Origin of the sequence: Streptomyces sp. NPDC050085, from assembly GCF_044460595.1 — a bacterium.
Taxonomy (GTDB): Bacteria; Actinomycetota; Actinomycetes; order Streptomycetales; family Streptomycetaceae; genus Streptomyces.
Genome location: NZ_JBITJZ010000016.1, coordinates 115,344 through 156,415, shown reverse-complemented (window position 1 = coordinate 156,415; position 41,072 = coordinate 115,344). Strand labels below are relative to the sequence as shown.

Genomic DNA, 41,072 nt, shown 5'->3' with positions numbered 1-41,072 from the left:
CCCCGATCTTCGACCTGGTCGACTACGGCGTCGTCGGCGACCTCTTCGACGTCGTGCCCCAGCTCACCGACGAGATCAACACCCGCAAGGGCTGAGACCCCTCCGCTGTCGACGGGGCCGCACGGTGTTCATCACCGCGCGGCCCCGTCCGCGTACCGGGACCATGCAAGGGGACCATTGACGCAGGTCACCCGGCCCGTTAACTTCGCTATACGGATTGTTGATTCCGTGAAGCGGAAACAGTGAGCGTATGGAGGGTGCAGGAATGGGTCAGCAGGAGAAGGTGTCGACGAGCCTCGCGGGCGCGGTCAGCGAGGGCATCAGCGCCTCACTCGCCCCGGTCGACGCGGAGCTCGAACGCCGCTACCCGGGCGACCCCGGCACCCGCCAGCCCGTCCACACCGTCTACGTGCCGGGCGACGCGTTCAACGAGGGCACCATCCGCTCCTGGGGCGACCAGGCCCTCGCGCAGCTCGACGAACACGCCCCGGACGCCGCCTCGTTCGCCGCGGTGCTCGGCCTGGCCGACGAGCTCGCCGAGCCCGTCTACAACCGCGTACGGGCGAAGCTGGAGCGCGAGCCCGTCGAGGACCTGCGCGTCGACTTCGAGGACGGCTACCGGCCCGCGTCGTCCGCCGACGAGGACGAGACGGCCGCCCGCGCCGCGCGCCTGATCGCCGAGGCGTACGCGAACGGAACGGCCGCCCCGCACATGGGCATTCGCACCAAGTGCATGGAGGCCCCGGTCCGCGACCGCGGCATCCGCACCCTCGACATCTTCCTGACCGGCCTCATGGAGCACGGCGGGCTGCCCGACGGACTCGTCCTGACGCTGCCGAAGGTGACGTACCCGGAGCAGGTCACGGCCATGGTGCGGCTCCTGGAGGCGTTCGAGAAGCAGCACGGGCTCGACGCCGGGCGGCTCGGGTTCGAGATCCAGATCGAGACCAGCCAGTCCATCCTCGCCGCCGACGGCACCGCCGCCGTGGCCCGCATGATCGACGCCGCCGAGGGGCGCGCCACCGGCCTGCACTACGGCACCTTCGACTACAGCGCCTGCCTCGGCGTCTCCGCCGCGTACCAGGCCAGCGACCACCCGGCCGCCGACTACGCGAAGGCCGTCATGCAGGTCGCCGCCGCCGGTACGGGAGTTCGCGTCTCCGACGGCTCCACGAACGTCCTGCCCGTCGGGTCCACGGCCAAGGTGCACGACGCCTGGCGCCTGCACTACGGCCTCACGCGCCGCGCCCTGGCCCGCGCCTACTACCAGGGCTGGGACATGCACCCGGGCCACATCCCGACGCGCTACGCCGCCGTCTTCGCCTTCTACCGCGAGGGGTTCGAGGCCGCCGCGGCCCGCCTCGCCGCCTACGCCAAGCAGACCGCCGGTGACATCGCCGACGAGCCCGCCACCGCCAAGGCCCTCGCCGGGTACCTGCTGCGCGGCCTGGACTGCGGGGCGCTCGACGTCGCCGAGGTGGCCCGCCTGACCGGCCTCACGCTGGCCGGCCTCGAGGGCTACGCGGGTCCGCGCCGCGGCGACCTGACCACGACCGGCGAATAGCCCCCCACACGTCACTGCCCCTCTCCGAGGACGGTCGGAGAGGGGCAGTGGTGCGTCCGTGGTCAAGCGGTCAGAGGGCGAACGGCCGGTGGGCCAGGGCCCGCGCGACCACTTCCTCGGGTGTCAGTTCGCCCTCCGGTGGCCAGAAGACCAGGTCGCTGACGTATCCGGTCGGGCAGCCGAGGGACCGGTCGAGCCGGCGGAGCCAGGCGTCGATCTCCTCCTCCGTGCCGTCGGCCGACAGCACACGCCGCACCAGCGCGACCGCCTGCGCGTGACTCAGCGGCGCGTCGTCCGGGTCGGCCGTGGGCAACGCTCAGTCCGCGGGCGGCAGTTCGCCCGAGCCGCGGCGGATCAGCCGCGTCGGCAGCTCGATCCGCTCCGGCAGCAGGGTCGCCCCGTCGAGCTGGCGGAAGAGCCGCTCGGCCGCGGTGCGCCCCAACTGCGCCGCGTCCTGCGCGACCACGGTCACGCCCGGCTGCAGCAGATCACCGAGCTCGATGTCGTCGAAGCCCACCAGGGCGACGCTGCGGTCGAGTTCGGCCAGGACGCGGACCACGGTCACCGTCACGCGGTTGTTGCCCGCGAAGACGGCCGTGACCGGCTCCGGGCCCTTCAGCATCTCCTCGGCCGCGCGCCGCACCCGCTCGGGGTCGGTGACGCCCAGCGACATCCACCGCTCCTCGACCGCTATCCCGGCGTCCTCCATCGCCGCCCGGTAGCCGCGCAGCCGCTCGGCCGCCGTGTGGATCCGGGGCTGGTCGCCGATGAAGCCGATGCGCCGGTGGCCGCCCGCGATGAGGTGCGCGACGCCGTCACGGGCGCCGCCGAAGCTGTCGGACAGGACGACGTCCGCGTCGATCTTCCCGGCCGGGCGGTCCACGAACACCGTCGCGACCCCGGCCGCGATCTCCGGCTCCAGATAGCGGTGGTCGTCCCCGGCGGGAATCACGACCAGGCCGTCCACGCGGCGCGCGCACAGGGCGAGCACCAACTCCTGCTCGCGGTCCGGGTCCTCGGCGCTCGACCCGTTGATCAGCAGCGCGCCGTGGGCCCGCGCGACCTCCTCCACGGCCCGGCTGAGCGGCCCGTAGAACGGGTCGGCCAGATCCTCCAGGACGAGCCCGATGCTGGCCGTACGCCCCTTGCGGAGCACCCGTGCGCTGTCGTTGCGCCTGAAGCCCAGGGCGGCGATCGCCTCCTGGACGCGGCGCTCGGTGTCAGGCGTGACGCCCGGCTCGCCGTTGACGACCCGGGAGACCGTCTTCAGGCCCACCCCGGCGCGCGCCGCGACGTCCTTCATCGTCGGGCGGTTGCCGTAGCGGTTCTCGGTGCGGCGGGCGGTGCGGTCCACTATGCGCTGTCCTGTCCTGTCGTCGCTGCCGGGAAGCCGGTCACCGGGGGAGGTGACGGGCCCGTTCGTCAGGGTTCATCATCCTGTACGGGCATGTGGCGTCGAGCATAGGGCCTGGACAACGTTGTCAGGTGCGGGGGAGACTGTCCACCACTTCGACCACTTCTTAGAGTTTCCTTCTCCGACCTGCCTTTTCTCCAGGGGATCTGACACTGATGCACATGGACCTCGTCGCCGCGCTCGACATCGGCGGCACCAAGATCGCCGGCGCCCTCGTGGACGACCAGGGCCGCATTCTCGCGCGGGCCCAGCGGCCGACCCCCGCGCAGGAGGACGGCGAGACGGTGATGGGCGCGGTGCGGGCGGTGCTCGCCGAGCTGACGGCGCACGAACTGTGGTCGCGGGCCCGGGCCGTGGGGATCGGCAGCGCGGGTCCGGTGGACCGCTCGGCGGGCACGGTCAGCCCGGTCAACGTGCCGGGCTGGCGCGACTACCCCCTGGTCGCCCAGGTGCGGGACGCCGTCGGCGGCCTGCCGGTCGAACTCGTCGGCGACGGCGTGGCGATGACCGCGGCCGAACACTGGCAGGGCGCGGCCCGCGGCCACGACAACGCGCTGTGCATGGTCGTCTCCACCGGCGTCGGCGGCGGTCTGATCCTCGGCGGACAGCTCCACCCCGGCCCCACGGGCAACGCGGGCCACATCGGACACATCAGCGTCGACCTCGACGGCGACCCCTGCCCCTGCGGTGCGCGCGGCTGCGTCGAGCGCATCGCCAGCGGTCCGAACATCGCCCGCCGCGCGCTCGCCGAGGGCTGGCTCCCCGCATCGGACGGGGACACCTCGGCCGCCGCCGTGGCCCGCGCCGCGCAGGCCGGTGACAAGGTGGCCGTCGCCTCCTTCGAGCGGGCGGCCCAGGCCCTCGCGGCCGGCATCGCGGCGACGGCGACGCTCGTCGAGATCGACATCGCGGTGATCGGCGGGGGAGTGGCGAAGTCCGGCGACGTCCTGTTCGCCCCGTTGCGCCGCGCGCTGCGCGACTACGCGACGCTCTCGTTCGTGCAGCGCCTCACCGTGGCACCGGCGTCGACGGGCACGGACGCGGGCCTCGTGGGTGCGGCGGCCGCCGCGCTGCGGTCCGCCGCCACCCTGAACGGGGTGCACCGCCAGGCCGTGTGACGGCCCGTCGCCGAACCGTCCGTGTGACGGTCCGTCAAAAAGGCTCGAGAGCCTGCCCGTTCACCTGGTATTCGGCCCCCCGGCGGCCGTCGTTCCCCGGGGGGAACGGGTTCCTCCGCCGTGCTTGAACTGTGGACAGTCCTGCCCCTACTGTCCCAGGCACGGCGCTCCCCACTTCGCGCTCGTCACCCCGCCCCCATGCATGTGTACGCAGTCATGCCGTCCTTTCCATGTGAGGGTCACCGACCTATGCGAGCGCTACTCACCTCCAAGGCAGCCCGGCGCGCCCTGCGCCCCGTCGCCGATCTCATCGACCAGCGCATCGAGCGCGCGGTCCGCCGGACCCTGGGCGGTCAGGGAGCCGGCCTGCACGACCGGGTGGCAGCTCTCGGCGACCGGCAGCGACCCCTGGAACTGCTCCTCGACTCCACCGGCCGCGGCACCTCGCGCCTGCCGGCCCAGGTCCATCTCACCCGCCTCGTCGACGAGTTGGAGCGGGTGACCGGGGACCGCGACGGGGCCGAGCGCAACGTCGCCCAGGCCTTCCGGCTGCTGATGGCCCTGGAGGCGCTCGGCGTCGGGCGCATCGCGGGCGGCACCATGAACATCTGCGGCAAGCTCTCCGCGGTGCCGCTGCTCGACCCGCCGAACGACGAGATCCTCGAGATCGGCACCCTGTACGGGATGTTCGGCGCGGCCCTGATCCGGATGATGGAGCGCGCGGGACGCGACCCGCACCTCACCATCGTCGACCCCCTGGCGGGGCGGCAGCTGCAGCCGGGCACCTCCGCGGGCGACGACCCGACGGGCACCCCGGTGCGGGACGCGGCGGTGCGCACCAACCTGGCGCTCGCGGGCGTGGCCGGTGCCGCGACGCGGATCCAGCAGGGCTACTCCGAGGACCCGGAGGTCCGCGCCCTGCTCGCCGACCGGGCGTACGGCGTGATCATCGTCGACGGGGACCACTCGGCGGCCGGGGTCGCTGCGGACCTGGAGTGGGCCGAGCAGATCGTGGCGCCCGGCGGCATCGTCGTCCTGGACGACTTCGGACACCCCAAGTGGCCCGGGATCAAGGATGCGTTCGAGAAGCACATGACCGGGGACACGCGGTTCACGTTCCTCGGGCAGGCGGCGAACTCGGGTTATCTCAGGGCGAGTTGACAGTCGGATCGTGCGTGAGGGGCGGACGGGGGGTGCCCGCCCGCCCCTCACGCATGTGGCCGGTTCAGCAGGTCAGCTGGGCGTCGGCCCAGTCCGCGTGGTCGGAGTCGACCCCGTCACCGCCGTCCGTGACGACGAGCCGGACGATCTGGGCGCCCGTCACATCGGCCGAAACCGCCTTCGCCGCATCGGAGTTGGTCAGGGTGCCGGTCGAGGCGACCAGGCGGTCGTCGGCCCACACCTCGAACGCCACCGTGCCCTTGGTCCCCTTCTCGTCGTCGACGCCGACCTGTGCCGTGACGCGTTCGCACGAGCGGGCCGCGTAATAGTCGACGGAGCTCGGCGCGTGCACCCCGAGCCCCTTGGCGTACACGACTGCGCCGATGGTGATCGGGTGTCCGTCGCCCGCGGCGTCCTCGCCGTTGCTCGTGTTGCGTTCAACGGGCCCGTATCCATTGGCCGTTGACAGCCACGGCAGATCGCCGAGGGACGACGTGCCGCTCGGTGGCGCCGTCGCGACGGACGCCGTCACCGGGACCGTACTGGTCACCTTCGTGCCCTGCGGCGAGCGGTACGTGGCGCGCAGCGCGAGATCGTAACTGCCGGTCGCCGTGCCCGCGGGGGCGCTCACCGTCCACGTGGTGTGCAGCGACGTGCCGCCCGGCACGACGGATGCGCGGGTCGGCCCCGTCGGCTGCACGATCCAGCCCTTGCCCTCCGGTCCGCTCAGGGACACGGAGACGTCGAGCGCCGCGTTGCGGCCCAGGTTCGTGAACGTACCCGGAACCTTCGTGGAGACGCCCGGCTCGACGAACGCGCCGCCGTCCAGGCCCACTTCGGCCGCCGGGGGATACGCCGCCCACTTCGGATCGGCGGCCACCCGCAGCAGCAACGTGCCGTGCGCGGGGACGGTCGCCGCGAGCGTGCCCGCGGTGTTGTAGTTCTTGTGCTGCCACAGGTCGCGCGCGACGTACGCGTCGGCGGACGGCAGACCGACCGCCTTCGCCGTGGTCGCGATGCGCTGCGCCGAGCCCGACTCGTTGAACAGGGCGACGGCGCGGCTGCCGTCCTTCATCTCCTTCGACACGACCCAGCGGCCGCCCGCGGAGGAGACGACGGAGCCCTGCTTGCCCAGCGGGTCCTGGTCGACGGCGATCACGTCACGGTTGGACAGGATGTCGTACGTCTCCTGCGAGGCCTTGCGCAGATCGGTGCCGATGAGCAGCGGCGACGCCATGACCGACCACATGGAGAAGTGGGTGCGGTACTCGGCGTCCGTCATGCCGCCGTTGCCGACCTCCAGCATGTCCGGGTCGTTCCAGTGGCCAGGACCCGCGTACGGCGCGAGCGGCAGGTTCTTCTTCATCAGCGAGAGCATCGAGCCCCAACTGTCACTGATGTCACCGGTGGTGCGCCACAGCTGTCCGATGCCCGCGGCCCACTCCCACGGCTTGTTCTGGCCCCATTCGCAGATGCTGTAGACGATGGGCCGTCCGGTGGCGCGCAGCGCGTCGCGCATCGTCGTGTAGCGCTGGACGGCGTCGACGCCCTGGTTGTTGCAGTTGTCGTACTTGAGGTAGTCGACGCCCCAGTCGGCGAACTGCTGCGCGTCGCTGTACTCGTGGCCGAGTCCGCCCGGGAACCCGGCGCTGTCGCAGGTCTTGGTCCCGGCGCTCGTGTAGATGCCGAGCTTGAGCCCCTTGGAGTGGACGTAGTCCGCAACTCCCTTGATGCCGTTGGGGAATCGGACCGGGTCGGGGACCAACTTGCCGTTCGCGTCCCGCGTCGGCAGAGCCCAGCAGTCGTCCAGGTTCACGTACTGGTACCCGGCGTCCTTGAGGCCCTTCGCGACGAACAGGTCGGCGATGCCCTTCACCATCGACTCGTTGAAATCTGCGCGGCAGTGTGTGGAGTTCCAGTTGTTGAAGCCCATGGGCGGCGTGAGGGCGAGCCCGTCGTCGAGCGCGGGCGAGGCCGCAGACGTGGGACGGGTGGACGCGACGGCCGCGGTGGGCGCGGCGGCGGATGCGGGTACCGCCGCGAGCCCGCCGAGGCCGAGCACGGTCACGGCCAGCGCTCCGACGATTCTTCGCCGGACGCCACCGGTGCTGCGGGTGGGAAGACGACGCATGGATACGTTCCTCCGTACTCCCGGAAAGGTTGGATCATTACATGTACGTGTCACTGGCGCGCGTTTACGGTAGAGCGTGTTGGAGTCTGTTGGAAGGGGTGGAGGAAGAAGCGGTAACGGTTGTTCGATATTTCGTCAGAACCCTTGACGGCCCTGGGAGTTGAGAGTGAGATCCAAGCCTCGCGTTCGGTTGTGTTGAGTTGCATCCCGAGGAGGGGGACATGACGCAGTCCGTGTTCACAGGGTCCAGTGGTTCCGCCGTGCCAGACCGACCGACAGGACAGCCGGCAGGACATCCGATGTCCCGTCGGAACGTGTTGCGAGGTGCGGCGCTCGGTGCCGGCGCCGTCTCCCTGCCCCTGCTGCTCTCCGCGTGCGGTGACGGACCCGGCGGCAAGAGCAATCAGGTCACGCTCGGTTCCAACGCCTCGGACGAGGTGCCGAAGAAGGCGTTCGCCGCGGCCTTCAAGGCGTACGAGAAGGAATCCGGCAAGACCGTCAAGGTCAACACCACGGAACACAACGAGTTCCAACAGAACATCTCGCGTTACCTTCAGGCGACGCCGGACGACGTGTTCATGTGGTTCGCCGGGTACCGCATGCAGTACTTCGCGGAGAAGGGCCTGCTGACCGACATCAGCGACGTCTGGAAGGGCTTCTCCGGCTTCTCCGACGCGCTCAAGGAGCAGTCGACGCACGCGGGCAAGCAGTACTTCGTGCCGTACTACTACTACCCGTGGGCCGTTTTCCACCGCAAAAGCCTGTTCCAGAAGCAGGGGTACCAACAGGCCAAGACCTGGGACGAGTTCATCGCCCTCGCCAAGCAGATGAACAAGGACGGCATCCCGGTCGCGTTCTGCGACAAGGACGGCTGGCCCGCCATGGGCACCTTCGACTACATCAACATGCGCATGAACGGATACGACTTCCACAAGTCCCTGATGGCGGGCGAGGAAGCCTGGACCGACACCAAGGTCAAGAAGGTCTTCGACCTGTGGCGCGAACTCATGCCGTACTACCAAAAGGGCGCCCTCGGCCGGACCTGGGAGGAGGCCGGACAGGGCCTGCAGCAGCGCAAGACCGGCATGGCCGTCTTCGGCATGCCGCACCCGGGCACCCAGTTCCCCGAGAACGAGCGCGACGACATCGACTTCTTCGCCTTCCCCGAGATCGATCCGGCCCACGGCCAGGACGCGGTCGAGGCGCCGATCGACGGCTACCTCGTCCCGAAGAAGGTCCGCCATCTCGACGCCGCCAAGGGCCTGTTGAAGTGGCTCGGCACCGCCAAGGCCGAGGACGTCTACCTCGCGGGCGACCCGAACAACGTGGCCGTCAACGACTCCGCCGACACCGCCAAGTACACGCCCCTGCAGAAGAAGTCCGCCGAGCTCGTCTCCGGCGCCAAGCAGATATCGCAGTTCCTCGACCGCGACACCCGGCCCGACTTCGCGCAGACCGTGATGATCCAGGCGCTGCAGGCCTTCATCAAGGAGCCGAAGGACGTCGACGGGCTCTGCAACAGCATCGAGCGGCAGAAGAAGGAGATCTTCGCGACGGCGGTGAAGTGACCGTGGCGTCGTCCGACACCGCCGTACGACACCCGAAGCGGCGCGGACGGCGGGGACCGCGGCGCTTCACGCGCCGCGACGTCGTCGTCCTCGGCGTGCTCCTGGGACTGCCCGTCCTCCTGGACATCGTCATCATCTGGGGCCCCACGCTCGCCTCGATCGGCCTGTCGTTCACCGACTGGGACGGCATCGGCGACATCCACTGGATCGGCGCCCGCAACTACGAGAACCTCGCCACCAACTACCCGCCGTTCTGGCCGGCCGTGCGCCACAACCTCATGTGGCTGGGCTTCCTCGGCCTCGTCGCCACACCGTTCGGACTGCTGCTCGCCGTGATCATCGACCGGGGCGTCCGCTTCAGCCGGTTCTACCAGTCGACGCTCTACATGCCGGTCGTCCTCTCCCTCGCGGTCGTCGGCTTCATGGCGCAGCTGCTCCTCGGCACCGACCAGGGCGTGGTCAACACGGTCCTGAACAACCACGACGACCCGATCGACTGGCTCGGCAACGCGGACCTGAACATCTGGATGATGATGCTGGCGGCGAGCTGGCGACACACCGGCTACGTGATGATCCTCTACCTCGCGGGGCTGAAGTCGGTCGACCCGACTCTGAAAGAGGCGGCGGCCATCGACGGCGCGAACGCCCGCCAGACCTTCTTCCGCGTCGTCTTCCCGACCCTGCGCCCGGTCAACGTCATCGTCGGCGTCATCACCGTCATCGAGTCCCTGCGCGCCTTCGACATCGTCTACGCGGTCAACAAGGGCCGCAACGGCCTGGAACTGCTCTCCGTCCTCATCACCGACAACATCATCGGCGAGGCCAGCCGCATCGGCTTCGGCTCCGCGATCGCCGTCGTGCTGCTCGTCGTCTCCCTGGGGTTCATCGTGACGTTCCTGGTCCAAGAACTGCGAGGTGCGCGCGACCGATGACCGCAGACATCCGCGCCACGCAGCCGACCGCCCGCCGCCGCGCCGCGGCCGCCGCGCCCCCGAAGTCCCAACGCCCCTCCCGGCGCGGCCGGTTCGGCGTCCACCTCTTCCTGATGGCCGTCTCGCTCGCTTTCCTCGCGCCGCTGTTGTTCGCGGTGTACGCCTCGCTGCGGCCGTACGAGGACACGGCGGCGCACGGCTACTTCTCCTGGCCCAAGCACGTGTCCTTCGACTACTACCGGGAGGCCTACAGCGATTCGGGGATGGGGAAGTACTTCACCAACACCCTGATCATCGCGGTGCCCGCGGTCCTGGTCACCCTCTTCCTCGCCGCGTTCGTGGCGTTCGCCGTCTCCCGCCTCAAGATCCGCGGCAATCTGGCCCTGCTGATGTTCTTCACGGCCGGAAACCTGCTGCCCCAACAGGTCATCGTCACCCCGCTGTACGCGCTCTTCCTGAAGATCCCGCTGCCCTGGTGGATGTCGGACTCGTTGATGCTCTACGACTCGTACTGGGCCGTCATCATCGTGAACATCGGATTCCAACTGGGCTTCTGTGTCTTCGTGCTGGCGAACTTCATGCGGACGCTGCCGCAGGAGATCCTGGAGGCGGCGATCGTCGACGGGGCGGGCGTGTGGACCCAGTTCTGGCGCATCACGCTGCCCCTGTGCCGCCCCGCCCTCGCGGCCCTCGGCACGCTCGAGTTCACCTGGATCTACAACGACTTCCTCTGGGCCCTCATCTTCATCTCCAACCCGGACAAGCTCCCGATCACCTCGTCCCTCAACAACCTCAGAGGTCAGTTCTTCACCGACTACAACCTTCTGGCGGCGGGCTCGGTCCTGGTGGCGCTGCCGACGATCCTGGTGTTCCTGCTGCTGCAGCGGCACTTCATCGCGGGGCTGACGCTGGGATCCGGAAAGGGGTGAGTGGAACCGGGTCGGGCCCGCCCCGCGTCAGCGCAGCGCCTCCGCCACTGTCCCCACTGGGCTCAACGCATCGGTCAGGCCCGCGAGTTCGATGATGCGCAGGGTGAGCCGGTGCCGGGTGACCACGACGACGCGGCCGTCATGGCCGGTCGCCCTGCGGTGGGCGCGGACCACGAGCGACAGGCCGGAGCAGTCGAAGAACGTGGTGGCGGTCAGGTCGATCGCCATGACGCGGTACGGGCCCGCCGCCACGGCGTCGAGCAGCGGGGTCATCCGCTGGAAGGCGAGGAGGTCGATCTCGCCGGAGAGTTCCACGACGGCGCAGTCGCCGCAGATGCGCACCACCGGCGCGCGCACCGCGTCCTCGATCGTCACCAGGCCGGTGACGTCGTCGGGTTCTTCGAAGCCGCCGGAGGCGTAGTTGTGTTGATTGCCCTGTCGCATCGGTCCCCCAGGGTCGAGCACCTGTCCGGCTCCGGGGGAGCCGTCCGCGCCGCCACATGTTTCGTGCGAACGAATCAGGAGGTCGCCGGGGGCTGGGGCGCCTGATCGGTCACGGTAACGCCAGTTCACGGACGGCGTCGTGCCGTAACGATTCCTGATAGGGCGGCATCACTTGATGGGGTGAATCGAACGCAAAGCCCTTGACACTGCTCGGAAGTTGGCGGCAGTGGAGGAAACTGGTCGACAAGGATGAGGCGGGAGGGTGTGATGGGCGCGTCCGATGCGACGTACGCCCGTACGCGTCGTCCTCAGCCGCCTTCAGGAGCAGCCGACTTGACCACAGCGCGCCGCACAGAACCCGGGCCCGACCTCCGCCCCGCCATCGACACGGCGCTGGTGCGGCGCCTCGTCGACAGCCAGTTCCCCGAGTGGGCCGGACTGCCCCTGAAGCACCTCGAGCCGGCGGGCTCCGACCATGTCATCCACCGGCTCGGCGACGATCTGTCGGTCCGGCTGCCCCGGCACGGCGGGGCGATCGGGCAGGCACGGAAGGAGCAGTACTGGCTGCCCCGGCTGGCCGCGCAGCTGCCGCTCGCCGTGCCGGAACCGGTGGCGGTCGGCGGGCCCGCGTACGGCTACCCCTGGCCGTGGGCGGTCACCCGCTGGCTGGACGGGGAGGTCGCCACGGTCGAGGGACTCGGTGAGTCGGGCCGGGCGGCGCGCGAACTGGCCGCGTTCCTGCGGGCGTTGAGGAGATTCGACCCGGGGTCCGACGCCGCCTTGCCTGACGCGTCGGCCGAGGACCTGGCGGCGCGGGACGCGACGACCCGGTCCGCGATCGCCGCCGTCGCCGAGGTCTTCGACGCGCCCGCGATGACGGCCCTGTGGAATGCGGCCCTGACGGGACCGGGTCCGCAGGGGCCGCCGGTGTGGTTCCACGGCGACTTCCACACCGGCAATCTGCTGACCGTGGACGGCCGGCTCAGCGCGGTCATCGACTTCGGGAACTTCGGTCTCGGCGACCCCTCGGTGGACCTCATGATCGCGTTCACGCTGCTGTCGCCCGGCGCCCGTGCGGTGTTCCGCGCCGCCCTGGACGTGGACGACGCGACCTGGCTGCGCGGGCGCGCCTGGGCCCTGACGACGGGGCTCACGGCCTACACGGCGTACGCGGCCACGAGGCCGCGCGTCGCGGCGGCCACCACGCGCCAGATCCGGGCGGCGCTCACCGGCTAGGGCCGAGGCGGGTGTGCGCTCCGCACACCCCGTGCGAACGCCGTGCCGCCACGGCGCCCCCGCACACGCTTCTGCCGTCCGCACGGCTGCGCTTGACTGCGTACCGGGAACACCGGGAGGCCGGTCATGGGCCGGTCGTCCCCGTCGGGCAGCGGGGGCACCCCGGCCTTCCGGTCCTCCCGCGCCCGTCTCCGGGGTCCCCGGTGCCCGGTGGCGCACGGGCGGTGCCCGGATCCCGCACCGCCCGGTGCCGGGGCCCGTGTGCCGCTTCGTGGAGTTGCCCCGTGAGGACGTCCCTGGCGCGCGCCTCTCGCCCCCTCGTCGACGAGGTCGTCGACCGGTGCGACGCGACGGCGGGGGATCAGGCCTCGTCGGCAGTGCGGCTCGAGCCCTGCTGCGGCGTCGGATTCCGCCGGCTCAGGCGCGACATGCCGCTCGTCGAGTACGGACCCGCGCCCTGATCCCGGCCATCCCGGACACGCCCTAGGCCGCCACCACGATCTCCCCGCGGACCGCTGCCGCCCACTCCACCACCAGCACCTCGTACTCCCTGCGCTGTGCTTCGCTCAGGCGCCCGCCGGTGCGTGCCATGAGGCCGCGGATCTGCTCGTTCAACTCCTCGGCAGAACGCGGGTGATCGTGGCTTTCGGTGGGGATCATGTGAAGAGCCTAGCGGGCGGCACCGACAGCACGCCTCCGAGTAATGAACCGGACGCGACGGCAAGATGACATCCGGCCGGGGAGCGGCCGGGGCAGCGGTGCGCGAGGTGGGTGGCGCCGTCCGATCAGCGCTTCCATCAGGGTCTGGTTTCCCCGCCAGGGTGTTGCGGGCAAGCCTCAGAAGGCCGACGGAAGAGGGGGAACCGTGATCGTCTGGGTCAACGGCGCGTCCCGTTCGGGGAAGACCAGCGCCGCACGGGAGTTGATCGATCTGCTCCCGAACTGCACGCTCTTCGACCCCGAGGTGATCGACGACGCGCTGGAGAGGCTGCTGCCGCCCAAGCGGCTCGCCGAGGTGAGCGACCACCAGGACCTGCCGATCTGGCGCCGGCTCCTGGTCGACACCGCCGCGGCCCTCCACGCCGAACTGGACGGCGTCCTCGTCGTGCCGCTGGCGCTGTTGCACCAGGAGTACCGGGACGAGATCTTCGGCGCGCTCGCCGCCCGGCGCATTCCCGTGTGCCATGTGCTCCTCACCCCAGGGGAAACGATCCTGCGCGGGCGTGACCCCGGTGGCGAACCCCCGGCCGACATCGAGCCCTACCGTGCCGCCCTGGCCGGCTGGCTCGCCGCCGACGCCTATCTCGTCGACAGCGGCGCACTGACCCCGCACGAGACCGCCGTTCGCATCGCCGCCGCCGTACGCACCGGCGACGCACCCCCGTGCGACATCGTGCAGACGCCGCAGCCGACGGCCGAGACGGTCGCCGCGGGCGTACTGCTCTTCGACGGGCAGGGGCGGGTGCTGCTCGTCGACCCCACCTACAAGCCGGGCTGGGAGTTTCCCGGCGGAGTCGTCGAGCCGGGCGAGGCTCCCGCGCGGGCCGGCATGCGGGAGGTGGAGGAGGAGATAGGGCTTCAACTCGCCGACGTACCAAGGCTGTTGGTGGTCGACTGGGAGCCTCCGGTGCCGCCGGGATACGGCGGTCTGCGGCTGCTCTTCGACGGCGGACGGCTCACCGACGGGCAGGCGGCCCAAGTGCTTCTGCCCGGGCCCGAGTTGAGGCAGTGGAGGTTCGTCGGCGAGCGTGAGGCCGCCGCGCTGCTGCCGCCGGTGCGCTACGAGCGGTTGCGCTGGGCCCTTCGCGCTCGCGAACGCGGAGCCGCCCACTACCTGGAGGCCGGAGTTCCGTTGGGCTGAGGCTTTTTGATCACCTGACCATTCCTTTGCCTTCGGCGGCAATTCTCGAGAGGAAACGTAGGCCAGAACGTCATCTTTCTGGAATGGCACGGGAGCATCCGAAGGTCCGGAACAGCTCTAACGTGTGTGCGCAGCTCACCTCTTGCGGCTTCGGCCGCCTCATCGGGGCCGGACATGTACGCCGGCTGAAGGGAGGGACATGCGCGCGCCCAGCACCGCCGTCACGAGGGGCCTGACGCTCGCAGCCGGTCTGGCTCTGGTCCTCACCGCCTGCAGTAGCGGGTCAGGTGGCAACGGGAACGGAAAGAGCGGCTCGCAAGGTCTCAGCTCCTGCGCCACGCAAGGCAAGGCGAACACCTGTAACTCCGGGGAACGCAAATCCGGAGGAACGTTCACCTACGTCATCGAGAAGAACATCCAGGCCTGGAACATCGAGGACTCGAACGGCAACACCTTCGAGAACAGCGAGGCCATGACGGCCGTGCTGCCTCAAGTCTTCGTGCCACAGCCGGACTTCAGCCTCAAGCTCAACACCGATCTGGTGACCTCGGCCGAGCAGACGAGCGCCAGCCCGCAGACGCTCGTCTACAAGATCAACCCGAAGGCCACCTGGAACGACGGCACGCAGGTCACCGCCGACGACTTCATCTTCCTGTGGCGCACCATGAACGGGAAGGACTGTCCGCCGCCGCCCGCCAGCGACGACACCCAGACCAAGGGCTGTCTGCCGTGGTCCACGTCCGGCTGGGACCGCATGAAGTCGGTCACCGGCTCCGACGGCGGCAAGACCGTGACCATCGTGATGGACAAGCCGTACTCCGACTGGAAGTCCTTCTTCGGCGGCGGCTACGGCATCTACCCGGCGCACGTCGCGGAGAAGGCCGCGGGCGCCGCGGCCGGCAGTGCCGACAAGATGACGGCAGCCCAACTCACCAAGGGCTGGCAGTACTTCATGAAGACGCCGCCCACCCAGTACGCCACCGGCGGCCCGTACAAGATGACGGAGTGGAAGGACAACGACCACGCCACCTTCGTGCCCGACACCAAGTGGTACGGGAAGACGAAGCCGACGCTCGAGCGCATGGTCTTCAAGGTGATCTCGGACGCCACGCAGGAGCCGACGGCCCTGAAGAACAACGAGGTCCAGGGCATCTATCCGCAGCCCCAGGTGGACCTGGTCAACCAGATCAAGGACATCCCGAACGTCTCGTACACCATCGGCTCGGGTCTGCAGTGGGAGCACTTCGACCTGAACCTGCACAACCCGGTGATCGGCAAGTACAAGCCGTTGCGGCAGGCGATGTTCACGGCGATCAGCGTCAAGGACATGGTCGACAAGACGGTCGGTCAGTTCGACAAGGACGTGAAGCAGCTCGGCAGCCACATGCTGATGCCCGGACAGCCCGGCTATCAGGACGTGGTCACCTCGACCGGGCAGGGCTCGGGCGACCTGGCGAAGGCGAAGAAGCTCCTCACCGATGCCAAGTTCACCGGAGTCGGCTCCGCGCTGAAGACGCCGGACGGCAAGACCGTCGGACCGTTCAACTGCCGCTACACCACGGGCAACGCGATCCGGCAGAGCGAGTGCCAGATCCTGCAGTCCGCCCTGTCCGGCCTGGGCATCAAGGTGACGATCAAGCCGATCGGCGCGGCCGACCTCGGCACGGTGCTCACCGGGCACCAGTACGACATCATCGTCTTCGCCTGGGTGCAGGGGCCGACGCCGACCTCCAACGCCCAGGGCACCTGGTCCACCGGGCAGGCGAGCAACTACGGCGGCTACTCCAACAAGCAGGTCGACCAGTTGCTGAACGACTCCGTCGGGCAGACCGACAACGCCAAGGCCATGACGATGCTCGCGCAGGCGGACAAGCTCATGACGGATGACGCGTACGTGCTGCCGCTGTACCAGAAGCCGACGTTCTTCGCGGTGCAGGACCGCTTCGTCGGCATGCGGAACAACGCGACGATCATTGGTCCGCCGTACAACGTCGCCGAGTGGGGCCTGAGGAAGTAACCACCCGTATTCCGACCGTAGTCCGGCCCCGGCGGAGCGCCGCCGGGGCCGTCCTCCCGCCCACTCCGAGGAGCCTGCATGCTCGCCTACACGGTGCGACGCATCCTCGTCTCGATCCCCGTCCTGATCGTCTCGACCTTCATCGTCTTCCTGGTCGTCGTCAACGCCGGCGACCCCGTCGCGAACTTCGCCACCTCCCGCAATCCCGCCCCCAGCAAGGCCGCCGTCGCCTCCTTCGCCCGGCACATCCACGCCGACCAGCCGATCCTCGAGCGCTACTGGAACTGGATCGTCGGCGTGCTGCACGGCCAGTGGGGCCCCTCCGTCGACCCCAACCTGGACATCGGGCACGACCTGCTCACCCGCTTCCGCGTCACCGTGATCCTGGTCATCGCCGCGATGGTGCTCGCACTCCTGCTCGCCGTGGTGTGCGGGGTGTACAGCGCGGTGCGGCAGTACTCCGTGTCCGACTACATCATCACCTTCGTGGGCTTCCTGTTCCTCGCGATGCCCGTCTTCTGGTTCGCCGTGCTGCTCAAGCAGGCCGGCATCTGGACCAACGACCAGACGGGTTCCACCTTCCTCGGCACGATCGGCGACCGCTCGCCGTACCTGGAAGTCGACACCTTCGGCAATCAACTCAGCGACCGCATCGGTCACTTGACGCTCCCGGTCGTCACCCTCGCCCTGGTGTCGTTCGCCTCCTGGACCCGCTACACCCGCGCCTCGATGCTGGAGGTGCTCGGCTCCGACTACGTGCGTCTCGCCCGAGCCAAGGGCATCCGCCGCGGCAAGGTGCTCACCCATCACGCGCTGCGCACCGCCCTCATCCCGCTCACCACCGTCACCGCGCTCGACGTGGCGCAGCTGCTCGGCGGTGTGGTGATCACGGAGACGATCTTCCAGTGGCACGGCATGGGGGAGATGCTCGTCGACGCGGTGACCAAGGTGGACGTCTACCGGACCATGGCCTGGCTGCTGCTGTCCGCCGTCGTGGTCATCGTCTTCAACCTCGTCGCCGACCTGCTCTACGCCGTACTCGACCCGAGGATCCGCTATGACTGACATCCAGGCCCCGGGCGCGGCGGGCGGCGAACTCCCGCGGACCGACCGGGAGTTCACCATCAAGGAACGCACGCAGGGTCAGCTGGTCCTGCGCCGGTTCCTGCGGCACCGCGCCGCGATGATCAGCCTCGTCATCTTCGTGCTGATCGTGCTGTGGGCGTTCATCGGGCCGCACCTGTGGCACTACTCGTACGAGAAGTACACGCCCGACAACTCCCAGTCCCCGTCCGCCAAGCACCCGTTCGGCACCAACTCCTCGGGCTACGACGAGTACGCCCAGGTGATGCGCGGCACCCAGACCTCGCTGAAGGTCGCCATCATGATCGCGCTCGGGTCCACGGTGCTCGGCGCCGTCTGGGGTGCCATCGCCGGGTTCTACCGGGGCATCGTCGACGCGGTGATGATGCGCATCTCCGATCTGATCCTCACCCTGCCCCTGCTGGCGATCGCACTCGTCATCTCCTCGCGCAGCGGCGGCAGTTGGTACTGGATCGCGATCGTCGTCGCCGGACTCACCTGGGCGTACGTCTCGCGCGTGGTGCGCTCCACGGTGCTCTCGCTGCGCGAGAAGGAGTTCATCGAGGCGGCGCGGGCGCTCGGCGCGTCGGACACGCGGATCATCTTCCGGCACCTGCTGCCCAACGCGCTCGGCCCGATCATCGTCAACGCCACCGTCCTCGTCGCCACCGGCATCCTCACCGAGACGGCCCTGTCGTTCCTCGGCTTCGGCGTCCAGCCGCCCGACACCTCGCTCGGCCTGCTCGTCTCGCAGGCACAGACGGCCGTCGACACGCGGCCGTGGCTGTTCTACATACCCGGCGCGTTCATCATCGCGATCGCGCTGACCATCAACTTCATCGGTGACGGGTTGCGCGACGCGTTCGACCCACGACAGCAGAGGGTGCGCCAATGACCTTGTCCGGCAAAGGGGGCCCGGGCCGCGCCGAACTGGTGCGTCCCACGGAGGAGACCGTCCTCGAAGTCGACGCGCTCCAGGTGGAGTTCCCCACCGAGGACGGTATCGTCCGGGCGGTGCGCGGGGTGTCGTACCGCCTGGAGCGGGGCGAATCGCTCGGCATCGTCGGCGAGTCGGGCTCCGGCAAGTCGGTGACCGCGCTCGCCTTGATGGGGCTGTTGCCGCCGACCGCCCGGGTGCACGGCTCCGTACGGTTCCAGGGCGCGGAACTGCTCGGGCTGAGCGACGCGGGCCTGTCCGACGTCCGCGGCAGCGGCATCGCCATGATCTTCCAGGACCCGATGACGTCCCTGAACCCCGTGTACACCATCGGCCACCAGATCGAGGAGGGGCTGCTGCGCCACCAGCCGGACCTGTCCAAGAGGGCGGCGCGCGACCGGGCGATCGAACTGCTCGGCATCGTCGGCATCCCGTCCCCGGAGCGGCGCGTCGACAACTACCCGCACGAACTGTCCGGCGGCATGCGCCAGCGCGTGGTCATCGCCATCGGCATGTCCAACGACCCGGCCGTCATCATCGCCGACGAACCCACCACCGCCCTCGACGTCACCGTGCAGGCCCAGATCCTCGAGGCCCTGGAGACGGCACGCGCCGAGACCGACGCGGCCCTCGTCCTCATCACCCACGACCTCGGCGTCGTCGCCGGGCACACCGACCGCGTGGCCGTCATGTACGCGGGCCGGATCGTGGAGACCGGCTCCGTCGAGGAGATCTTCTACGCGCCGCGCATGCCGTACACCCTCGGCCTGCTCGGCTCGCTGCCCCGGATGGACCGGGAGGAGGATCGCCTCACCCCGATCACCGGCTCCCCGCCGTCGCTGCTGAGCCTGCCGCCCGGCTGTCCGTTCGCGCCCCGCTGCCCGATGCGCGAGGACGTGTGCGACCACGACGAGCCGGCGCTGCGCATGACGGGCGCGCCCGAGCACCGCAGCGCCTGCCACTTCGCCGACCGGCTCGTCGACACCGCGGCCGACGAGGTGTTCGCCGCGGACGGCGCCGACGCCGCGGCGCTGGCCCGGCTCACGGCCGACGAGCCGCCGACATCCCACCCGGAGGACTCCGTATGAGCGCGCAGGGCGAACCCGTCCTGAAGGTCCGTGACCTCGTCAAGCACTTCCCCGTGCACTCGCGCGGCGTCGTCCGCCGCCGCATCGGCGACGTGCACGCCGTCTGCGGTGTCTCCTTCGAGCTGCACGCCGACGAAACCCTCGGCCTCGTCGGGGAGTCGGGCTCCGGCAAGACGACGACGGCCCGCACCCTGCTCAACCTGGAGCGGGCCACGTCGGGCACCGTCAGCTATATGGGGCGCGAGCTCACGGAGTTGAGCCGTCGTCAGATGCGGCCCCTGCGCAAGGAGTTGCAGATCGTCTTCCAGGACCCGTACGCCTCGCTCGACCCGCGGGTCACCGTCCAGGAGATCGTCGCCGAGCCGCTGCGCATTCACGGCCGCTACGACGACGCAGGGCGGGCCGAGGTGCGCGAGCTGCTGCGTCTGGTCGGGCTCAACCCGGAGCACGGCAACCGCTTCGCCCACGAGTTCTCCGGCGGCCAGCGCCAACGCATCGGCATCGCACGGGCGTTGGCCCTGCGCCCGAAGGTCGTCGTCCTCGACGAACCGGTCTCCGCCCTCGACGTCTCCATCCAGGCCGGCGTCCTCAACCTCCTGATGGACCTGCAGTCCGAACTCGGCCTGTCCTTCCTGTTCGTGGCGCACGACCTCTCCGTGATGCGGCACGTCGCCCACCGCGTCGCCGTGATGTACCTCGGCCGGATCGTGGAGATCGCCCCGACGCGGCAACTGTTCGAGCACCCCGCCCACCCCTACACGCAGGCGCTGATCTCCGCGATCCCGCTGCCCGATCCGCGCAAGGAGCGGGCCCGCCGCCGCATCACCGTCGAGGGGGACGTACCGAGCCCGATCCGCCCGCCCAGCGGCTGCCGCTTCCGCACCCGTTGCCCCAAGTTCGCCCATCAGCTCACCGAGAGCGAGCGCACGTCCTGCGTCGAGCAGGTCCCGGAGCTGACCGACCGCGGCACCGGCGCACCGGTCGCCTGCCACTACGCCGAGGCCGTCCAACTCCTGTGAGGGCTAGCCGAGTTCGTAGGCAGCCGCGGCCGCGCGCAGGGCCGTCGCGGCGCCGCCCACCACCGGGTCGCCGTGCCCGAAGCACGCCACGTCACTGTCGAGTGCGGCGAGCCGGTGGAAGGAGGCGACGGCGCGGGCGCGGTCCAGATTGAACACCCCGAGCATCACCTGGCCGTCGAGCGGCGAGGCCGCCACCGCGTCACCCGTGAATAGCACGCCGTGCTCGGGGAGGTGGACCGCGAGCGACCCGTCGGTGTGCCCCGGGGCGCCGACGATCCGCGCACCGCCCCCGAAGCCCAGGACGTCCCCGTCCGTCAACTCCCTCACGGCGTCCGGGAGTACGGGATGGTCCGGCGTCGGCGGCAACTGGGCGAGGGCCTGCGCGTGGATCGGCCGCTCCCAGTCCTCGTACACGGGCGCGGGACCCGTCTCCTCGCCCCGCACGAACGGAGCGTCGAGCGCGTGCGCGTACACCGCGGCCCCACTGAGCCGCGCGAACTCGCCCGCGCCGCCCGCGTGGTCCTCGTGGAAGTGCGTCAGCACGATCCGCCGTACGTCCTCGGGGGAGTGCCCCCAGTCGCGTACGGCATCGGCGATCGGCTGCCCCGCCCCGGGCGCGCCCGCGTCGATCAGCGTCAACTCGGCCCCGTCGCGCCAGAGACAGGCCTGACCGACGGGGAAACGCACAAGCCGCAGCCGCGGCGTGAGGTCGATGAGAGCGGTGGGTGCGTACGTCGTCGTCATGCCGCGACCGTAGGACGGGCGCGGACACGACGACGTACGACTTGGCCCTCGGCAGAGAGCCGACCCCTTGCTCGGTGCCCTACTTGGCTGCGGCGTACTTCTGCAGGAACAGCGCCTCGGCCACCGACAGACGCTCCAACTCCTCGGGAGACACCGACTCGTTGACCGCGTGGATCTGCGCGTCCGGCTCGCTCAGGCCGATCAGCAGGATCTCCGCCTGCGGGTAGAGCGAGGCGAGCGTGTTGCACAGCGGGATCGAGCCGCCCTGGCCCGCGTACTGCATGTCCTGCCCGTCGTAGGCCTCGCGCATCGCCTCCGCGAGCGCGCCGTACGCGGGGCTCGAGGTGTCCGCACGGAACGGCTGGCCCTGGCCGACCTGCTCGACCTGGACGCGGGCGCCCCACGGCGTGTGCGCCTCGATGTGCGCCATCAGGAGCTTCGTCGCCTCGGCGGCGTCCGTGCCCGGCGGCACGCGCAGGCTGATCAGCGCGCGGGCGCCGGCCTGCACGGACGGCGTCGCGCCGACGACCGGCGGGCAGTCGATGCCGAGGACCGTGACGGCGGGCCGGGCCCAGATGCGGTCGGCGACCGTGCCCGAGCCGATGAGCTCCACGCCGTCGAGGACCTTGGCGTCCTTGCGGAACGCGTCCTCCTCGTACTGCAGACCGTCCCACGCCGCACTCTCGCCGAGCCCGTCGACGGTCGTCGAGCCGTCCGCCGCACGCAGCGAGTCCAGTACGCGCACCAGGGCGGCCAGTGCGTCCGGCGCGGCCCCGCCGAACTGCCCGGAGTGCAGATTGCCTTCGAGGGTGTCGATCTGGACGCGGACCATGGTCATGCCGCGCAGCGTCGCCGTCGCGGTGGGCAGACCGCACTGGAAGTTGCCCGCGTCACCGATGACGATCGTGTCGGCGGTGAGCAGCTCGGGGTGCTGCTCGGCGTAGCGCTCGAGGCCGCCGGTGCCCATCTCCTCGGAACCCTCGGCGATCACCTTGACGTTGACCGGCACGCCGCCGTTCGCCTTCAGTGCGCGGATCGCGAGGAGGTGCAGCAGCACGCCGCCCTTGCAGTCGGCGGCGCCGCGCCCGTACCAGCGGCCGTCCGCACGCTCGGTCAGCTCGAACGGGGGCGTCACCCACGCCTCCTCGTCCAGCGGGGGCTGTACGTCGTAGTGCGCGTAGAGCAGCACTGTCGGCGCGCCCGCCGGGCCGGGCAGGTAGCCGTAGACCGACTGCGTCCCGTCCGGGGTGTCGAGGAGCGCGACGTCCTGGAAGCCCTCGGCGCGCAGCGCGTCGGCGACCCAGTTCGCGGCGCCCTCGCTCTCGCTCTTCGGGTACTGGTCGAAGTCCGCCACCGATGTGAAGGCGACCAGCTCGGTCAGCTCCGCCTTGGCCTTCGGCATGAGCGAAGCGACGGTCTCGGCGATCGGATGCGGCGACATGGGCACGCTCCTCGTGGGTGCGACGTTGTGCAGGGTGTGCGGATGATCCTCCCACAGAGGGTCACGGCACCGCCCGCCGTAGGATGCCTGGAACAAGGTGCGGCAGGCATGTCCAGATGGGCGATTCGGGAGCAGCAGACCATCGTGAGCAGCGAGAACTCGGCGGGCGGCAACGAGATGGACGACGAGCGGGCCATGGAGGTGTGGGACGTCGTCGTGGTCGGCGCGGGACCCGCGGGGGCGTCCGCCGCGTACGCGGCCGCGGTCGCCGGGCGCAGCGTCCTGCTCCTGGAGAAGGCGGAGCTGCCGCGCTACAAGACGTGTGGCGGCGGCATCATCGGCCCGTCCCGTGACGCGCTGCCGCCGGGCTTCGAGCTGCCGCTCAAGGACCGGATCAACGCGGTGACGTTCTCCCTGAACGGCAAGTACGCGCGGACGCGACGCTCACGCACCATGCTGTTCGGGCTCATCAACCGGCCCGAGTTCGACGCGCAGCTCGTCGAGCACGCGCAGAAGGCCGGTGCCGAACTGCGCACGGGCGTCACGGTCTCGCGGGTCGAGCAGCACGGCTCGACGGTGCCCGACCGGCGCACGGTCGCGGTCGTCCTGCAGGACGGTGAGACGGTGCTCGCGCGGGCCGTGGTCGGCGCCGACGGCAGCGCCAGCCGCATAGGAGCCCACGTCGGGGTCAAGCTCGACCAGGTCGACCTGGGCCTGGAGGCGGAGATCCCGGTCCCCGAGGAGGTCGCCGACGACTGGCGCGGCCGCGTCCTCATCGACTGGGGCCCGATGCCCGGCAGTTACGGCTGGGTCTTCCCCAAGGACGACACCCTCACCGTCGGGGTGATCTCGGCCCGCGGCGAAGGAGCCGCCACCAAGCGGTACTTGGAGGACTTCATCGGGCGGCTCGGCCTCGCCGGGTTCGAGCCGTCGATCTCCTCCGGGCACCTGACGCGCTGCCGCGCCGACGACTCGCCCCTGTCGCGCGGCCGGGTCCTGGTCTGCGGCGACGCGGCCGGTCTGCTCGAGCCGTGGACCCGCGAGGGCATCTCGTTCGCGCTGCGCTCGGGCCGCCTCGCGGGGGAGTGGGCGGTGCGCATCTCCGAGTCGCACGACGCGGTGGACGCCCGCCGCCAGGCGCTCAACTACGCGTTCGCCATCAAGGCGGGCCTCGGTGTCGAAATGGCCGTCGGCAAGCGGATGCTGACCGTCTTCGAGCGGCGCCCGGGCCTGCTGCACGCGGCGATCACGGGCTTCAGGCCGGCGTGGAACGCGTTCGCGCGGATCACCCGTGGCTCGTCGTCCCTGGGTGAACTGGTGCGGACGCATCCCATGGCGGGACGGGCGCTGTCGCGGCTCGACCACTGAGGGCGCCGGGGGCGGTCAGTCCTTGAGCGTGATCTGGAAGACGGGGTGGTCGGGGGCGATGCGGCGCAGTTCCTCGTCGGAGGAGTCCGGGCCCACCCCGTTGAAGAACACGCCGACCTCCGCCTTCCAGCGCTTGAGGTAGGCGCGCAGCAGGGCGGGCTTGTCGTCGTCGGTGACCTCGGTGGCGGTGAACGCGTCGGCCCGCTTGCCGAGGCGCAGCTCGCCGCCGCCCGCGGCCCGCATGTTGTGGGTCCACTGCACGTGTCCGCGGGGTGCGACGAGGTACGACCGGCCGTCGACCGTCAGGAGGTTGACCGGGGTGGTGCGCCACTCGCCGCTCTTGCGGCCGCGGACGGCCAGCACCCTGGAGCCCCAGATGCTGAGGCCCCGACGGGTCAGCCACGACACGAACCGGTTCATGACGTTGACCGTGAACCAGCCGGGCTTCTGAACGTGTGCGGACGCGGACATCAGGTCCTCCAGGAAGTGTGAGAGCGGTGCTCTCGCTTGAGAGCAGTCTGCCGTGGATCGGTGATCCACTGCAAGAGCAGTGCTCTCTTTTTTGTGCACCGCTCCGAACCGTGGGCGGTGCTCTGCCGCCGTGCCACACTGGACCGCATGAGTACGAGCCGCAGCACCCCCCCACGCGCCGCCACGCAGGGAGCCCGCGCCCGCGCCCGGCAGGAGGTCACCGCCGCCATCAAGGACGAGGCCCGCAGACAGCTCGCCGCCGACGGTGCCGCCAAGCTCTCCCTGCGCGCCGTCGCCCGCGAGCTCGGCATGGTCTCCTCCGCCCTGTACCGCTACTTCCCCAGCCGCGACGAGCTGTTGACGGCCCTGATCATCGACGCGTACGACTCGCTGGGCGCGGCCGGTGAGGCGGCCGACGCCGCGTTCCGCGAGGTGGGCGAGGAGCCGACGCCCGCCGGCCGCTGGGTCGCGGTGTGCCAGGCCGTGCGCGCCTGGGCGCTGGCGCACCCGCACGAGTACGCCCTGATCTACGGCTCGCCGGTGCCCGGCTACACCGCGCCGATGACCACCGTTCCCTCGGCGTCCCGGATCGGCCTGCTCCTCATCGCCATCGTCCGCGACGCCTACGAGGGCAAGGGCGTGTCCCTGCCGCCGCTGTCGCCCGGGGTCCGCGCCGAGGCGGAGCGCATGTCCGCCGACATCGCGCCCGATCTGCCGCCGGAGGTCGCGGCCGCGCTCGTCGCCGCCTGGGCGCAGCTGTTCGGGCTCGTCGGATTCGAGCTGTTCGGCCAGTTCACCCGGGTCGTCCAGGACCGGGCGGCCTTCTTCACGCACGCCGCCGGTCAACTCGCCCACGGGGTCGGCCTGGTGCGGTAACCGGGCCCTGACCCGGCTCGGCCCGCCCCGGCCCGCCGCCCCACCGGCGTACTCCCCGGGGAGTACGTGTGATCACCTCGCCCGGCTGACGCCCGCGGCGGCCGGTGCCCCTTAGCGTGGCGGCATGGACGAGCAGCGAGGACGCGACGGGCGGCCGGCCCGGGCGTGGGGACCACCCTGGATGCGGCAGGGTCCGCCGTGGTGGAACCAGGGGCCCGCGGGATGGACCGGCGAGCGCGAGGGCCGGCTGCCCTGGCGCTCCACCCTGTTCGTGACCGCGTTCGTCCTGGTCGGTTCGACCTTCGCCGCGCACGGGCAGACCGATGACCGCGCCGGTCTGGACGTCTTCGCCCGGCTGCTGCTCATCGCGGGCGGCGTGCTGCTGCTGTGGCGGCACCGCCACCCGGTCGCGGTCGTCTTCGGCACCGCGCTGTGCGTCCTGGTGTACCTGGGCGGCGGCTATCCGTACGGGCCGGTCTTCCTGCTGGTCGCGCTCGGCTGCTTCGCGGCGATCGTCGCCGGGCACCGGTACGCCGCGTGGACCGCCGTCGGGCTCTTCTGGGCCGGGCACGTCCTCGTGGCGCACTGGCTGTACCGGTATCTGCCGCCGTCGGGGGACGGGCCGGGGTCGTGGGGGCAGGAGGGGTTCGTCGCGGCCTGGGTGCTGGCCGTGGTCGCCGTCGCCGAGCTGGCCCGGGTGCGCCGCGAGCAGTGGCAGCAGGCGCGCGCCGAGCGGGAGCAGGCGGCGCGGCGCCGGGCGGACGAGGAGCGGCTGCGCATCGCCCGCGAACTGCACGACGTCCTGGCCCACTCCATCTCCGTGATCAATGTGCAGGCGGGCGTCGGCCTGGCCCTGCTCGACTCGGACCCGGAGCAGGCGAGGACCGCGCTGACCACCATCAAGTCCGCCAGCAAGGAGGCGCTGGGGGAGGTGCGGCAGGTCCTCGACACGCTGCGCGCCCCCGGTGACGCGCCGCGGGCACCGGCGCCCGGACTCGACCGTCTCCCGGAGCTCCTGGAGCAGGCGGCCGGGGCCGGTCTCACCGTCGACGTGACCACGGAGGGCACGCGGCGGGCGCTGCCGCCGGGCGCCGACCTGGCCGCGTTCCGGATCGTGCAGGAGGCGCTCACCAATGTCGTACGGCACTCGGAGTCGCGCCGGGCGCAGGTGCAACTCCGGTACGGAACCGGCCTGTTGACGCTCACCATCGACGACGAAGGGCCCGCGAGCCATGCCGAGGCGGGTGGCAGCGGCAACGGACTCGCCGGAATGCGCGAGCGTGCCGCCGCCCTCGATGGCACGATCGACGCGGGCCCGCGCCCCGGCGGCGGCTTCCGGGTCGTCGCCGAACTGCCGCTCACCACGGCCCCGTCCGCCTGACCCGCCAGGAGGCTCCGTTGATCCGCGTACTGCTCGCCGACGACCAGTCGCTCGTCCGCGCCGGGTTCAAGGCCCTGCTCGACGCGCAGAGCGACATCGAGGTCGCGGGCGAGGCCGCCGACGGCGAGGAAGCGGTGCGCAAGGTGCGCGAACTGCGGCCCGACGTCGTCCTCATGGACATCCGTATGCCGCTGCTCGACGGGCTCGCGGCGACCCGGCGGATCGGTGAGGACGCGGACCTGGCGGCGGTGAAGGTGGTCATGCTCACCACGTTCGAGCTCGACGAGTACGTCTTCGAGGCGATCCGCTCGGGAGCGTCCGGGTTCCTCGTCAAGGACACCGAGCCGGAGGAACTGCTGCGCGCCGTACGGGCCGTGGTGCACGGGGACGCGCTGCTGTCCCCGGGGGTCACGCGGCGGCTGATCGGCGAGTTCGCGGCCCGTTCCAAGGAGCCCGCGGCCGCCGCGTCGCTGTCCGAACTGACCGAGCGGGAGCGGGAGGTGATGGCGCTCGTCGGCATCGGCCTGTCCAACGAGGAGATCGCCCGCCGCCTGGTGGTCAGCCCGCTGACCGCCAAGACCCACGTGAGCCGCACGATGGTCAAACTGGGCGCCCGCGACCGGGCCCAACTGGTCGTGCTCGCCTACGAGTCGGGTCTCGTACGACCCGGCTGGCTGGGCTGACGCGCGGGGCCCGCGGGCGGTCGTGCCGCCCGCGGACCCCGTCCCCCGAATCCGGCCGCGCTCAGTCCCGCAGCGCGAGCCGCTCCTCGTCGGCCTCTTCCTGTACGGACTTCACGACCACGATCGTTTCCTGCGTACGACGGGTGCGCAGGCCGGTGAGGGTGATCAGCAGGCCCGCCAGGGCGACCGCGGTGACCACCACCAGGCCCGGGCGGAAGCTGTCCAGGACCTCCTGCGGCGAGGCGCCCTCCGGTGCGTTCGCGGTGACGACCGCCGTCACGATCGCGAGGAAGATCGCGCCGCCGACCTGCACGGACGTGTTGAGCAGACCGGAGACCATGCCCTGCTCGTCGTCGTGCACCCCGTTCGTGGCCTGGATGTTGAGCGAGGGGAAGACCAGGGCGCAGGCCGCGCCGATCAGCAGCATCGTCGGCAGGATGACGGCGGCGTAGACCGGGTCGAGGTTGATGCGCAGGAACAGCGCGTAGCCGAGCACCATGAGGGCGAAGCCGACCGCGATCACGCGGGGCGTGCCGAAGCGGTCCACGATCGCGCCGACCTTCGTGGACGACAGGGCCACGAGCGCACCCGCCGGAAGGAAGGCGAGCGCCATGCTCAGTGCCGACCAGCCGAGCAGCGACTGCAGGTAGAGCGTCGCGAGGAACTGGAAGCTGACGTAGCTGCCGAAGAACGTCATCGCCCCGAGCTGGGCGCGGATCTGCGAGCCGGAGCGCAGCACGCCGAGCCGGATCAGCGGTCCCGCCGAGCGGCGCTCGATGCGGATGAACACGGCGAGCAGGACGGCGACCGCCAGGAACGAGAGCAGGGTGCGCGCCGATCCCCAGCCGGCCTCGGGGGCCTGCACCACGGTGAAGACGAGGAGCAGCATCGACAGGGTGCCGGTGATGGCGCCGGGGATGTCGTAGCCGCGGTGGTTCTCCTCCTTGGCGCTGTGCGGGATCAGCTTGAGGCCGAGCAGCAGCGCGATCACGGCGATCGGCGCGGGCAGCAGCATCGTCAGGCGCCAGCTGGCCTCGGTGAGCAGGCCCGACAGGACGAGGCCCATGGAGAAGCCGGTGGCGGCGCAGGTGGTGTAGATGGACAGGGCGCGGTTGCGGACCGGGCCCTCGGCGAACGTGGTCGTGATGATGGACAGGCCCGCGGGCGCGGTGAACGCGGCGCTGAGCCCCTTGATGAAGCGGCTCGCGATGAGCAGCGGGCCCGAGTCGACGAGCCCGCCGAGCAGCGAGGCGAGGGCGAAGACGCCGAGGGCGATCAGGAAGACGCGGCGCCGCCCGAGCAGGTCCGCGGCGCGGCCGCCGAGGAGCAACAGGCCGCCGTAGCCGAGGATGTAGCCGCTGACGACCCATTGCAGCGTCGACGTCGACAGGTCCAGTTCCGAACCGATCGAGGGCAGGGCGACGCCGACCATCGAGACGTCGAGCGCGTCGAGGAACATCGCGGCGCAGAGCACGAGCAGGGTCCCCCACAGACGGGGGGACCAGTGCTCCTGGGACGCCTCGGCCGAGGACGGAGCGGTGGAGAGCGGAGAGGTCATGCGGAGCAGAGTACATGCACATGCATTGACTGCAAGTGCATTTAATTCCGATGCAACAAACGGCTTCTTTTCTGCTACCGTGCGGTCATGGCGGGACAGAAGTCGGAGACGAAGGCCGCAGCGGGCCTCGTCGACCAGTGGCGGGACATCCTCGCGGTGCACGCGCGCACGATGTGCGAGCTCGACCGCGAGCTGCATCAACACGGCCTGGGCGCCAGCGACTTCGAAGTGCTCGACGTACTCGCCGAGGGCTCCGCGGAGGACGGCACGTCCGGCTTCCGCGTGCAGGAGATCGCCGCGCAGGTCCATCTGAGCCAGAGCGCCCTGTCGCGTCTCATCGGACGCCTCGAGAAGGACGGGCTCGTGGAGCGCGGCATGTGCAGCGAGGACCGGCGCGGGGTGCGGGTGTGCGTCACGCAGAAGGGCCGCGACCTGCACAGTGAGGTGCGGCCCCTGCAGCGGGCCGTGCTCGGCCGGATGCTGGAGTCCGGCGAGCACTGAGTCGGGTGCGCGCCGGGGTCAGACCCCCGACGTCCGCCGCCACAGCTCGGCGAGCGCGGTGTCACCGGTCACGTCCGGGAGCGGCAGCCGGTTCCACAGCGCCAGGTACAGCCGCGCGGCCGGGCCCGACACCTCGCAGTCGGCCTCGGCCTCCGTGCCCCCGCGCGCGGCCGCGGGCGGGTCCTGGGTGAGACGCACGGTCCACGTCACGTCCGCGTCCGTCGCCCGCACCCGCAGGACGCGCGGCTCCGTCACGCGCACCCGGCTGCGTTCCCGCGCGTGGAAACCGGTGAGCAGCTCGTCGATCCCGTCCACCGCGAACTCCTCGGTGATCGGCCCCGGTTCGTCGCCGGGCGGCCGGGTCAGTGCCGACTGCGCGTCCACCCGGTGCACGGTCGTCTCGTGCGCCTGACGTCGCGCCCAGAACGCGAGCGGTGAGGGCGCGGCCATGAACGCCCAGCACTCCACGTCGGGGCTCGCCCCTGTCAACGTGTCGACGAGCAGGCGGTGTCCCTCCCGGTACCAGTCCAGCAGGGCGTCCCCGTCAAGACCGGCCGGCTCCGTCAAGGGCCTGCGCGCCGTGTGGCCCTCGGCCACGTACGAGGCTGCCCAGCGGTGCACCGCGCCCTGGTGGCGCAGCAGGTGGCGCACCTGCCAGTCCGGACAGGTCGCCACCTTGGCGTCGGGCCCCGCCTCCTCGGCCGCGTCGGCGAGCAACCGGCCCTCCACGTCCACGATTTCGATGTGCTCGGCGATATCCATGGAGGAGAGTGTGCATGGTCGGGGCGCGGACGGCCGCCGAGTTTCAGATGGTGGCCGCGCGACGCGTGGCGAAGCCGATCGTCGCCGCCACCGCCGCGAGCAGCGCCACGCTCGTCAGCGCCGCGGGCAGGGAGAACCAGTCCGCCATGAAGCCGATCGCGGGCGGCCCGAGCAGCATGCCGCCGTAGCCGAGGGTGGACGCGGCGGCGACGCCGGTGGGGCCCGCGAGCGCGCCGGCCCGTTCGACCGCGACGGGGAAGATGTTCGCCAGGCCGAGCCCGGTGATCGCGAACCCGGCCAGGGTGAGCCCCACCGACGGGGCGAGCGAGCCGAGGAGCATGCCGACCGCGCCGGTCGCCCCGCCGTACACCAACGTCCGTGTCCTGCCCAGCCGTTCGAGCAGGGCCGTGCCGGAGAGCCGGCCGATCGTCATGGCGAAGGCGAAGCACGAGTAGCTGGCCGCCGCGACGCCGGGGTGCGCGTGCAGGTCCTGCTCCAGGTGCAGCGCGCTCCAGTCGGCGAGCGCGCCTTCGCCGTACGCCGTGCACAGCGCGATGAGTCCGAACACGAGGACCAGGGCGCGCGATCCCCGGCCGGGGCCGCGCGGTGCGTCCTGCCTCCGTATACGTTCCGGAGGGCGCGGGGACGGTGTGCGCAGCAGCGTCGGGGCGGCCGCCGCGGTGACCACGAGGCCGATGACCGTGATCGCCAGCAGGTGCCGGGTGGGGGTCAGGTGCCCCGCGACCAGGCCGCCGAGGCCCGAACCCACCATGCCGCCCAGGCTGAACGCGGCGTGGAAGCTCGGCATGACGGGCCGGCCGAGCGCCGCGACGAGGTCGACGGCCGCGCTGTTCATCGCCACGTTGATCCCGCCGTACGCCGCTCCGAAGACGAGCAGTACCAGGCCGAGCGTGAGGGGGGAGTGCGTGAGCGGCGGCAGCGCGACGGTGAGCGGGAGCAGGACGCCGCAGGCCACCGTGACCTTGTGGCTGCCAAGACTGCGGCACAGGCCGCCCGTCAGCATCATCGTGACGACGGCGCCCGCGGAGACCCCGAGCAGGGCGAGCCCGAGGGCGCTCGCGGACGCCCCCGTCTGCTCCTTGATGGCGGGGATGCGCACGACCCAGCCCGCGAAGACGAAGCCGTCGAGGGCGAAGAAGACGGTGAGGGCGAGGCGAAGTCGGCTCAGGGACGGGGCGTGCGGGCCGTCGGCGCTGACGGTCCCGAGTTTGTTTAGTAGCGGCACAAAGTCAGGGTAGAGGCCGCGGTCCGTTCGGGACAAGGGGGTCGGTGCCGGGCCTCGCGGCAGGGACCGGGGCATGCGAAAGGCGCGCGGGGCATGGGCTCCGCGCGCCTTCGGTGTCGCTCGGGGTCAGACCGCGACGACCTGGACCCCCGCCTCCTCGAACCGCGCCAGGGTCTCCTTGTCGGCCGCCGCGTCCGTGACGAGGATGTCGACCTGCTCCACGTCGCAGATCCGCGCGAACGCCCGGTGGCCCAGCTTGCTGGAGTCGGCCGCGACCACCACCCGCTCGGCCCGCTCGCACAGCAGCCGGTTGATCGCGGCCTCCGCCTCGTCGTGCGCGGACGCGCCGTGGGTGACGTCGAGGCCGACGACGCCGAGCACCGCCGTGTCCAGCGTGATCTGGCCGAGCACCCCGTCGGCCAGCGGGCCGATGAGCTCGTACGACTGCGGACGCGCGACCCCGCCGGTCAGCACGATCTTGAACTGGGGCCGCACGGCAAGCTCGTTGGCGATGTTCAGCGCGTTCGTGACGATCGTGAGGGCGGGGGTGCCCGAGGCGAAGTCCGGGCGGACGGCGAGGGCCCGCGCCACCTCCGTCGTCGTCGTGCCGCCGGTCAGGCCCACGGCCTCGCCGGGAGTGAGGAGTTCGGCGACGGCCTTGGCGATGCGCTGCTTCTCGGCGGCGCCGAGCGCCGTCTTGTAGCGCAGCGGGAGTTCGTAACTGACGCCGTGCACGACGGCGCCGCCGCGCGTGCGCACCAGCATCTGCTGCTCCGCGAGCTGGTCGAAGTCGCGCCGGATCGTCGCGGCGGAGACGCCCAGTTCGCCCGCGGCGTCCTCGACGTCGAGGCGGCCGCGCTCGACGAGCAGCTCCAGGAGGGACTTCCAGCGGGCGTCGCGGGACATCCGCGGCCTCCGTTCGTCGATCGATTCGGTTGGACAGACCCTAGCCGCTGCGTGCGAAAGCTGTTGCACACCAATGCTTGATAGTGATTGAAAGCTCGCTATATCTTGCAGGAACAAGCACTGCGTGGCGTAGGTGCGCTCGCACGGGACATTTCGGGGAGTGGGGCACGGCATGAGCCATGTCGAGAACGAGCTGAACAGCCAGCCGGAGTGCTGGACGCGGGCCGCGGGCCTGGCCGCGCAGCACAAGGCGGCCCTGCCGGCCGCCGGGGAGCGGGTCGCGATCGTCGGCTGCGGCACCTCCTGGTTCATGGCGCAGGCCGCGGCCGCGCTGCGCGAGCAGTCGGGGCAGGGGGAGACCGACGCGTTCGCGGCCTCCGAGTTCCCGGCCGGGCGGGCCTACGACCGGGTGATCGCGCTCACCCGCTCCGGCACCACCACGGAGGTGCTCGACCTGCTGGCCGCCCTCAAGGGGAAGGTCCGCACGACCGCGATCACCGGCGACCCGAACACGCCGATCAGGACGGCCGCCGACGACCTGGTGGTCCTGGAGTTCGCCGACGAGCAGTCCGTCGTGCAGACCCGCTTCGCCACCACCGCGCTCACCCTGCTCCGCGCCCACCTCGGGCTGCACACCGAGCAGGCGGTCGCCGACGCGCGCACCGCGCTCGCCGAGCCGCTGCCCGAAGGGCTCGTGGAATGCGGCCAGTTCACCTTCCTCGGCCGCGGCTGGACCGTCGGCCTCGCCAACGAGGCCGCGCTGAAGATGCGCGAGGCGTCCCTGTCCTGGACCGAGGCGTACCCGGCGATGGAGTACCGCCACGGCCCGATCAGCGTCACCACCTCCGGCACCGCCACCTGGATGCTCGGCGAGGCGCCCGAGGGGCTTGCCGAGCAGGTCTGCGCGACGGGCGCGATCTGGGTGGAGGGGCGGCTCGACCCGCTGGCCGAACTCGTCCGCGCCCAGCGCCTGGCCGTCGCGGTCGCCGCCCGCCAGGGCCTCGACCCGGACCAGCCGCGCCACCTCACCCGCTCCGTGATCCTCGACGCCGCCAACTGACCATCGCTGTCTGCCACGTGAGAGGAGGGGCAGTGCCCCTCGCAGCCACAGGGACGCTCATCGGTGCCGCCGCCGCCCGGCGCGGTGCCGTCGCCGCGTTCAACGTCATCACGCTCGAACACGTCGAGGCCGTCGTCGCCGGGGCCGAGGCCGTGGACGCACCCGTCATCCTGCAGATCTCCGAGAACGCGGTGCGCTACCGCTACGGCCGGCTCCTGCCGCTGGCCCGCGCCGCCACCGCCGTCGCCGCGTCGGCCCGCGTCGACGTCGCCCTGCACCTGGACCACGTACAGAGCGACGACCTGCTGCGGCAGGCCGTCGACGCCGGATTCAGCTCGGTCATGTACGACGCCGCGCGTCTGCCCTACGACGAGAACCTCGCCGCGACCCGCACCGCCGCCGACTGGGGCCACGCCAACGGCCTGTGGGTGGAGGCCGAGTTGGGGGAGGTCGGCGGCAAGGACGGGGCCGCGCCGCTGGACGCGCACGCGCCCGGCGCCCGCACGGATCCGGCGGAGGCCCGCGCGTTCGTCCGCGACTCCGGGGTGGACGCGCTGGCCGTCGCCGTCGGCTCCTCGCACGCCATGACCACCCGCACCGCCGCCCTCGACCACGACCTGCTCAAGCGGCTCGCCGAAGGCCTCGGCGAGTTCGGGGTGCCGCTCGTGCTGCACGGCTCGTCCGGCGTGCCGGACGCCGAGCTGACGGCCGCGGTGCGCGGCGGCATCGCCAAGGTCAACGTGGGCACGGCGCTGAACATCGCGATGACCGCCGCCATCCGGGAGTTCCTCGCCGCCCACCCCGACGCCGTCGACTCGCGCAAGTACCTGACGGTCGGGCGGGAGGCGATGACGCGGACCGTGAGCGAGCTCATCACGGTGCTGCGCGGCTGACCTCCCGGAGGAAGGCGGGGGCCAGCGACCGCGCCCCCGCCTCGATCCCCTGCAGCGCGGCGACCTCGGGAGCGAGCACCTGGTGCAGCAACTCGCTTGCCAGGCAGGCGTTCTCGGGGCGTGACGCGTACCGCGTCAGAGCCTTGGGCACCGGGACCACGAGGCGGCGGGGCGCCCCGAGCGCGTCGGCGACGACCCCCGCCCACTCGGCGCGCGTCACACGGTCCGGGCCGCCGAGGTGCAGCACCGGGGGCAGCGGCCCGGGCGCGGTCAGCACGGCGGCCGCGACCCGGGCGACGTCGTCGACGGTGACCGGGGTCGTCCAGTGGTCGCACGGCGCCCGCACCTCCTCGCCGCGCAGCAGCCGGTGTGCGCAGGCCGCGAAGAAGTTGAGCCACTTCCCCGCGTCCGCGGGTTCGTGCCCGTACACGAGGCTGACCCGCAGGGCGACCGCGTCCGCCGCCGTGGCCGACAGGATCCGCTCGGCGCCCCGCTTGGCGCGGCCGTAGGCGTTCGCCGGGGACACCGGAGTCGACTCGGTGGCGCCCGGCGCGGTGCCGTCGAACACGTTGTCCGTCGAGATCAGCAGGATGCGTGCACCCAGGGCCAGGGCCGCCACGTTGTCGGCGACCGCGGCGTGGGCGCGGGCCGCCTCGCCCGGATGCGCCTCGCACCACGTCACGTCGGACGGCCCGTGCACCAGGACGACACCGCGCGGCCGCAGCCGCGCGAGCAGCCGCCCGCACGCCTCCGGATCGGTGGCGTCCAGGGCGCGCCAGCAGGCCCCGTACGACGCGGGATCGCTCGCGGGCCGACCCCGCGAGGCCAGGGTGACCGCCGTGCCGGACGCGGCGAGGCGGCGGGCGAGGGCGGTGCCGATGAAACCGCTGCCGATGATCAGGGTGCCGCCTGTGCCGCCTGTGCCGCCTGTGCCGCCTGTGCCGCCCGTGCCGTCCGTGCGGCCCCTGTCGCCGATGCCGGTCACCGCGTCACCTGCCCCGCGGGCGAGGGCATGCGCGCGGCGAGGAGGTGCCCCGCGCCGAGCAGCCCGTGGTCGTCGTCGGCCGCGCCGAGCGAGACCATCGCGTCGATGTCCCGGGCGTCCAGGCCGAAGCAGCCCAGACGCGTCAACTCCCCGACCAGGAGCCGCCGGTAGCGTTCCCCGACGGCGAGGGCGAAGCCGCCCATCACGATGTACCGGCAGATCCCGATCGACGTGAACACCGAGGTGATGGCCTGGGCCAGCGCGGTGAGCGTGGAGCGCAGCACGGCGGTGGCGAACGGGTCGTCGGCGCGGACCGCTGCCGCGATCGCCTGGTTGGTGATCGCTTCGGGGCGCCCGTCGGTGTACGACGACAGGGGCGAGGCCGCGAAGCCGGCCCGGTCGGCGGCCGCGGCCCGGCGCACGGCGGCGAGCACGCCGCGGCCCGAGGCGATCGCCCCGAGGTGCCCGCGGCCCCCGCAGTCGCACCGGGGCGCGTCGGGGGAGGTGTCACAGGTCCAGTGGCCGAGTTCGCCGCCGTGGCCGTCCGCGTCGAGCAGCACCTCGCCGCCGCGGAAGACCTTGTTGCCGATGCCGGAGCTGACGGTGAGCAGGCAGAACGGCCGGCTCTCCGTGGTGGCGTAGCGCCAGGCGGCCGCGGTCAGGTCGTTGACGACGACCACCGGGACGCCGAGCCGCTCGGTGAGCAGTCCGCCCAGCGGCAGCGGCTCGCCGCGTGCGCCCCACACCGTCGGCGCGGCCAGCACGAGGCCGCCCGCGGTGATCGGCCCGGCGAACGCGACGCCGACGGCGCGCGGGGTGCCGCCCGCCGCGGTGTGTGCCTCGACCTCGCGGACGAGCTGGGCGACGACCCGTTCCTGCAGGAGCGGCACGGGAGCGCCCGGATCGCGGGCCATGCCGTCGACCGGGATGCGGCGCGCACGGGACAGGGAGCCCGTCGCCGGGTCGTAGTCCGCGATGCGCAGGGTGGTCCCGCCCACGTCGAGGACGGTGAACGGGGCATCGGGGGCGGGGAAGTTCACGCGATGTCTCCCTCGGTGCGGTCGAGCGGATCGGGGACCGGCTCCTCGAACACGAGCAGGCGCAGCGGCGTGCCGCCGTCGTTGACGAGGCCGTGTTCGCCGTGCGGGCGGTTCACGACGACGTCGCCCTCGACGACCCGGAACTCCTCGCCGTCCCGGAACATCAGGCCGCTGCCGTCGAGCACGATGTACGTCTCCCGGTCGGCGCCGTGCCGGTGCCGGCCGATGGAGGTGCCCGGCGGAAGCACGGCCAGGTCGACGAACTCGGCGCCGCTGCCGCCCTGTTGGCGGGCGAAGGCCCGGTGGGCAAGGATCGTGCCGAGACCGCCGTGGTCGTGCGGTTTCGGTGCGAGCAGTTCGCGCAGGTTCGCGAGCGCGGGGCGGCGGTGCGTGAGACGCGTGTCATGCGGGTCAGCCACCGTGCGGCCCTCCGTCCCGCGCCAGCGCGTCGAGCGCCGAGCGCAGCAACCGCTCGGGCACGTCCTGGAGTTCGTCGACGAAGACCGCCTTGCCGGGCGCCGCCGGAACCACCAGGTGCAGCCTGCGCCCGCGCCGCTCCCAGGACGCCCGCAGGGCGTGGGCCATCAGCTCGGGCGTGCAGGTGCGCGCGTCGTGCACGGGCAGGCCGATGCGCCGCAGCAGCCGCACGATCCGGGCGCAGGTGGCGTCGTCGGTCAGGCCGAGCAGCCGCGCGATGTGCGCGGACAGGGCCATGTCGACGGCGACCGCCTCGCCGTGCTCGAGGCGGTGGTCGCCCGCGGTCTCGATCACCGGGCTGAAGGTGTGCCCGAAGTCCACGAGCCGCGCCAGGTCGTGCTCGCGCAGATTGGGGCAGAGCTCGTCCATCATCAGCCGCATCGAGGTACGCAGCACGTACGTCTCCAACTCCCCTCCGGATGCGGCGGAGTTGAGGAACACGTCCGGATGGTCCTCCAGGGCGCGGAACAGGTCCTCGTCCAGGATCACGGCCATCTTCACGATCTCGGCGAGCCCGCAGCGGATCTCCCGCGGCGGCAGCGTGGACAGGAGCGACGCGTCGTTGAGGGACGCGTGGGCGGGGTGGTAGGCGCCGAACATGTTCTTCGTGCGCAGGGCGTTGACGCCCGTCTTCACGCCGACGCCGACGTCCACCTGGCCCACCAGCGTCGTGTTGACCTTGACGTAGCGGATGCCGCGCGCGTACATCGACGCGGCGAACCCGACGACGTCCGCGACGATGCCGCCGCCCACCGCCAGCATCACCCCGTGCCGGTCGAGCCCGGCCGCCTTCGCCGTCGCACAGACCTGCTCGGCCGCGGCCAGCGTCTTGTGGTGCTCGCCGGTACGGATCGGATGGACGCTCCAACTGCCCTCGTCCAGATGGGCGTTGAGATAGGCGCGGAGCCGGTCGCCGTACAGCCGGTCGACCGTCGGGCTGACGAAGGCGACGACGCGGCGGCCCGTGAGGGCGCGCGCGAGGAGCGGATTGTCCCGGTCGAAGACGCCGTCGGTGACGTCCACGCGGTAGGCCGTGCCGTCGGGTGCCAGCAGGCCGAAGCCGCCGGCGTCCTCGCGCACGCCCGGCCCGGCCTCAGCAAGAACCTGCCCTGACATCTCTCTCCTCGGTGTGCGAACGCGCGAACAACTGGGTGACCTTCCGTACGAGTGGGTGGTCGGGCAGCTCTTCCAGCGGGACCGGCCGCCCGGCGGCATCGGCCGTCGGAAGCCGCCAGTTGGGGTGCACCGTGGACGTGCCGGGCAGGTTCTGCGGGCGGCGGTCCCCGACCGTGTCGGGCAGCCACACACCGAGCAGCCGCGACGGCGTGCTCAGCAGGAACCGGTGCAGGGCGAGCAGCGCCGCCTCGGGGTCCACCTCGCCCTGCGGCAGCAGGCCCGCACGGACCAGCTCGGCCAGCCAGCCGTCCCGCTCGGCCGCGGCCTGCGCCTTCTCTTGCGTCTCCGGACGGGTCAACAGGCCGAGCCGGGCCCGGAGTTCGACGTGCTCACCGCTCAGCCAGGCGGCCGTGGTGGGCAGGTCGTGCGTGGTGAGCGTGGCCAGACAGTCCGTACGCCACTCGGGCGCGGGCAGGGGACCGTGCCGGCCCTCGGAACCGCCGACGTACTCGAAGCGCTGCACGGACGTGCCGAGGACCCCGCGGTCGGTGAGCCGCTCGCGCACCCCCGCCTCCACCGTGCCGAGGTCCTCGCCGATGACGGCCGCCCCCGCCCGATGCGCCTCCAGCATCAGCGTGCCGAGCATGGCGTCGGCGTCGTAACGGACGTACGTGCCCTCCGACGGCGGTCGTCCCTCGGGGACCCACCACAGCCGGAACAGCCCCATCACGTGGTCGACGCGGAGCGCCCCGGCATGACGGAACCCGGCACGCAATAGCCCGGCCAGCGGCCGGTATCCGGCGGCCGCCAGCGCATCCGGCCGCCACGGCGGCTGCCCCCAGTCCTGGCCGCGCCGATTGAAGTCGTCCGGCGGCGCGCCCACGCTCATCCCGGCAGCGAGGAAGTCCTGGTGGGCCCAGGCGTCCGCGCCGTGCGGAGACACCCCGACCGCCAGGTCGTGCACGAGCCCGACCGGCATCCCGGCGCCGACGGCCCGTCGCTGCGCGTCGGCGAGCTGCTCGTCCGTGATCCAGGCGAGCCAGTGATGAAAGGCGACGGAGCCGGCGAGTTCGGCGCGGGCGCGGGCCACCGCGGCCGACCGCGGATCGCGCAGCCCGGCCGGCCACGACCGCCAGGCGCCGCCGTGCACCTCGGCGAGGGCGCACCACGTGGCGAAGTCGGTGAGGTCACGGCCCTCGCGGCGGACGAACGCGGCGAAGGCGGCGGCACGCCCCGGTGTGAGCGGCACCGCGTCGTGCACCTGCCGCAGCGCGGACGTCTTGAGCGCGCGCACGGCGTCCCGGTCGATCAGCGAACTCCCGCTGAGAACATCCTCGTTGAGGACCCGCGCGCGGGTGGCGCAGGCGTCGACGGTGCGACGGGCGGCGCCGTCGAGGTACGCGTACTCGGGGACCGCCTCCACCCGGACGTGCAGGGGGTCGGGGAACCGCCGTGAACTCGGCCGGTAGGGCGACGGATCGGTCAGCGGCCCCGGCTCCGCCGCGTGCAGCGGGCCCAACTGCAGGAACCCCGCACCCAGTTCACGCCCCGACCACTCGGCGAGCTCCGCCAGGTCGGCGAGGTCGCCCATGCCCCAGGAACGGCGCGACAGGGCCGAGTGGAGCTGGACCGTGAAACCCCAGTGGCGACCCTCCGGTACGGACAGTCGCTCGGGCGTGACGAGCAGATGCGTGCTGTCGGCGCCGCGGGCGGTGCGGGCGCGGAGGGTGTGCAGACCTACGGGCAGCGGCCCGTCGGCCGGGGCGCGCCCGCCGCCCTCCGTCTCCACATGGACCTCGGCGTCGTGCGGCAGGCCGAGGCTCTCACGGCGTACGGGATGCGGCTGCCGGACCACGACGCAGGGCGGCAACAGCCGCTCCGCGCACCGCCGTTCATGGGCGGCGAGCGCGGCGTGCGCGGCGGCGGGGGTGGCGGCGTCCACCCCGCAGGCCGCGAGGACGGCGACGAGGGTGTCCGGCGGGACGGCGACGCGTTCCCCGCGGTCGGTCGTGTAGGAGACGGCCACGCCGTGGGCGCGGGCGAGGCGGGCGAGGGGATCGGGCGGGGGCATCGGTGGGTGCCTTTCGTGGTGTGCGTGTGCCTGTATGTCGGCTCGTGGCGTACGTGTACGTGTGTGTCGGCGGGGGGGGGGGGGGGGCTAGTCGTGGTGCGCTTCGGAGCCGAAGAGGCGTTCAAGGACGGAGGCGACGCCGTCCTCCTCGTTGCCGGGGGCGATCTCGTCGGCGACGGCGCACAGTGCGGGGTGCGCGTTCGCGACGGCCACACCGTGTGCGGCCCACGTGAGCAGCGGAATGTCGTTGGGCATGTCGCCGAAGGCGAGGGCGTCGGCGCCGGTGCAGCCGAGCAGCCGGGCCGCCCGTTCCAGTCCCGCGGCCTTGGTGGTGCCCGGGGGCAGCACTTCGACCATGCCCTTCACGGAGTGCACGACGGTCACGTCGGCGCCGCACAACTCCTTTGTTCTGGCGGCGAGTTCGTCCTCGGGAAGTTCCGGGTGGTGCAGGATCAGCTTGTCGACCGGGTCGTCCCACAGGCGGGCCCGGTCGGCGGTCACGTCCCAGCCGTGCCGCACCCGCTCGCCGAACCGCTCGGTCACCTTGAACCGGCTGTCGGGCGGCGCCGTGACGACGCCCAGCTCGACGGGCCCGAGCGCCTCCTCCACGCGTGCGACGACGCGGCGGGCCAGGTCGCGCCCGAGCGAGGCCGACGACAACAGCCGCCCGGACCCCGCGTCGTACAGCTGCGCCCCCTGGCCGCAGACGGCGAGCCCCCGGTAGCCGAGGGCGTCGAGGATGCGGGCGCACGCGGCGGCCGGGCGGCCCGTGACGACCACGTGGTGCGCGCCCGCGTCGGCCACCGCGGCGAGCGCGCGCAGGGTGCGCGGCGACACCGTGAGGTCGTCGCGCAACAGGGTTCCGTCGAGGTCGGTGGCGACGAGCCGGTACGGCGGCCGGGCCAGGGGCAGGGAGTCCCAGGTGACGCGGCCGGAGACGAGGGTGAGCATGACGACCAGCTCCCGCCCCGGGGGCCGGCCGCCCAGCGCT

39 protein-coding genes (1 of these 39 only partly in view) are annotated in these 41,072 nt (G+C 71.7%); 21 read left to right on the top strand and 18 right to left on the bottom strand.

The genetic code is table 11. The annotated features are described in order from the left end of the window. Window positions 1-265 precede the first annotated feature (265 nt). Window positions 266-1,564 (top strand): DUF6986 family protein, encoded by a 1,299-nt coding sequence (locus ACIBUY_RS37060; RefSeq protein ID WP_399154984.1) that lies wholly within the window; start codon window positions 266-268, stop codon window positions 1,562-1,564. Window positions 1,565-1,634: 70 nt separating this feature from the next. Here ACIBUY_RS37060 and ACIBUY_RS37055 read toward each other — a convergent pair whose 3' ends face one another. Both ACIBUY_RS37055 and ACIBUY_RS37050 read right to left on the bottom strand, forming a co-directional pair. Then, window positions 1,635-1,877 (bottom strand): e9imm peptide, encoded by a 243-nt coding sequence (locus ACIBUY_RS37055; RefSeq protein ID WP_365578235.1) that lies wholly within the window; start codon window positions 1,875-1,877, stop codon window positions 1,635-1,637. A gap of 3 nt (window positions 1,878-1,880) precedes the next feature. After that, a complete protein-coding gene (locus ACIBUY_RS37050) occupies window positions 1,881-2,918 on the bottom strand; it encodes a LacI family DNA-binding transcriptional regulator (RefSeq protein ID WP_365578233.1) in 1,038 nt (345 codons plus the stop codon). Window positions 2,919-3,133: 215 nt separating this feature from the next. Between ACIBUY_RS37050 and ACIBUY_RS37045 the strand changes: the two genes are divergently transcribed. Further along, window positions 3,134-4,096 carry an ROK family protein gene (locus tag ACIBUY_RS37045; protein ID WP_365578231.1) on the top strand — a complete coding sequence of 321 codons (963 nt, stop codon included), beginning with the start codon at window positions 3,134-3,136 and terminating at the stop codon, window positions 4,094-4,096. 249 nt (window positions 4,097-4,345) lie between these two features. Continuing rightward, the gene (locus ACIBUY_RS37040; RefSeq protein ID WP_399154983.1) at window positions 4,346-5,257 is read left to right on the top strand and encodes a class I SAM-dependent methyltransferase; all 912 of its coding nucleotides are present in this window, start codon (window positions 4,346-4,348) and stop codon (window positions 5,255-5,257) included. 64 nt (window positions 5,258-5,321) lie between these two features. On the opposite strand, the gene ACIBUY_RS37035 is transcribed toward ACIBUY_RS37040, so the two are convergent. After that, entirely contained in the window at window positions 5,322-7,388 is a 2,067-nt protein-coding gene (locus ACIBUY_RS37035) for an NPCBM/NEW2 domain-containing protein (RefSeq protein WP_399154982.1), read from the bottom strand. A gap of 299 nt (window positions 7,389-7,687) precedes the next feature. Between ACIBUY_RS37035 and ACIBUY_RS37030 the strand changes: the two genes are divergently transcribed. Genes ACIBUY_RS37030 through ACIBUY_RS37020 form a run of 3 tightly spaced genes read left to right on the top strand, consistent with a single transcriptional unit; the run spans window position 7,688 to window position 10,817 of the window. Next, window positions 7,688-8,956 carry an ABC transporter substrate-binding protein gene (locus tag ACIBUY_RS37030; protein WP_365578225.1) on the top strand — a complete coding sequence of 423 codons (1,269 nt, stop codon included), beginning with the start codon at window positions 7,688-7,690 and terminating at the stop codon, window positions 8,954-8,956. Between the two features lie 2 nt (window positions 8,957-8,958). Then, a complete protein-coding gene (locus tag ACIBUY_RS37025) occupies window positions 8,959-9,888 on the top strand; it encodes a carbohydrate ABC transporter permease (RefSeq protein ID WP_399154981.1) in 930 nt (309 codons plus the stop codon). Beyond that, the gene (locus ACIBUY_RS37020) at window positions 9,885-10,817 is read left to right on the top strand and encodes a carbohydrate ABC transporter permease (RefSeq protein ID WP_365578221.1); all 933 of its coding nucleotides are present in this window, start codon (window positions 9,885-9,887) and stop codon (window positions 10,815-10,817) included. Before ACIBUY_RS37025 ends, ACIBUY_RS37020 begins: the two co-directional genes overlap by 4 nt. Window positions 10,818-10,844: 27 nt before the next feature. On the opposite strand, the gene ACIBUY_RS37015 is transcribed toward ACIBUY_RS37020, so the two are convergent. Further along, entirely contained in the window at window positions 10,845-11,261 is a 417-nt protein-coding gene (locus ACIBUY_RS37015) for an STAS domain-containing protein (RefSeq protein ID WP_365578219.1), read from the bottom strand. A 333-nt stretch (window positions 11,262-11,594) separates the two neighbouring features. Between ACIBUY_RS37015 and ACIBUY_RS37010 the strand changes: the two genes are divergently transcribed. After that, window positions 11,595-12,497 (top strand): aminoglycoside phosphotransferase family protein, encoded by a 903-nt coding sequence (locus ACIBUY_RS37010; protein WP_399154980.1) that lies wholly within the window; start codon window positions 11,595-11,597, stop codon window positions 12,495-12,497. Between the two features lie 284 nt (window positions 12,498-12,781). After that, window positions 12,782-12,958, top strand: coding sequence for a hypothetical protein (locus tag ACIBUY_RS37005; RefSeq protein ID WP_365578215.1), 177 nt, complete (start codon window positions 12,782-12,784; stop codon window positions 12,956-12,958). 22 nt (window positions 12,959-12,980) lie between these two features. Here the strand turns inward: ACIBUY_RS37005 and ACIBUY_RS37000 are convergent, their stop codons facing one another. Continuing rightward, a complete protein-coding gene (locus ACIBUY_RS37000) occupies window positions 12,981-13,157 on the bottom strand; it encodes a hypothetical protein (protein WP_365578213.1) in 177 nt (58 codons plus the stop codon). Between the two features lie 205 nt (window positions 13,158-13,362). Between ACIBUY_RS37000 and ACIBUY_RS36995 the strand changes: the two genes are divergently transcribed. The 6 genes from ACIBUY_RS36995 to ACIBUY_RS36970 all read left to right on the top strand — a co-directional run bounded on the left by ACIBUY_RS36995 (window position 13,363) and on the right by ACIBUY_RS36970 (window position 20,502). After that, complete coding sequence (locus ACIBUY_RS36995; RefSeq protein ID WP_365578211.1) at window positions 13,363-14,358, top strand: NUDIX domain-containing protein; 996 nt, start codon at window positions 13,363-13,365, stop codon at window positions 14,356-14,358. A 199-nt stretch (window positions 14,359-14,557) separates the two neighbouring features. Continuing rightward, on the top strand, window positions 14,558-16,375 hold the full coding sequence (locus ACIBUY_RS36990) for an ABC transporter family substrate-binding protein (protein WP_365578209.1): 1,818 nt from the start codon (window positions 14,558-14,560) through the stop codon (window positions 16,373-16,375). 78 nt (window positions 16,376-16,453) lie between these two features. Further along, window positions 16,454-17,440, top strand: coding sequence for an ABC transporter permease (locus ACIBUY_RS36985; protein ID WP_399154979.1), 987 nt, complete (start codon window positions 16,454-16,456; stop codon window positions 17,438-17,440). Further along, the gene (locus ACIBUY_RS36980; protein WP_365578205.1) at window positions 17,433-18,353 is read left to right on the top strand and encodes an ABC transporter permease; all 921 of its coding nucleotides are present in this window, start codon (window positions 17,433-17,435) and stop codon (window positions 18,351-18,353) included. The genes ACIBUY_RS36985 and ACIBUY_RS36980 overlap by 8 nt, the downstream gene beginning before the upstream one ends. Beyond that, window positions 18,350-19,483, top strand: a complete 1,134-nt coding sequence (locus ACIBUY_RS36975; protein ID WP_399154978.1) for an ABC transporter ATP-binding protein — start codon at window positions 18,350-18,352, stop codon at window positions 19,481-19,483. The genes ACIBUY_RS36980 and ACIBUY_RS36975 overlap by 4 nt, the downstream gene beginning before the upstream one ends. Continuing rightward, the gene (locus tag ACIBUY_RS36970; RefSeq protein ID WP_365578201.1) at window positions 19,480-20,502 is read left to right on the top strand and encodes an oligopeptide/dipeptide ABC transporter ATP-binding protein; all 1,023 of its coding nucleotides are present in this window, start codon (window positions 19,480-19,482) and stop codon (window positions 20,500-20,502) included. The genes ACIBUY_RS36975 and ACIBUY_RS36970 overlap by 4 nt, the downstream gene beginning before the upstream one ends. A gap of 3 nt (window positions 20,503-20,505) precedes the next feature. Here the strand turns inward: ACIBUY_RS36970 and ACIBUY_RS36965 are convergent, their stop codons facing one another. After that, window positions 20,506-21,246, bottom strand: coding sequence for an MBL fold metallo-hydrolase (locus ACIBUY_RS36965; protein WP_399154977.1), 741 nt, complete (start codon window positions 21,244-21,246; stop codon window positions 20,506-20,508). A 79-nt stretch (window positions 21,247-21,325) separates the two neighbouring features. Further along, entirely contained in the window at window positions 21,326-22,687 is a 1,362-nt protein-coding gene (locus ACIBUY_RS36960) for a dipeptidase (RefSeq protein ID WP_399154976.1), read from the bottom strand. 108 nt (window positions 22,688-22,795) lie between these two features. Here ACIBUY_RS36960 and ACIBUY_RS36955 point away from each other — a divergent pair, with 108 nt between their 5' ends. Next, window positions 22,796-24,055 (top strand): geranylgeranyl reductase family protein, encoded by a 1,260-nt coding sequence (locus ACIBUY_RS36955; protein WP_365578195.1) that lies wholly within the window; start codon window positions 22,796-22,798, stop codon window positions 24,053-24,055. Window positions 24,056-24,070: 15 nt separating this feature from the next. Here ACIBUY_RS36955 and ACIBUY_RS36950 read toward each other — a convergent pair whose 3' ends face one another. After that, window positions 24,071-24,526, bottom strand: a complete 456-nt coding sequence (locus ACIBUY_RS36950; protein WP_365578193.1) for a nitroreductase family deazaflavin-dependent oxidoreductase — start codon at window positions 24,524-24,526, stop codon at window positions 24,071-24,073. A 147-nt stretch (window positions 24,527-24,673) separates the two neighbouring features. On the opposite strand from ACIBUY_RS36950, the gene ACIBUY_RS36945 reads away from it, so the two are divergent. The 3 genes from ACIBUY_RS36945 (at window position 24,674) to ACIBUY_RS36935 (ending at window position 27,466) form a co-directional block, all read left to right on the top strand. After that, window positions 24,674-25,402, top strand: coding sequence for a TetR/AcrR family transcriptional regulator (locus ACIBUY_RS36945; protein ID WP_399154975.1), 729 nt, complete (start codon window positions 24,674-24,676; stop codon window positions 25,400-25,402). A gap of 124 nt (window positions 25,403-25,526) precedes the next feature. Then, window positions 25,527-26,783 (top strand): sensor histidine kinase, encoded by a 1,257-nt coding sequence (locus ACIBUY_RS36940; protein WP_399154974.1) that lies wholly within the window; start codon window positions 25,527-25,529, stop codon window positions 26,781-26,783. Window positions 26,784-26,800: 17 nt separating this feature from the next. Continuing rightward, window positions 26,801-27,466 carry a response regulator transcription factor gene (locus tag ACIBUY_RS36935; protein ID WP_365578189.1) on the top strand — a complete coding sequence of 222 codons (666 nt, stop codon included), beginning with the start codon at window positions 26,801-26,803 and terminating at the stop codon, window positions 27,464-27,466. 61 nt (window positions 27,467-27,527) lie between these two features. Here ACIBUY_RS36935 and ACIBUY_RS36930 read toward each other — a convergent pair whose 3' ends face one another. After that, window positions 27,528-29,024 carry an MFS transporter gene (locus ACIBUY_RS36930; RefSeq protein WP_399154973.1) on the bottom strand — a complete coding sequence of 499 codons (1,497 nt, stop codon included), beginning with the start codon at window positions 29,022-29,024 and terminating at the stop codon, window positions 27,528-27,530. Window positions 29,025-29,111: 87 nt separating this feature from the next. Here ACIBUY_RS36930 and ACIBUY_RS36925 point away from each other — a divergent pair, with 87 nt between their 5' ends. Beyond that, on the top strand, window positions 29,112-29,525 hold the full coding sequence (locus ACIBUY_RS36925; RefSeq protein ID WP_365578185.1) for a MarR family transcriptional regulator: 414 nt from the start codon (window positions 29,112-29,114) through the stop codon (window positions 29,523-29,525). An 18-nt stretch (window positions 29,526-29,543) separates the two neighbouring features. Here ACIBUY_RS36925 and ACIBUY_RS36920 read toward each other — a convergent pair whose 3' ends face one another. From ACIBUY_RS36920 to ACIBUY_RS36910, 3 genes are all read right to left on the bottom strand, one after another. Beyond that, entirely contained in the window at window positions 29,544-30,287 is a 744-nt protein-coding gene (locus ACIBUY_RS36920) for a maleylpyruvate isomerase family mycothiol-dependent enzyme (protein ID WP_399154972.1), read from the bottom strand. Between the two features lie 43 nt (window positions 30,288-30,330). After that, window positions 30,331-31,533 carry an MFS transporter gene (locus tag ACIBUY_RS36915; protein ID WP_365578181.1) on the bottom strand — a complete coding sequence of 401 codons (1,203 nt, stop codon included), beginning with the start codon at window positions 31,531-31,533 and terminating at the stop codon, window positions 30,331-30,333. Window positions 31,534-31,659: 126 nt separating this feature from the next. Further along, a complete protein-coding gene (locus ACIBUY_RS36910) occupies window positions 31,660-32,439 on the bottom strand; it encodes a DeoR/GlpR family DNA-binding transcription regulator (RefSeq protein ID WP_365578179.1) in 780 nt (259 codons plus the stop codon). A 172-nt stretch (window positions 32,440-32,611) separates the two neighbouring features. Between ACIBUY_RS36910 and ACIBUY_RS36905 the strand changes: the two genes are divergently transcribed. Next, complete coding sequence (locus ACIBUY_RS36905; protein ID WP_399154971.1) at window positions 32,612-33,499, top strand: SIS domain-containing protein; 888 nt, start codon at window positions 32,612-32,614, stop codon at window positions 33,497-33,499. A gap of 32 nt (window positions 33,500-33,531) precedes the next feature. Beyond that, window positions 33,532-34,392, top strand: coding sequence for a ketose-bisphosphate aldolase (locus ACIBUY_RS36900; RefSeq protein WP_399154970.1), 861 nt, complete (start codon window positions 33,532-33,534; stop codon window positions 34,390-34,392). Here ACIBUY_RS36900 and ACIBUY_RS36895 read toward each other — a convergent pair. From ACIBUY_RS36895 to ACIBUY_RS36870, 6 genes are all read right to left on the bottom strand, one after another. Beyond that, complete coding sequence (locus ACIBUY_RS36895; RefSeq protein ID WP_399154969.1) at window positions 34,373-35,377, bottom strand: SDR family oxidoreductase; 1,005 nt, start codon at window positions 35,375-35,377, stop codon at window positions 34,373-34,375. The two genes, ACIBUY_RS36900 and ACIBUY_RS36895, sit on opposite strands and share 20 nt — an antisense overlap. After that, window positions 35,374-36,417, bottom strand: a complete 1,044-nt coding sequence (locus tag ACIBUY_RS36890) for an ROK family protein (protein ID WP_399154968.1) — start codon at window positions 36,415-36,417, stop codon at window positions 35,374-35,376. The genes ACIBUY_RS36895 and ACIBUY_RS36890 overlap by 4 nt, the downstream gene beginning before the upstream one ends. Next, window positions 36,414-36,836 carry a cupin domain-containing protein gene (locus ACIBUY_RS36885; protein WP_365578169.1) on the bottom strand — a complete coding sequence of 141 codons (423 nt, stop codon included), beginning with the start codon at window positions 36,834-36,836 and terminating at the stop codon, window positions 36,414-36,416. The genes ACIBUY_RS36890 and ACIBUY_RS36885 overlap by 4 nt, the downstream gene beginning before the upstream one ends. Beyond that, window positions 36,829-38,010 carry a sedoheptulose 7-phosphate cyclase gene (locus ACIBUY_RS36880; RefSeq protein ID WP_399154967.1) on the bottom strand — a complete coding sequence of 394 codons (1,182 nt, stop codon included), beginning with the start codon at window positions 38,008-38,010 and terminating at the stop codon, window positions 36,829-36,831. The genes ACIBUY_RS36885 and ACIBUY_RS36880 overlap by 8 nt, the downstream gene beginning before the upstream one ends. Continuing rightward, window positions 37,988-40,081 carry a 4-alpha-glucanotransferase gene (gene malQ / locus ACIBUY_RS36875; RefSeq protein WP_399154966.1) on the bottom strand — a complete coding sequence of 698 codons (2,094 nt, stop codon included), beginning with the start codon at window positions 40,079-40,081 and terminating at the stop codon, window positions 37,988-37,990. The genes ACIBUY_RS36880 and malQ overlap by 23 nt, the downstream gene beginning before the upstream one ends. A gap of 87 nt (window positions 40,082-40,168) precedes the next feature. Beyond that, on the bottom strand, window positions 40,169-41,072 hold the end of the coding sequence (locus tag ACIBUY_RS36870; protein ID WP_399154965.1) for an HAD-IIB family hydrolase. It continues 2,126 nt past the right edge of the window; 904 of the gene's 3,030 nt are visible here — the last part of the coding sequence; the start codon falls outside the window, past its right edge; its stop codon occupies window positions 40,169-40,171.

Coding starts and splice junctions, on each gene's coding strand:
- ACIBUY_RS36920 (WP_399154972.1), bottom strand. CDS start 30,287: ATGGATATCGCCGAGCACATCGAAATCGTGGACGTGGAGGGCCGGTTG.
- ACIBUY_RS37035 (WP_399154982.1), bottom strand. CDS start 7,388: ATGCGTCGTCTTCCCACCCGCAGCACCGGTGGCGTCCGGCGAAGAATC.
- ACIBUY_RS36905 (WP_399154971.1), top strand. CDS start 32,612: ATGAGCCATGTCGAGAACGAGCTGAACAGCCAGCCGGAGTGCTGGACG.
- ACIBUY_RS36985 (WP_399154979.1), top strand. CDS start 16,454: ATGCTCGCCTACACGGTGCGACGCATCCTCGTCTCGATCCCCGTCCTG.
- ACIBUY_RS36965 (WP_399154977.1), bottom strand. CDS start 21,246: ATGACGACGACGTACGCACCCACCGCTCTCATCGACCTCACGCCGCGG.
- ACIBUY_RS36930 (WP_399154973.1), bottom strand. CDS start 29,024: ATGACCTCTCCGCTCTCCACCGCTCCGTCCTCGGCCGAGGCGTCCCAG.
- ACIBUY_RS36975 (WP_399154978.1), top strand. CDS start 18,350: ATGACCTTGTCCGGCAAAGGGGGCCCGGGCCGCGCCGAACTGGTGCGT.
- ACIBUY_RS37045 (WP_365578231.1), top strand. CDS start 3,134: ATGCACATGGACCTCGTCGCCGCGCTCGACATCGGCGGCACCAAGATC.
- ACIBUY_RS36940 (WP_399154974.1), top strand. CDS start 25,527: ATGGACGAGCAGCGAGGACGCGACGGGCGGCCGGCCCGGGCGTGGGGA.
- ACIBUY_RS37040 (WP_399154983.1), top strand. CDS start 4,346: ATGCGAGCGCTACTCACCTCCAAGGCAGCCCGGCGCGCCCTGCGCCCC.
- ACIBUY_RS36910 (WP_365578179.1), bottom strand. CDS start 32,439: ATGTCCCGCGACGCCCGCTGGAAGTCCCTCCTGGAGCTGCTCGTCGAG.
- malQ (WP_399154966.1), bottom strand. CDS start 40,081: ATGCCCCCGCCCGATCCCCTCGCCCGCCTCGCCCGCGCCCACGGCGTG.
- ACIBUY_RS36945 (WP_399154975.1), top strand. CDS start 24,674: ATGAGTACGAGCCGCAGCACCCCCCCACGCGCCGCCACGCAGGGAGCC.
- ACIBUY_RS36960 (WP_399154976.1), bottom strand. CDS start 22,687: ATGTCGCCGCATCCGATCGCCGAGACCGTCGCTTCGCTCATGCCGAAG.
- ACIBUY_RS37015 (WP_365578219.1), bottom strand. CDS start 11,261: ATGCGACAGGGCAATCAACACAACTACGCCTCCGGCGGCTTCGAAGAA.
- ACIBUY_RS36990 (WP_365578209.1), top strand. CDS start 14,558: ATGCGCGCGCCCAGCACCGCCGTCACGAGGGGCCTGACGCTCGCAGCC.
- ACIBUY_RS36955 (WP_365578195.1), top strand. CDS start 22,796: ATGTCCAGATGGGCGATTCGGGAGCAGCAGACCATCGTGAGCAGCGAG.
- ACIBUY_RS36970 (WP_365578201.1), top strand. CDS start 19,480: ATGAGCGCGCAGGGCGAACCCGTCCTGAAGGTCCGTGACCTCGTCAAG.
- ACIBUY_RS37020 (WP_365578221.1), top strand. CDS start 9,885: ATGACCGCAGACATCCGCGCCACGCAGCCGACCGCCCGCCGCCGCGCC.
- ACIBUY_RS36950 (WP_365578193.1), bottom strand. CDS start 24,526: ATGTCCGCGTCCGCACACGTTCAGAAGCCCGGCTGGTTCACGGTCAAC.
- ACIBUY_RS36925 (WP_365578185.1), top strand. CDS start 29,112: ATGGCGGGACAGAAGTCGGAGACGAAGGCCGCAGCGGGCCTCGTCGAC.
- ACIBUY_RS37000 (WP_365578213.1), bottom strand. CDS start 13,157: ATGATCCCCACCGAAAGCCACGATCACCCGCGTTCTGCCGAGGAGTTG.
- ACIBUY_RS37060 (WP_399154984.1), top strand. CDS start 266: ATGGGTCAGCAGGAGAAGGTGTCGACGAGCCTCGCGGGCGCGGTCAGC.
- ACIBUY_RS36880 (WP_399154967.1), bottom strand. CDS start 38,010: ATGTCAGGGCAGGTTCTTGCTGAGGCCGGGCCGGGCGTGCGCGAGGAC.
- ACIBUY_RS36980 (WP_365578205.1), top strand. CDS start 17,433: ATGACTGACATCCAGGCCCCGGGCGCGGCGGGCGGCGAACTCCCGCGG.
- ACIBUY_RS37030 (WP_365578225.1), top strand. CDS start 7,688: ATGTCCCGTCGGAACGTGTTGCGAGGTGCGGCGCTCGGTGCCGGCGCC.